Origin of the sequence: Halalkalibacter oceani (genome assembly GCF_040544555.1) — a bacterium.
In the GTDB taxonomy this organism is placed as follows: Bacteria; Bacillota; Bacilli; order Bacillales; family Bacillaceae_D; genus Halalkalibacter; species Halalkalibacter oceani.
The window spans coordinates 1-49,349 of sequence record NZ_JBEPKD010000029.1 but is presented as its reverse complement, the minus strand read 5'-3'; the positions used below and the strand labels follow the sequence as shown (position 1 = coordinate 49,349).

The following is a 49,349-nucleotide window of genomic DNA, read 5'->3' as shown; positions in this document are numbered from 1 at the left end:
ACTAGTCAAGCCGCGTAATTAATTTTTTAAAAACACTAAAAGCGAAATGGGGGTCGTCTAACAATCGTGAACTAGGCTTTATGAAATTGATTCAAGTAAAAATAGTAGATAGAAAAAGGAGTGGAAAAAATGAAAATTATTGATGTCATCCCTCACGTATTAATTTCTCCTTTGGAGGAACCATTTGCTTTCTCACAAGGCTGGGTGCATCAGCGCAGCACAGTTCTCGTAGAAATTGTTACAGATCAAGGAGTAACGGGTTGGGGAGAGTCTCTTTGCCACGGGCTTCAGCCACCGGAAATTGCAGCGTCGTTTATTAAGTATTGCTTTAAGCCTCTGCTTTTAGGAAAAGATCCATTTGACGTGGAAGTAATATGGGAAGAAATGTATAATCTTTCAAGGCCGTATGGCCAGAGTGGAGCTGCGGTAAATGCGATAAGTGGCGTGGACATTGCAATATGGGATGTGATCGGGAAAAGTGTAAACAAGCCAGTAAGCAAATTAATTGGAGGGATGTTTCGGAAAGCAATTACGCCTTACGCCACTGGCTTTTATCGAAAAGAGAACCAGGATGATATTGAATCCGGGATTAAAGAGGCGAAAGAGCATTTAGCAAAAGGATTTCAAGCGTTCAAACTGAAAATCGGTTTTGGAGCAGAAGCAGATCTTGAATATATTCATGAAATCCGCAAAGCTGTTGGCGATAAACCGAAAATTATGCTTGATGCCAATGGAGCGTACAATGCTTCTCTTGCCAGAAAAATTTTACTGGAAAGTGAACGCGACAATATTTTCTTTTTCGAAGAACCTTTACCTCCAGAGGATTTAGAAGGATATAAACAATTACGAAATGTAACAAAGACTTTTGTTGCTGCTGGAGAAAACATCTTCGGGAAAATCGGATATCGGCATTGGATTAGTGGAGGAGCACTCGATATTTTGCAGCCGGATCTTTGTTCTTCCGGAGGTTTTACTGAATGCAAAAAAATAGCGGCAATGGCTCAAGCCTATAATACGATGCTTATCCCTCATGTATGGGGCTCCGGGATAGGGCTGGCCGCATCCTTACAATATATTGCTTCGCTTCCCCCGGCACCGTTATCTTTAAATCCATTGGAACCTTATTTGGAATATGATCAATCGTCTCATCCATTCCGCGAAGATTTAATTTTCCATGCGATTCAAATGGAGGATGGAATGGTGAAAATACCTGAAAAGCCTGGATTAGGGATTGAAATCAATCGTGATGTGATTGAGAAATACAGCGTTCGTGTCTTTCGGTAGCAGTTGAGCTAAGGGGCACCCCTGGTCATTCTACTTACTCTCCTCTGACGCATGAATAAAAAAGAGCTCGGCAAAAGGGTTGCTTCTCCCTTTAAGCCGAGCTCTCAACAGTTAGTGAGGCTAGTATTACTGATCCGTATCAGCTGGATACACGCCGTTTTCATCGTGTGTTTCCGCGCCGGTAATCGGCGGATTGAATACGCATACCATGCGCATGTCTGTTTTGGCGCGGAGAAGGTGCTCATCGTGCTGATCAAGGGCATAAATTTCATCTTTCTTGATCGGCCATACTTTATTGTCCTTTAATGTGACGACTTCTCCTTCCCCTTCAATGCAATAAACGGCTTCAAGGTGATTCTGGTACCAAATATGGGTTTCTGTACCTGCTTTAATGATTGTATCGTGGACAGAATAACCCATCCCGTCTTTCTTTAAAAGCAGGCGGCGACTCGTCCAGTTGTCTGCCTTTACTTCCTGATCTGTTCCAATAATGTCTTTTAGGGCAACTACTTTCATCTATGATAACCTCCATCAATGTCTGTTTCGTATTTTAGTGTGGTGTATAGCATTTTGTTTATGAACCGACAAGCTCCTTCGCTCCAACGACGGATTTGACGCTTTCCTCAAGGATGTGCACGCCTTTTTCGAGGCCTTCATCATCAATGTTAATCGGCGGGAAGAGCTTAAAGACTTCATCCTCAGGTCCCGATGTTTCCATAATCAAGCCGCGCTGGAATGCTTCGGCTGTCACTTTGGAAGCGAATCCTTCAATTTCCGAAGCGACGCCGGCCATGAAGCCTCTGCCGCGAACCTCGCCTTTCATTTCCGGATACATATCGACGAGCTTTTGCAACGTCGCTTTGATGACCTTGGCTTTTTCCTGAACATTTCTTTCCAATGTGTCATCTTTCCAGTATGATAATGCCGCAGTGGCGGTAACGAAGGCGTGGTTGTTACCACGGAATGTTCCGTTATGCTCGCCGGGATCCCAAATATCCAAATCAGGGCGGATCAAGGTGATCGCAAGCGGTGTACCGTACCCGCCGATGGACTTCGACAGACAAATAATATCTGGCTTAATTCCAGCCTGCTCGAAGCTGAAGAATGTACCTGTACGGCCGACGCCGGCTTGCACATCATCTACAATAAGCAGAATATCCCAACGTTTGCAAATCGCTTCAATCCGTTGCAGCCACTCGAAGCGGGCGGCATTTATTCCACCTTCGCCTTGAACGGTCTCAAGAATCATCGCGGCTGGAATCGCTACACCGCTGCCCCGGTCCTCAAGGAAACGCTCAAGGTACTCCAGGTCATCGAGACTGTCGGAGACGAAGTTATCATAAGGCATTGTTACGACATGCTGTAACGGGACGCCGGCTCCTTTTCGTTTAAATGAATTTCCCGTCACTGAGAGAGACCCGATCGTCATCCCGTGAAAGCCATTCGTGAAGCTGATAATATCCGTACGTCCGGTCGCTTTCCGGGCAAGCTTCAATGCGCTTTCTACTGTGTTCGTTCCGGTTGGGCCGGGAAACATAATTTTATATTCCATGTTTCGCGGCTTTAAAATAACATTATTGAAGGTTTCAAGAAATTCAGCTTTCGGTGCTGTAGCCATATCAAGTGAATGGGTAACACCGTCGCTGAGAATATATTCGACTAATTTCTCCTTCATATATGGATCATTATGACCATAGTTCAGCGCGCCGGCACCTGAGAAGAAGTCAATATATTCTTTTCCGGCTTCATCCCACATTTTATAACCTTTTGCTTTCGTAAAAACAGTTGGAAAGCTGCGGCAATAACTACGTACCTCGGATTCAAGCTCTTCAAAAACCTTCATATCTGTTTTCGTCATGTTTATGTTTTCCTCCTTATTCATACATTAATACCTATACTGGGTAACGTATTTGAACAACTACTTTATTCCCCGCTTATCAATCAAGTAAACCTATTTTTTGAGATTTTTTTCAATTGGACCTATTCGAAAAGCTAATTCTTTTTCGTGATGATTACCTGGAAACAGATCTTCAGAGAAACATTCGGTCACTTCGCAATTCGTTTGATAGGTTCGCGCTAAGCGGCGGAAAAGAGCCTGGGATGCTTCATTAGAAGGAGTGATCGTCGCTTCCACGTACGAAATCGCCTTTTTCTGGCGCTCGACAAGTTCTTGCAGCATTTTGGAAGCAAGCCCCTTGCCGCGTTGCGAAGCATCTACTCCAATTTGCCAAACGAAAACAGCATCCTGTCGTTCTGGAGGAATAAAAGCTGTAATAAAGCCGACGAGAGTATCACCCTCTTTTGCGACTACACATGTATCGGCGAAAAATTCACACATCATGATGTATTTATAAGCAGAATTCTGATCTAAAGTCGATTGATTGACCAATTCCCACATTGCAGCGCCATCTTCAACAGTAGGTTTATCGAAATGAATTTTTTCGACTGTTGCTGTTGCAGATGTTAGTTGATTTTTAATAGTGATTGCCCTCCTTACGTCCAATTTTTTTCACATTTTTATCATACGGGGATGGAGAAAAGATCGCAACTTAGCTTATTACGGATTAATCGGCTTAAGACACTCTTAGGTCTGATTAGAGAGACTAAGGGCAGTCATCGCTGTAAATACTGCTAAATGGTTAACATTTCTAACAAATTGAAAAAAAGCGAAAATTGATTTTTGGCGAAAGGTCAATATTGATAAGGGGTTCGCCGGTTTTATTAAAAAGAAGACAGAAAAAAAAGCGCCCGAATGTTTTACTCGTGCGCTTTCGACAAGCTTATTCATCTTTCTTGCTTTCTCACTTTTTCCTGCTTCATTGCCTCATCAGCAGCGTGGAATTCTGAAGCGTAATTCACTTCCTGAGCCTTTTTCAAGGTGGAATATTCTTCTTTGACCTGTTTTTTCTTACTCTCCATCTGTATCACCACATTTCCTTATAAGCTGTTTATAGGTTATGCAATCTCAAATGGGATATACTTCAAGCTTTTGCCACGGTCCTATACTTTTCCTACGCCTCTTTTGCCCCGAGCTCGTCAAGTGTAGGCTGTGCCGTTCTCATCATATAAAGATGGTACTGGTCTTTTTCAATTTGAAAAAGATGATAATGATCGCCTGATTGGTTAATCATCCGGTAAAGGTCGGGACGCAGTTCATTCGCTAGTGAACAATAAGGCAGCTTTTGTGCAGCCATTGTTGAGCGGATGTTTTCTTTACGAATCCGCATGAAAACGGTTTGAATATCACCGCTGAAAAATAGTTCACTAAAAAAAGCTTCCTTCGCCAATTTGTTATAGCCCTTCCCAAAATAAGGCTTTCCGATCCAAGTACCGAGGAATCCGCTGCCGTTTTCAATATCGTATAACGTGATGGCCCCGATAGGTGCGCCCCATTCATCAACAATTGTCCGGGAGATGAGTTCGCCGCGTTCTTCTGCTTCGATTGTCTGTTTTGTCAGAAAGACGAATTCATCATAGGAAGACACTTTTTGCCGAACGAAAGGAAATACAGCCGGATCTATTAACAGGTCATACATAACATGACAATCAGCGACGTCTCGTTTCTTTAAAGTCATCAAAAAAACCCCCTTTGGACATGGGGGCAGAACATTGGCACACCCCCGAATTTAACGATGAAACGAATCAAATTCAACTTGCAGACTGGCGGTGACCAAAAACCTTACAAATGTTCAAATAACTCTATATATGTTTAAATATTAAGATTAAACGTGTTTATTGATGTTGAATCATTGAATAAGGCTGATATTCGCTTGTATGCTCTTGAATACTTCTATATATTAATGGTTTTTCTTAAAAAAAGATACACTTTTTTATTAATTTTTTGTGAAAAATTTTCTCTTTTTTAGTGATTTTTTAACAGATCTTCTAAAGCCTGCTTTGCGTGCGGGAAATGATACTCGTAGCCGTGTCTTTTCGCCTTCTCAGGCAGAACCTGTTGTCCGTCTAAAACGAGCGTGCTCATCTCTCCAAGCAAGGCTTTTAAGGCAAAAGCAGGGGCCGGAAGCCAATGGGGACGTTGAAGAACAGCAGCGATTGTTTTGCCGAACTCCTTCATTTGCAGCGGCGCGGGAGCGGTCAGGTTGAGCGGCCCTTCCACCTCCTGATTTGTAAGGGCAAAGTCAATCATGCCGATGACATCGCGAATATGAATCCAGCTTACCCACTGGTTGCCCGACCCTAGAGTCCCTCCGGCAAATAATTGATAAGGAAGCAGCATTCTTTGCAGCGCACCTTCCTCCTTGTCGAGGACGATACCTAAACGGCAATAGACAACCCGGATACCGAGAGAGCGCGCGCTGCCGGCTTCATTTTCCCAGCGCTGGACAACATCGGATAGAAAGTCCGAGTCGACAGGGGCGGAATCTTCCTTGAAAACGGCTGTCTCCGAATGGCCGTAATAGCCGATCGCAGAAGCGTTAATCAGTACTTCCGGTTTCTTATCCAATGCGTTAAACAGATCAATGACCGCCCGGGTAGACTCGATCCTGCTCTGTAAAATGCGCTGTTTTCTTTTGGCGGTCCAGCGCCCCGCGCCTATTGATTCTCCAGCTAAATTGACAAAGGCATCAATTCCTTCCAGCAGTTGTTCCGGCCTCGCCGTTTCATTGAGCCATTCCACAAAGGTAATTCCGCTTTTCGATGGCTTATTGCCCGCGTTTCTTGTTAAAATGTAAACAGTATGACCTTGCTTGACGAAATGCTCGGACAGCTTTGTACCAATAAAGCCCGAGCCCCCGGCTATCGCAATTTTCATCGTGCATCCCTCCTGATTATTCTCTACCCTTTCAACGCTAAGAGTAGACAGTGTTATGCTTATTATAGAACAGGGAGGTGCTCCCATGGCGGCGATCATCACAAAAATTACGGCACAAAAGCGAAATAAGGCCCGTTACAACCTTTATCTTGATCGTGGATCAGGAGAAGAGTATGCCTGCAGTGTGGACGAGGATGTCCTTATTAAGTACCATTTGCGAAAAGGATTAGAGATTCAGGAAGAGGAACTGATCCGGCTGCTTGAAGAAGATGAAATGAAAAAGGCGTATCATCTCGCTCTCCATTATTTATCGTACCGGATGCGTTCGATTGCCGAGGTGCGCGATTATTTGCAGAAAAAAGAAAAGAAAGCAAGCGATATTGAAGCGGTTATTGCCAATTTACTTGAACAACAGCTGTTGAATGACGGGGAGTTTGCCCGTGCCTACATCCGTTCGAAAAAAAACAGTCTGCTGAGAGGGCCTTTTAAATTAAAGCAGGAGCTGCTGCAAAAGGGTGTGAAGGCTGATGTTGTTGACGAGGCGCTGATGGAATTTCCCCCTGGCGAACAGCAGGAGCGGATTGCAGCCTGGCTGCAAAAGCAGCAATCGCGCAGTCCGAAGCTGTCCGAACAGGCGTGGCGGACTAAATTGGCAAATCAATTGATGAGCAAAGGCTTTACCCATGAGGTGATTACGGCGGCCTTCCAGCAGGTCGAGCTTACAAACAGCGCGGATGAGGAATGGGATGCGATTATGTATCAAGGGGAGAAGCTTTTACGGAAATATACGAAATATGAGGGATGGGAACGGCAACAGAGAATCAAACAGGCCTTATACCGCAAAGGATTTTCACTTGAAATCATCGAGCGGTTTTTAACGGAACAGGAGCTAAAGTAGCTTATTTTGTCACAGGTTTGTGGTTGTCTTATAATGATCGTACAGAGAGGAATGACGAGATGGATACGAAACGCTTCAGTGAAATGTCAGAATTTGAATTAAAGCAGGAAATCGCCGCTTTAAATGAAAAGGCAAAAAAAGCAGAGCAATTAGGGATGATGAATGAATTTGCTGTTCATGAGAGAAGAATGCTGATGGCAAAAGCGTATTTGCTTGATCCGAATGATTTTCAACCGGGGAAAACATATCTCCTGACCGATGGAGAATCGAGCTTTCAAATATCCTATTTAAATGGCCACTTTGCCTGGGGATACCGCAATGACGGGACAGAGCTTGAAGCCGTTCCGATTTCCCTGTTGGCGAAGGAGAAATAAAAAAAACAGCGGTTTCGTCTGCGCAAATCCTATACCGAATAAAACGTTCGGTATAGGAATTTAAAACTGGACGCAGACTTTGCACACTGACGTATTTGCTATCTTTGACGTTTTCTTACGTTGTTTTTGAGCACAATCTCATGCTGAGTCATTTGTGTTTCCCCATTCACCTGATCTGCGGCATGCTTTGGATTGGCACGAGGGGAGTCGAAGGGATCTTTATAGCGAACGAATTGTTTCTCCTTACCCATAGCTGGCACCTCCGTCATCAGATAAGCTTATTTCCCGCCTTTGCGCATACGGTCGCGCGGGTGGGTGTTGATCGTGCCGTCTGCACGAAGCGACTGATGTTCATTATGATTTGGTGATTGTCCTGCAAATGATTTATGATTCGGAAAGCCCTTCGCTTTGTTTCGCATTTTTGTCAGCCCCCCTTGTGAAGTGCTCAACTGTAGTATAAGTAAACAGGTTCCGCACTATGTTGTATAAAGATTGTCAAAGGAGGAAGAACCGGTGGAGGATCAGTTCCGCAAGTTAACAGAACAGTTATTATCAGTCAATCAGGAGCTTTCCACGGGACAGGCGCGTACGTGGGTAGAAAGCCTATGGGAAGATTTTGAAGCGACGCGGGCTAAAGGAGGCTGGAGCTATAAAGGCCCTGAAGTGACCGCGCAGATTGTCAGCAAGTGGATTAACCAGTACGGTCCTCATTTGCATCGTTATCAGCCCCGCGATAAAAAATTCGCTCATCTTAACAAAGAAGACGAGCTAAAACAGTAAAGGGTGTACGCCTTTAAAGGGTTGTTTTTCCTTTTGACGTACACCCGAAACTTAACAGGCTATTCAGTTACAACATTTAATTTTTTTTGCAAAGTCTCCTCGCTGAATACCCAGCCTGTGTAGGAGCTGACAATTTCCAAATCCTTTGTCAGCTGAACAATGGCGACAAAGGGGTAATGTCCTTTACTACGGTAGCGTAAGTCAACGAAGCGGACTTCGGTTAACTCACCTTTCTCCTCAACTTCCCAGCGATAAGTCGGGGAAAAGGAGAGAAAGGCTGCTAAATTTGGATCACGCCTGGCCGCAGAAATAACCGGAATATCTGGAATCGGATCAAATGAGTATTTCTCAAAGTACTCAATTTTGTTATTGCGTGATTCAGCGACATATAACAGCTCCGGTGTCCGAATGACAAGGTGCCACTGGTTCCAGCGAATCGAAGGAGAGACAAAAACATGGGTTGCATCTGGATGCAGCCTTTTCGCATGTTTGTCGACTTTCTTCTTTTCGAATATTCGCCAGCTGTAGTAAAGCACAAGGAGAAGATAAAGAATGAAAAAGGTCGGTCCGGCTGCAGCGCCGAATGCCCAGAGCGCAAAAGCTGCCAAGTGACTAAAAAAGATAAACGGGTCAAAGATGTTAATGACACCGAGCGCAATCCATTTATTTGAAATAGGTCTGAGCGCCTGTGTACCGTAAGAGTTGAAAATATCCACAAAGACATGGAGCACAACGGCAATAAAGGACCAAAGCAGCACGAGCTGCCAGTTAGTTTCAGGAGTAAATGCGACAATGCCTGCTGTAATAAGCAGGGGCCAGATAAAAAGAGCAGGCAGGGAATGAGTAATCCCGCGGTGATTTCGAATGTAGACCGCGTTGTTACGCAGCTTTAACACCGTATCGAAATCAGGCGCCTGAGAACCGATGATCGTCGCAATCATAATCGAAGTAGGCAGCAATGGATCATTTGCGATTGTAGGGTCGAGAGTCGCTAAGCCGCCAAGAGAGAGGCCCATGACAACATGTGTTCCAGTATCCAAGTTTGCAGACCTCCTTGTTAACATGAAAGCAAAATCAATGTCAGCCGATAAAGAACAGCCGGAAATTAGTTTTCTTATACTATAATGTATTTATACCCGGTTAAGCAACGGCTAAAAGAGGAGTTATAAAAATATGACAAAACCTTTACAAATTTTTATGGAATATAAGGTGAAAGAGGCGCAAATTGGGCGATATGAAGAGGCGATGAAGGAAATTATTCAGGTGCTGCCCGAATACGGCGCAAGTCAGATCGAGTGGTTTGTGGCCGAGGATCAGCCTCATCTTTATGTGGAAATGTTTGCAGTGCCGACATTATCGCATTATCATGTATTAAAAAAATTGCGGAGATCAGAGGAGCATTCGCTCTTTCGGAAGATCGCGCCCTATATTGAAGGTGGAGCGGAAAACATTCATTGCTGGGCGTTTCAACGGAAAGAATAAGAGGAGGAAAAGAGTGGAGAACGAACTGCTGCAAGATTTTGCAACTGAGTCATTTAGAGAGAGTTTGGTCAACTGGTTTTATGAAAATCAACGGATATTGCCGTGGCGGGAGTCAAAGGACGCCTACAGAGTGTGGGTATCGGAGATCATGCTCCAGCAAACGAGAGTCGAGACGGTTATTCCGTATTATGAAGCGTTTATGCGGCGCTTCCCTACCGCGGAGGATTTAGCGGCGGCGGATGAAGAGGACATTTTGAAAGCGTGGGAAGGGCTAGGCTATTATTCCCGCGTGCGCAATTTGCAAAGCGCGGTGAAGGAAGTCGTCGAACAATATGGCGGAAAGGTGCCCGATACAAAAGAAGAAATCTCCTCTTTAAAAGGGGTAGGCCCTTATACGGCGGGAGCGATTTTAAGCATTGCTTACGGCAAACCGGAACCGGCCGTTGATGGAAATGTGATGAGGGTGCTTTCGCGGATTTTGCTGATTGAGGAAGACATCGCGAAGCCGGCAGCGAGAAAACGGTTTGAACAGGTATTATATGAGCTGATTTCCAAAGAGGACCCGTCAGCCTTTAATCAAGGGTTGATGGAGCTGGGCGCATTGATTTGCACGCCTCGTTCCCCTGGCTGTCTGTTATGCCCCGTACGTCCGCATTGCCGGGCTTACGAGGCGGGTGTCCAGGAAGGATTGCCGATTAAGTCAAAAAAGAAAAAGCCGTTACCGAAGCTGATGGCGGCGCTGATTGTGCGCAATGAGGAGGGCGAAGTGCTGATTGAAAAGCGACCCGCCGAAGGGCTTCTGGCACGGCTGTGGCAGTTTCCGAATATCGAAACGGCCGGCGTGGCCACTCAGAAGGAGGAGCTGGCCGCCTGGGCAGAGGAGCAGTTCCAGGTGGAAGCGCTGAGCAAGCCGGTGCAGACAGTCGAGCATGTGTTTTCTCATTTGATCTGGCAAATTACAGTATATGAAGCGAGGGTGAAAGGTCGTCCAATTGGAGAAAGCGAAAGTAGGAGATGGGTATCAAAACAGGAAATTGAGCAATTCGCATTCCCGGTTTCCCATCAGAAAATCATTCAGCATTCAATTTAGGAGGAAACGAGATGGAGCTTTATCTGGCTGACAAGGTCGTTCTTGTAACAGGCGGTTCAAAAGGAATCGGACGGGCCATCGCGGCCGCTTTTAAAGCGGAAGGCGCTGAAGTGGCGATCGTCGGGCGTGGAAAAGAAGCGCTTGAACAAGCGCGCAAGGAGCTTGATGTTTTCGCGATTGAGGGTGATGTGACGAAGGAAGAGGACCGACGACAGATGATTGACGAAGTCATCAAACAATGGGGACGAATTGATATTCTGATCAATAATGCCGGCGGAAGCAACGGGACGACGGTCGCTAATACGGATGTCGCCTTGTTCTATGAAGCGATGGAGCTGAATTATTTTTCGGCGGTTGCCTTAAGCAAGCTCGTCCTGCCTTATATGAAAGAAAGGCGCTCCGGCTGCATTGTTAATATTACCTCGATTTTCGGCAGGGAATCCGGAGGAAAGACGACTTACAATAATGCGAAAGCAGCTTTAATCAGTTTCACAAAGGCTTTAGCTGACGAAGCAATTGCCGATGGAGTCCGGGTTAACGGCGTAGCGCCAGGCTCCATTCTCCATCCAAGCGGAAACTGGCAAAAAAGACTCGAAGAAAACCCTGAGAAAATCAACCGCTTTATTAATGATCAAATTCCAGCCCGGCGGTTTGGCACACCGGAAGAAATTGCCGACGTAGTGACGTTTTTAGCCTCGGACAGAGCAAGCTGGATTGTCGGGGCGACGCTCAACGTCGACGGCGGACAATCAAAAGCTTTTTAAAGCTTTTCTTAAGCTCGAAGCAGTGAGCGGAACCGCCACGCTCTCTTTTAACAGCTTCCTCACAACGGGCTTATGGTGAGTGAAGCCACTGAAAAACCTCTTTTTCCGTAACTCGAAGAAGAGTAATGGCTCCGCGCGTTGCTTCGAGAAACCCACTCGTAGCAAGGCTTTCAAAATCAGGCAACGGCTACGCTCATTACGAAAAAGCTGTTGAAAAAGTGAAAATCGTACTTTTTCAGCAGCTTCTCCTCTCTAAGCTTTTAAAGACATGTAGCGCCTCCGTTCATTGCATAAAAGAAGTGTCCCAAAGAATTTTTGGGACACTTCTTTATTGATCATCATTAATCAGGTGGATTTCGCTTATTTTTTGCTTTGTTTCAGCGGTGCCGAGGCGGTACAGCTCTTCAAAGACATCATTTAGTCCGCGCTGGAATTCGTTTTTATCGGCGTCGCCTGTTTCATCATCAAAATGCCGGAAGGAAAAGAGGTTCCCAAGTTCAACATCATGGGCCTGAACCTGGTGCAGCAGATCTTCCAGCGCTTTCTTTTCAGCAGGCGTCGCTTCAATTTCATATTCAATCAGTTGTCCGTCATCGACACGGGTCGGGCTGATCGTATCCATACTGATCGGATTTAAATTCACATAATATAATTGTTTTTCCATGAGCCTACTCCCCTTTCTAGCCTTAGCATGTCCAGTTTTGACAAAGATACCCGAACGCCGGGGAGCTGATTGGCGATGAAAGAAAAGGCTGTCCCTGACTCGCTTGAGCAAAGTCCGGGGCAGCCTTTTTCCGTTTGCACCCTCATCAGTGAGAGAGGATGATTCGTCCATTAATTTTCTTTTGTTCCACAAGCTCGTGAGCAGTGGCCGGTTCCGAGAATGGGAGCAATTTGCCGACATGCGCCTGTAAGGTGCCCGCCGCGAACTTTTCAGCAATCTCCTGCCCGGCCCGTTTCATTTCTTCAATTGGTGCAGTTAATAAAAGAATTCCTTGCAGGGAAGCATTTTTTGCGTTCAGCATCCGCCAAGGCAAGGTCGGAGTGTTGTCAACCGGAGAACCAATTGTCACGATCCGCCCGCCGGTGGCAATCATCTCTAAATCCTTTTCGATATTTTCACTTAATGACATATCAAGAATCAGATCGACGCCTTTTTGCTCCGTCAGCTCTTTCGCGCGCTCTACAAGATCCTCCTCCTTGTACATAATCACATTATCGGCGCCCGCTTCCTTGGCGAGTTTCGCTTTTTCGTCATCGCCAGCTGTGGCAATAACATGAGCACCTGACTGTTTCGCAAGCTGAACGGCTGCATGGCCGACGGCTCCCGCTGCGCCAAAGATGAGAACCGACTGGTTCGGTTGCAAGTCTCCACGATAATAAAGCGAAAGATGGGCGGTCATGAACGGCATTGCCAGCGCGGCCCCGTCCGTGAAGGTAGTATTCTCAGGAAGCGGGAAGACGAGCTCATGTGATACAGCGGCAAATTCCGCCGATGAGCCTTTAGCTCCCGTCGCCCAGACGCGGTCGCCAACAGCGACTCCGGTGACAGAGGAACCGATTTCGACAACTTCTCCCGCCAGGTCAAAATGAGGAATATGAGGGAAACTGTCGACAGGGCGAATCCCTTTCCGGAAATATGTATCAACTGGGTTTACTCCACTCGCTTTTACCGCAATAAGAACTTCATTTGCCTGAATAACCGGCTTTTCGACTTCTGCTACCTTTAAGACAGAAGGATCTCCATATTGTTCGTATACGATTGCTTTCATGACTATCGCTCCTTTTCAATAAACTAAACGCTTTCAATTTTCATTTTATACGAATGTTTCGAAAAAACATATAATCTTGCTTTAAAAAGTTAAGGTTTCCTTTACAACTGGTTATCGTTTCAATTTGGAACGGAATTTTGTTTCAAAACGAAACAAGAAACACTTTCCGGTGTTGCTAGTCAGCGTTTTAATGGGGATTTCAAGTTGGCACGGTCATTGCATACTAATAACGTGAAATGATTCTGCAATTGAAGGAGAGAGCTCAAATGTTTTCAGAAAAAATGGATTTGCGTTTGCCTGGTCCGGTTCAAGTGCCGAAAGAAATTCAGCGCGCCATGCTGCAAAGCTTCGACAGTCCGATGATGGATTATCGGAACCCTCAGTTTCAGGAAGTGCTGCAACAGACAATTCAAAAAGCGAAAATGATTTTTCAAACGGAAAATTTAGTTATTCCGTTAACATCAAGTGGAGCGTCGGCGCTTGAGGCGGCGATTGTCAACACGGTCGGGAAGAACGATACGATCATCCTCTGTGTGATTGGCTACTTTGGGGAGTATTTGCAGAAGATCACAAACCATATCGGCTGTAACGTCGTGCGGATCGAGGCGGAATGGGGTGAGGTCATTGACCCTGAAGATGTCCGCAAGGCGCTGAAGGAGCATCCGGAAGCGAAGGCAGTTTTCGCCACTCATTGTGAAACGTCGACCTCCGCGCTTAATCCAATCAAAGAGATTGCCGCCATCGTAAAAGAGACCGACGCTTTATTTTTAGTTGATGCGGTCAGCTCGATTGTCGGTGCCCCCTTATATATGGATGAATGGGGGATTGACATCGTCGCGACAGGTGGGCAAAAAGCGTTAATGCTACCGCCTGGTCTGGCTTTGATTACGGTCAGTGAAAAGGGCTGGAATGTAATTGACCAGCAGGACTGTCCATCCTTCTACTTTGATTTATCTGCCTATCGCAAAAGCCTCGATGCCGGAGTGGGCACGCCTTACACTCCTAATATCGCTCTCGTAAGCGGCTTGCTTGAAGCATGCAATATGATCGAACGAGGGGGAGGAATGGAACAGGAATTCAAGCGTCACGCCGCCCTGCGCGACATGACACGGGCGGGGGTCCGCGCATTAGGGGTTGAATTATTAGTCGCCGACGAAGCAGCCAGTCCGACGCTAACCGCGGTAAAGCTGGAGGAAGCAGACGAGTTTCGCAAGCTGATGCGTGAAACCTTTCATATTGCGCTGGGGGGCGGACTTGGAAAAGTAAAAAACAAAATAGTGCGGCTTGGTCATATGGGCTATACAGATGCAGCCGATATTTTGAAAATGTTCGCCGCAATTGAATTGGGATTGAGACAGTCCGGCCATGACGTTGAACTCGGGGCCGGGGTCGCAGCCGCGCAAAAGCAATGGCTTGAAAATCCAAATTGTTAATAAAATTCCAAAATTCAAACTTGCTCGTTTCATTGCGTGCTATGATAGAACTATCAAGTCGCAAGGGGTGGACGACATGTCTGAAATCGTTATTTTAGCTCCAATAAACGAATTGGTAGAAGTTGCTCAGGAAGCCTGTGAGAAAACGGGAGAACAAATCCCGATCAAAAAAGTTTCTCTTGCAGAAGCGGTTCACATCGCGAAACAATGCGAACAGGCCGGAGCTGAGATCATTATTAGCCGCGGCACAGTAGGCTCGACGATCAGCGGTTCCGATATTACGATTCCGGTCGTGCAAATTCCGATTACAGGTTATGATTTGCTGCGGACGATCATGAAAGCGTTTAAATACGGAATGAAGGTCGGCATTGCCGATACGGCTGAAGTATTGCAAGGAGTGGAAAGCATCGAGGCCTCTCTTGGACGGAAAATCGAAAAAGTTCAGGTAAATACATTGGAGGAAGTCAAAGCGGGCGTCGCGGAATTGCTTGAGCGTAAGATTGATGTATTGATCGGCAAAAACATTTACGTCAACGAGGTGAAAGAGACTGATGTTAAAACGGTCATGCTTTCATCCGGTGTTGAATCAGTCATTCAGGCAATCAACGAAGCGAAAAGCTTAATCGACGTAAGACGGGCGGAAATCTCGCGGACAAAGCAGCTGAAAGCGATTCTTGATTTTATCGCGGAAGGAGTCATCGCTGTTGATGATAAAGGAATTATCACCGTCTGCAATCCTCCTGTCAGCAACATTCTAAATATTCCGTATGATCGCCTGATTGGAAGGCCGATTGAAGAGGTGTTTTCAAACTCGCGTATTAAAAAGGTCATCGCCACCGGAAAAGAAGAGTTGAACCGGATTCAGGAGGAAAACGGCGTTAAGATTATTACGAATCAGATTCCGATCAGGCATGAAAATAGCGTGTTCGGCGCGGTTTGCACCTTTCAGGAGCTTCAGGTGCTGCAGCGCCAGGAGCAGGAAATCCGGAAAAAGCTGCTTCATCGCGGTCATGTGACGAAATACCGCTTTGAGAATATCGTCGGCAAAAGCCCTGTTTTTTTAGAAGCGCTGGAAAAGGTGAGACGTTACTCACAAGTCGACTCCACAGTGCTATTGACCGGTGAAACAGGAGTGGGAAAGGAAGTGTTCGCCCACTTGCTCCACGCCTACAGCAAGCGTTCGGACGGTCCATTCGTCGCTGTTAACTGCGCCGCGATCCCGGCCAATTTGCTGGAAAGTGAGCTGTTCGGCTATGTCGACGGCGCTTTTACCGGAGCGAGAAAAGGCGGGAAGACAGGGCTGTTCGAGCTTGCCCATCGCGGCACGATTTTTCTTGATGAAATTGGTGAACTGGATGAATCGTTGCAGGCACAGCTGCTTCGCGTTCTTCAGGAAGGAGAGGTCATGCGGCTTGGCGATGAGCGCGTCATTCCGATTGATATTCGGGTGATTGCGGCGAGCAACCGCGACTTCGCCAAAATGATGGAAGAAGCCAAATTCCGTGCTGATCTCTATTACCGCCTTAATATTCTCGACATTATCATTCCTGCGCTGCGGGAGCGGGCCGACGACATTCCACTATTATGTGATTATTTCATCGCCGAGCTTACGCCAAGCATCCAGCGGGAGATCAAAGGCTTCGATCAGGAAGCGTTGACGCTCTTGCAGCGCTACCAATGGCCTGGAAACATCAGACAGCTGCGCAATGTCGTCGAGCGCTCGATGATTCTCTCGCCGGAGAGCACGATCAGCGCAGAAACGGTAAAAGTCGCCGGCGGAAAAGATTTTGCTGACTATATCGCAGCGGAAAAAGGAGAGGCACAAGATCAGGGGAAGCTGCAAAATTTTGAACGCGATTATATTCTCCAGGTGCTGAAGCAGGTGAATGGAAATAAGACGGAAGCGGCGAAAATACTTGGCATTGGCCGGACGACGTTATGGCGCAAAATCAATAATAAATAAAGGAGAATGGCCTATGAAGGATACAATGATATCTTCCTTGTTGGACGACAAAGTGATTACCCGCCTGAAGGAAATCTTCGGCGCCGATCGTGTCATGACAGGGAAAACTGATATGATCACTTACTCATATGATGCTTCATTTGAAACGCAGCTTCATCCGCGGGAACCGGAAGTGGCGGTGATCGCTCTCTCAACCGAGGAAGTAAGCGAATGCGTCAAGCTGGCAAATGAATATCAGATCCCGGTCTATCCCCGCGGGGCCGCCACTGGGCAAACAGGGGGAGCTGTGTCGACGAAAGGCGGCATCATGATCGATCTGTCTAAGATGAACCGTATTGTAGAAATCGACTACAAAAATATGCAGGCGATCATCGAGCCAGGTGTGGTGCAAAATGATTTGAATGAAGCGTTGAAGCCATATGGACTGCGGTTTCCGCCTGATCCGGGAAGCGCCAATATGTGTACGATCGGCGGCATGGTCGCAAACAATTCGAGCGGGCTGCGCGCGGTGAAATACGGCGTGACACGGCATTATGTACTCGGCATGGAGGTTGTTCTTCCAACCGGCGAAGTGATCGTAACAGGGGGAGCGAAATCAAAGGCGTTAAAATCGGTTTCCGGCTATGACCTCGCTCACCTATTAATCGGTTCTGAAGGAACACTTGGCATAATGACCCGTTTACGGCTTAAGCTTCTGCCTCTTCCGGTGACGCGCGGGATCGTTTTATGCTCGTTCGAGCAGCTTGAGCAGGCCGGTGAAGCGGTCAACGCTGTCTTCTCGTCAGGACTTCAACCATCAGCGATTGAAATTATGGATTTCAACTGTACGAAGGCTGTGAAAATGATGAAGCCCGAAATCGATTTGCCGCTTGATTGTGAGGCCGTGCTCGTATTTGAGGTTGATGGGGCGAAGGAAGAAGTCACCTCTCAAGTCAACCGCTTAAAGAAAGTGGTAGAGCCTTATACGAATTTCCTTCGATTCAGCGATGAGCCGGATGAATGCGAGCAGCTTTGGCAGGCGAGAAAGCTCGTTGGCGCCTCCGTCGGTTTGCTGAAGCCAGGTGGTTTCAGAGTATATGGAGGAGAGGATATTTGCGTACCGATTTCGCGTTTGCCGGAAACGTTGCGGGCGATTCATAACATTGCCGAGAAATACGGAATAGTGTGCGGGATTTACGGTCATGTCGGCGATGGCAATATGCATACCGGCCCGGTCATTAACCGCAATAATGAGCTGGAAATGACAAATGTGCAAAAAATGATCGATGATATTCACGAGCTGGCGATTGAGATGGAAGGAACGACGACGGCTGAGCATGGAGTCGGGCTTGTCCGGGCGAAATATATGGATCTGGAGCACGGCGCGGCAATGGATGTAATGCGGGCGATTAAGAAAACGCTCGATCCGAACAATATTTTAAATCCGGGAAAAATGGCGTTGCCGAATTAAGAACCCTTTGGAGGTGAGGAAATGAAAACGCTAACAGCGGAAGAGTCAATGCATACGTGCGTGCGTTGCGGCGCATGCCGCGGTGTTTGTCCGACGCTCGATATTACGGGGAGGGAAGCGGATGGTCCGAGGGGACGGGTGCTGATGGCGCGGAGCCTGATTGAAGGCGAGATTCCGGTCAATCAGGAGATTAAGCAGCAGCTGGATCGCTGTCTTCTTTGCTCAGCCTGCGTTGATGCCTGTCCGATTGATGTGCAGGTGCCGGACATTGTTATGCTGGCGAAAGAGAAAGTCGCTGCTGCAGTCGAGAGCAGCACTGCCGTCGCAACCGATCTGGAGAAGCCGTCCTATCCGGTGCGGACCTTTAAAGATTTCTTCTTTGATAAAATCCTGCCGAACCAGAAGCGCCTGAATCAAGTCGGCCATTTGCTATGGTTCTATCAAAAAAGCGGGCTGCAAACGGTCACCCGCGGGCTTGGCATTATGAAGCTCTTTCCGGAACAGCTCCGGCTCATGGAGCGCATTACTCCGGCTGTGGAAGCGCCTCGTAAGCGAAAGCCGCATCCGGAATTTACCGCCCGTGCGAATACCGATGCACCGGCCAAAGCTCGTGTCGCTTTTTTTCAGGGCTGTATTATGGATGTAATGTTCAGAAAGACAAATGAAAATTCGATCAAGCTGCTGGCGAAAACCGGCTTTGACGTTGTCACACCGACATTGCAGAAATGCTGTGGGGCTCTTCATCATCACAGTGGCAAAGTCGACAAAACGATAGAGCTTGCCAAGCTGAATATCGAAGCGTTTGAAGAAGCGGAAGTTGATTATATTATTTCAAATGCAGGAGGCTGTGGCGCTGCATTAAAGGAATATGTTGATTTGTTTAGAGATGATCCCGAGTGGCTGCCGCGGGCGAAAGCTTTTTCGGCAAAAATTCGTGACATTAGTGAACTGATTTATGAGAAAGGGGAGATGCCGGAGACCGTCGGAAGAGGAGAGCGGGTCACCTATCAGCCGTCCTGTCATTTGCAATATGTGATGAAGGTGAAGGATGCGCCGGCAAAGCTTGTCAAAAAAGTGCCGGAGACCGAATATGTTGAGCTGGCCGATAAAAAGCTGTGCTGCGGCTCGGCGGGAATTTACAACCTGTTGCAGCCGAAGCTGGCCAATGACATCCTTGATAAAAAGATGAAGCATGTGCAGCAAACAGATTCGGCGGTACTTCTCACAGCTAATCCCGGCTGCTTTTTGCAAATGAAGCTTGGCATCCATAAAGAGGGAATGGAGGAACAAATCGAAGCAAAGCATGTTGTCGATTATTTAGTAGAGTCGATTGAAAGAGCTGAAGGAGATCAGGAGGAAAACAGCAAAATCATTGAGATACAAGGAGGAGATATTCGTGCAAAACTATGAGAAGGTTGGAAGTTTTCAAGTCGCTTCAGAGCTGTACCAGTTTATTAACACAGAAGCACTGCCGGACAGCGGTGTGGAGCAGCAGCAATTTTGGACTGATTTTGAAGCATTGGTTAAGGAGTTTGCACCGGAAAACAAAGCACTGCTTGCCGAGCGTGATGCCCTCCAGCAGAAAATTGACGACTGGTATCGGAAAAATGGTGGAGCATTTGAATTTGCGCAGTATAAATCCTTCCTGACAGAAATTGGCTACTTGGAGCCTGAGCCGGAGGATTTCCAAATTACGACCGATCAGGTTGATGTCGAATTTTCTAGCCAGGCGGGTCCGCAGCTCGTTGTTCCGGTTAATAACGCCCGCTATGCAATCAATGCCGCCAATGCCCGCTGGGGAAGCTTATATGATGCCCTTTACGGCACTGATGCGATTTCCGAAGAGGACGGGGCAGAGCGTGGGAAGGGATACAATCCCGTCCGTGGCGAAAAGGTTATTTCCTTTTCGAAAGATTTTCTTGATAAGACATTTCCTTTGGAAAACGGCTCTCATCATGAGGTGACAGACTATCGGCTGATCAATGGCCAACTTACGATTGCTCTTGAGAATGGTCAATCTGCCATCTTAGCTAATGAAGAAAAGTTTGTCGGCTATCAGGGAGCGCCGGATGCGCCAAGCTCGATTTTGCTGAAAAACAACGGCCTCCATATTGAGATTCAAATTGACCGGACACATCCTATCGGAAAAACAGACAAAGCCGGCGTGAAGGATATCGTCGTCGAAGCGGCGATTACAACGATCATGGATTGCGAGGATTCGGTGGCGGCGGTCGATGCGGAAGATAAAGTACTCGTGTACCGCAACTGGCTTGGGTTAATGAAAGGCGATCTTTCAGCGACCTTCGCCAAAGGAGGAAAGCAAATCACTCGTACGCTTCAGCCTGACCGTCAGTATACGACCGCCGCGGGAGATGAGATTACGCTGCGCGGACGTTCGATGATGCTCGTCCGCAATGTCGGCCATCTGATGACCATTAACGCCGTGCTCGACCAAAACGGCGAAGAAATTCCGGAGGGGATTCTTGACGCTGTCGTGACGAGCTTAATTGCGAAGCACACGCTGCTTGGCAATGGCATATACCAAAACTCGTCGGAAGGCTCCATTTATATTGTAAAACCGAAAATGCACGGCTCCAAAGAGGTAGCCTTTGCCAACACGTTATTTGCTCGCGTTGAGAAGATGCTCGGGCTGATGCCGAATACGCTGAAAATCGGCGTCATGGATGAAGAACGGCGGACATCGTTAAATTTAAAAGCGTGCATTCGAGAGGTGAAGGACAGAGTCGTCTTTATAAATACCGGCTTCCTTGACCGGACAGGGGATGAAATTCACACTTCGATGGAAGCGGGACCGATGATCCGGAAAAACGATATGAAATCGGCAACCTGGCTTGGCGCGTACGAAAAATCAAATGTGCAAACCGGATTGGAGACAGGGCTGCAAGGAAAAGCCCAGATCGGCAAAGGAATGTGGGCGATGCCTGATTTAATGAAGGCAATGCTTGAACAAAAATCAGCTCAGCTTGAAGCAGGGGCGAATACAGCCTGGGTGCCATCACCGACAGCGGCGGCCCTTCATGCTCTCCATTATCATGAGATTGATGTCATAGCCGTGCAAAATGAGCTGAAGCAGAAAGCCGAACGCTACCAAGATGCGATACTGGAGCTGCCTGTGGCGCAGGAGGCTCATTGGAGCGCGGAGGAGATTCAGCAGGAGCTTGATAATAACGCGCAAGGCATTCTCGGCTATGTCGTCCGCTGGGTGGAGCAGGGAGTCGGCTGCTCGAAGGTCCCTGACATTACGAATATCGGCTTGATGGAAGACCGGGCAACATTGAGGATTTCGAGCCAGCATATGGCGAACTGGCTCCGTCATGGTATTTGCACGGAAGAGCAAGTAGTGGAAACGCTGAAACGAATGGCGAAGGTTGTCGATGAACAAAACAGCCATGATCCGGCCTATCGTCCGATGGCAGCTAACTTTGACGAGTCCGTCGCTTTCCAGGCGGCAAAAGATTTGGTTTTTAGAGGAAGAGAGCAGCCGAATGGTTATACTGAGCCTATTTTGCATCAGCGTAGAATTGAATTTAAAGCGAAAACAGCGCAAAGAGCGTAACGGCTGACAAAAAAAGCATGTAATAAGGAGATGAAGGAAATGCGGACCATCAGAGAGAAGGCATTAGCCCTGCACAAGCAAGCGAATGGAAAACTAAGCGTTGATTTGAAAGTTGAGTTAAACAGTATGGAAGACTTAAGTTTAGCCTATTCTCCTGGGGTCGCAGAGCCGTGCACAGCTATTCACCAACATCCGGAGAAGGTTTATGATTATACGATAAAGGGCAACCTCGTCGGCATTATCTCCGATGGCACGTCGGTGCTTGGACTTGGCAATATCGGAGGCGAAGCTTCGATGCCGGTGATGGAAGGAAAGGCGGCTTTGTTTAAAGCATTTGCCAATATTGACGCGTTTCCGATTTGTTTAAACACGCAGGACCCGGACGACATTATTCAAACGGTTAAAGCGATGGAGCCGACATTCGGCGGCATTAATCTCGAGGATATTTCAGCGCCGAATTGTTTTATTATCGAGGAGCAGCTAAAGAAAGAGATGAACATTCCGGTTTTTCATGATGACCAGCACGGGACAGCAATCGTTACGGCAGCAGGCTTGCTCAATGCTTTAAACTATGTCAACAAGGAAATGGAAGATGTGACGGTAGTCGTCAATGGAGCGGGGGCAGCGGGCATCGCCATTACGAAATTGCTGCTGCGTATTGGAGTGAATGACCTGATTCTTTGTGATTCAAAGGGACCGATTCATCAAGGTCGAAGCGGTTTAAATGAAATGAAACAATCAATTGCCGGACAGACGAATCAACGGCAAATTTCTGCCTCACTCGCAGAAGCGGTCAAGGGGGCGGATGTATTTATTGGTGTCTCAGTTGCCGGAGCGCTGACAAGCGAGATGATTTCGACGATGAATGAAGACCCGATTATTTTTGCGATGGCGAATCCCCAGCCGGAAATCATGCCGGATGCTGCCAAGGCGGCCGGGGCAGCTGTCATCGGCACAGGGCGGTCAGATTTGCCGAATCAGGTGAACAATGTGCTCGCTTTCCCGGGTATTTTTAAAGGAGCATTGAGTGTGAGAGCTTCCGAGATCAACGAAGAAATGAAAATAGCGGCGGTATATGCGATCGCCAATTTAATTGAACGGGAAAGCCTCACAGCTGATTATGTGATTCCGAACGTATTCGACGCGCGCGTCGTTCCGGCAGTGGCCGAAGCAGTGGCACAAACGGCTATTGAAACAGGAGTCGCAAGAAGAGCTACAACAAGTGATGCGGTCATATAAGGGAGGAAGGATGCAATGAAATTTATCAGATATGAGCAAAATGGACAGATTCATCACGGTGTGCTTGAAGGCACAACGATTAAGAAAATTAGCGGGACAATTTTTGGAGCGTGGGAGGAGACGGGGGATACGGTCACGAGCTCAGATGTTCAGGTGCTGGCACCACTTGAACCGCGAAATATTATCGGCATCGGCGCGAACTTCGTTGGCCAAACGGATGATTTACCTGAAACATTGCCGGAGATTCCTGTCTTTTTCTTCAAGCCGACCTCGTCTGTCATCGGACCGGGGGAAGATATCGTGATACCCCCGGCGCTTGAGGAAGTAAAATTTGAATCAGAACTGGCGGTGATCATCGGCAAAGAAGCTAAAAATGTCCCCGAAGATAGCGTGCTTGATTACGTCTTCGGCTATACGGTGGCCAATGACGTCACAGCGCCGCAATATTTCCATGAAAATGGTCATTGGACAATCGGCAAAGCATTTGACACATTTATGCCGCTTGGACCTGTCATTGAGACGGAGCTTGATCCGTTTGGCGTGAATGTTACCGCGACACTGAACGGAGTCGAAAAGCAAAACAGTCCAACGAGCTTGATGATTGTTCCGATCAGAAAAATGATTTCTTATCTTTCGCAGGTGATGACGCTACAGCAAGGGGATGTAATCCTGACCGGCAGTCCGCTCGGAGCGGAATTTGTGCGGGATGGAGATCAGATTGAGTGTGAAATAAAGGAAATCGGCGTTCTGAGAAATACGTTTGTCGCAGAGTGAGGGAGAGGCATAACGAGGCAGCATACAGCAGCAACGGCTCCGCTCATTGCTTAAAGGCTAGGATAAAAGGTTAAAAAACAACCTTTTATCCTAGCCTCTTTTTCGTTTCTAAATGAAACGGAGCGTGAACAAGATGGTGCAATAAGAAACATTTTTTATGTGAGAAGCAGAGAAATCACACAGGATTCCAAGCTTTTTTTGCTGGTACGTTTTTTGCATGCAACTATCAATGGGACGCAATTCATGATCTGAGGGGGTGGAACAGATGGGTTGATGTTAGAAGCTGCAAGATAATGATAGCGCTTTCTTTTTTGTTATTGGAACCGAACCAAAGAAATGGGGGAGATCATTGTGCAAATGAAAAAAATCGTAATTCCGTTTCTGTTATTAGCAATGGTTGTACTGATGCAAGCCTGTGGAGGAGGCGCGACGGATGAAGCCGCCGCCGGAGAAGGGACTACGGAGGAAGGGTCGGGCTCTGCCAGCGGATATCCGGAGAGGCCGATTGAAATTATTGTTGGGTTTGGGGCCGGTGGCGGCAGCGATAATTTTGCAAGAGCGATTGCCAAGGAACTCGAAGATATCCTCGATGCGACGGTCAACATTGTAAACCTTGAAGGGGCGGCTGGAATCCACGCTGCCGATCATGTCGCCCGCGCACCGGCTGATGGCTATACGATCTGGTCCATGACTTCGAACTATCCGATCAATCTTGCTTCTGGCAGCACTCCTCATGAGTTAAGCACGTATAAGGCAATTGGTCGTGTCCAGCACGACACGATGGCTTTTCATGCGTTGAGTGATGGCAGGTTTGCGGACATTGATGATCTGATTGCTCAGGCAAAGGAAAGTCCGGGAGAAATTATGATTGGCGGGACGGGCTCCGCCGGGTTCGATGAACTTGTCGTCAGGCAGTTTGAAGAAGCGACAGGGACGAAATTAAATTATATTTCCTATGAAGGCGCCGGGGAAATGACAGCAGCTTTGTTAGGCGGCCATATTGATGTCATTGCCGAGGAACCTGGGCCGGCGATGGGCTATCTTCAGGAGGGAACATTGAACATGCTCGTCGCTTTCGCGGATTCCCCATTAGAAGGCTTTGAGGATACCCCGATTTCAACAGAAATAGGGATTGACGTAACAGATGGGCAAAACCGCGGATTTATGGTTCATGCCGATACACCGCCGGAGATTGTCGAGCTTTTGGAGCAGGCGCTTGAAGAAGCAAAAGAGCGCCCTGATTATAAAGAATACGAAGAAGCGAATTATTTGCATTTGCGCGATGGCTGGTTAAATTCAGAGGACTTTATGAAAGAGCTGGAGAACCTGACCGAGACATATGGTTCGATTTTGGAAGGGCTGCAATAACATTGGCAGAGTCGTTGAAGCAGGAAACCCGCTTTCCTGCTTACTTTTCTATTGTCGTGTCGCCTTCTTAGCACGATTTACGGCGGCTCCGCTCATTGCTTAGAGGCTCGGATAAAAGGTAAAGAACAGCCTTTTATCCGAGCCTCTTTTAACATCCGCACGATTTTCGAATCAGCAGTGAGGTCGGTAATTCGATATGCTGGCAATAGTCGTTATTATTGATTTTGCTGAGCAAGGCATCGAATGCTGTAATGCCGATCGTTTCGGGCGCCAGGCGGACGGTTGTGACGGGAGGGTCAATAATGGAAGCAGCTTCAAAGTCGCCGCAGCCAATAACAGCAACATCTTCGGGGCAGGCAAGCTCCATTTCATGAAGAGCTTCAATCGCGCCGATCGTTGTCAGATCATTGACGCAAAACAGCGCAGTAAGCTGCGGATGTTTTGCTAATAACGCTTTTGTTGCTCTTTTTCCACCTTCTACTGTAGCATTGGTGGCGACTAGATAATCCTCGTTTACGTGTAGGTTATGCTTTAGTAAAGCCTCTTTGTAACCTTTAATCCGCTCTTCCGTCGTCGTGATGTAATTTTTCCTTAACCCGCAAACTAAGCCGATTTCCTGGTGGCCGTGTTTAATAAGATGCGTAGTCGCGTCAAAGCCCGCCTGATAGTTGTTCGCCCCGACCCTTGGAATCTGATCGTACAAAGTATCATAGCGGTTGACGAAAACAATCGGGAACTGTTTATCAATCAGTTTTTGCAAGTAGGTTAAATTGCTTGAGGTAGGAGATAAAATCAACCCATCAACCATTTTCGAATGGAGAAGATGGATCGTTTCCCGCTCGTACTCTTCATTTTCATTCGTGTTCACGAAGAGCAGATTATAGCCTGCTTCCTGTGCCCGTCTGCCAATTCCATTGACGATATTCGTAACATGTGAATCGGGAAAGCTGGATACAACTAAGCCTGCTGTTTTGGTCGAATGATTTCGCAAGCTTTGAGCCATTGAATTAGGAACATAATTATATTTCTTAATGAGATCCGTTATGATTTTATGCTTTTCTGCTGATATTTTTTTAGTTCCGTTGATGACATGTGAAACGGTGGTGACCGAAACCCCAGCTTCTTGCGCAATCGTTTTCATCGTTATTTTCATTATGTAACTCCTAACTCCTCTATCTAATAGAATAGCGTAAATTAATTTCTCCCTATAGTAAGTGTAACGATCCCCCGTATTGAATTCAACGAATGTATCCCAGGAACAGCAGCAGGTTTAGGTTTAACGATTAACTATTTAGGGTGCAGAAATTAATGTTTTTTCCATTATACCTAAAAAACGAGCTTTTGATATGTTTTTTGTTCTGAAGCAGAGAGAAAGAAATGGATTGCATTAATTCGCTTTATTATAAGGTATTTTTTGAGATTGGATAAATGAGACGCTTAATAAAATTAATTTTCAGAAAGTTATTGACACGAAAAGGAACATATTTTATAGTCTAAATAGGTTAAACGTTTAACCTATTTACGGAAATTAGTTGCATATTAAGTAAGTTTTTTACTGATGTTAAACGTTTAATTAACGGAGGTGAAATAGAACGTTATTCCGCTTTGGTAAACTGTTATCGACTTATTTATTTGAATTTTCGAAAAGAGAGTGTGGCTAAATGATGAAAAAGATAGGTTTGATTGGCGTTGGGGCAATTGGCAGAGGAGTGCTGAAAAATTTACGGAAAAACAATTGTGAAGTGCTTGCCTATGACATTTCAGAAGCAGGACAGGAGGCAATTAAAGGAGCGGGAGGTCTCGTTGCCCGTCATCCGCGAGAGGTTGCGCAGTTTGCAGATGTGATGTTTTTAAGTCTTCCCGGGCCGCAGGTCATTAAGGAGCTGTTTTACGGAGAGGACGGAATAGCGGATTCAATTCTCGGCGGAACTAGAATTCTCGATCTAAGTACAATCGATCCGGCGACGACGCGGGAGATGAATACTTTCTGTCAGCAGCGTGGCGCTTATTATTTTGACTGCCCGGTCAGTGGAGGTCCTGCCGGAGCGGAGGACGGGACACTGACGATTATGGTTGGCGGCGATCAGGAGCAGTTCGAGGAAGTGCGAACGTATGTTGAGTACATCGGTGGAAATATTGAATACATCGGAGATTCAGGATTGGCGCAGGCGTTGAAGCTCTGCCATAACATGGTCGGAGCAGCAAATATCGTCGCTTTAGGTGAAGCGTTCGCGACAGGGGTTAAGCACGGGCTGAATGTTCAAGTCATCGCTGATGTGATTGGAAAAAGCTTAGCCGGCAGCAGATCATTGGAGTATTTCGGTCCCAATATTATTCACAACACCTATGAAAATGTTAAATTCATGCTAAATCATATGCATAAGGATCTTGGCCTCTATGTACGGATGACACAGCAAATCGGAGTCCCTTCCTTTATTGGCGCAAGCGCGTATAACTTATATCACGCAGCGAGAAACAACGGAAAAGGTCCGCTCGATCATACGGCTGTTTGCCAGGTGATTGAACAGTTAGCCGGTGTTACGTTAATTGAAAACAATCATTTGCCAAAAGCAGAATTGAAAGCGGTGTCATTAGAGGGAGCTAAAAAAGTCGGTTTAATCGGTGTCGGCGCTATTGGCAGAGGAGTGCTGAAAAATTTACGAAAAAACAATTGTGAAGTGCTTGCCTATGATATTTCAGAAGCAGGGCAGGAAGCTATTCGTCAGGCGGGAGGTCTCGTTGCCCGTCATCCAAGGGAGGTAGCGCAATTTGCTGATGTGATCTTTTTAAGTCTTCCTGGTCCGCAGGTGATTAAGGAGCTGTTCCAAGGAGAGGATGGGATAGCCGATTCGATTCTCAGTGGAACAAGGATTCTGGATTTAAGTACGATTGATCCGGCGACAACGCGTGAAATGAATGACTTCTGTCAGCGGCGTGACGCTTATTACTTTGATTGCCCGGTCAGCGGGGGACCTGCCGGAGCCGAAGATGGAACATTGACGATCATGGTTGGCGGGGATAAAGAACGGTTTGAGGAAGTGCTCGCCTATGTCGAATATATTGGCGAGAACATTGAATACATCGGAGAGTCTGGATTGGCACAAGCGTTGAAGCTCTGCCACAACATGGTCGGGGCGGCAAGCATCGTCGCTTTGGGCGAGTCGTTTGCGACAGGGGTTAAGCACGGATTGGATGTAAAAGTGATGGCTGATGTATTTGCGAAAAGCATGGGCAACAGTAAAATTTTGCAATATTTCGGTCCGAATATTATTTATAACACCTATGAAAACGTCAAATTCATGCTAAATCATATGCATAAGGATCTCGGTCTCTTTATGGAGATGACGCAGAGGGCCGAAGTGCCGTCCTTTGTCGGAACAAGCACCTACAATTTGTTCCATACAGCGAAAATTCATAATAAGGGTGCACTGGACCAGACGGCGGTTTGTCAAGTGATAGAGGATTTAGCCGCAGTGAAGCTGGTTGAAAATGTCGCCTCGGTTTAATGAAAATGAAGAGCTTAAGGGGGAAGATGAAAATGAAAAAGGTAGCCAATGTGAAAAATGTAAGCGCTTTATTGATTGTGGCCTTTCTCTTGCTTTTAGCAGCATGCGGAAACGAGGCAGCTGAATCAGGCGGGGACGGGGAGGCGCAAGCTGGTACGGAAACCGAAGCGCAAGTCATCACTGTTGCGCATCAGCAGCCGGACTCGCATCCTGTTCATATTTCGTTCACGGAGAAACTGAAACCGATGATTGAAGAAAACAGCAATGGTCAGCTGCAAGTTGAAATATACGGTGGCGGCCAACTGGGTGGAGAACGTGATGTCATGGAACAGACGCAGGCAGGACAAATTCATATTACCCATTTAAGTCCGATATTAGGGACGATTTACGAACCTGTTAACTTAACTGACCTTCCGTATTTATTTCGCGACTTTGATCATGTCGATCAAGTGCTCGATGGGGAACTAGGACAGGAAATATTGGACGGAATGGCGGCGGAGACCGGGTTGAGAGGACTGGCGTTTATTGATAACGGATTTCGGCAAATCACCAACAGCAGCAGGGAAATCAATTCGTTGGAGGATGTAAAGGGACTCAGTCTTCGGGTGCCGGAAGCTCCGATTTCCATCGCCAATCTTGAAGCGCTTGGGGCGAATGTGACGACAATTGCCTATAACGAGCTGTATAGTGCACTGCAGCAAGGGGTGGTTGACGGCCAGGAAAATGCCTATACAACCGCTGCTTCGGGAAAATTTTACGAAGTGCAGGATTATGTAGCTGAGACGAACCATATGTACGGGCAAAATATTATTCTTGCCAACGATAAATGGTTTACCGACCTCTCGCCAGAGCTACAGGAGGTCGTAACCGAAGCGGTAAAGGAAACGGCGCGTTATCACAACGAACTTCACCGTGGACAGGAAGCGGAAAATAAGCAGCTCCTCGTTGATAACGGCATGATTTTGACAACACCGGACTTAACGGAATTTAGAGAAGCAAGTGAAGTCGTCTATCAGAGTTTTTATCAGGAAAATCCGGATCTGGAAGAGCTGGTAGAAGAAATACGCCATCTTGGAGAATAGGCTGCATGCCGTACTCGCTGTTTTGCTGTGAGGCTTCCTTATGGCAGAGCAGCGAGGAATTATAGAAGAAAGGGTCATTCATATGTCCAAACAACAATCGAGCTTACAAGTTGAGCAGATGGAAATCGAAGAAGAGCTGCAATCGAAGCGGAAGAAGAAACGATTGATTATGCTGGAGAAGGCTGAGAACACCCTTGTTGCGACAATGCTGTTTCTCATCTTAATCGTTGTCATTGCTCAAGTTTATGCCCGCTTTGTGACGGGGAATTCCATTACTTGGGCCGGAGAGCTTTCCCGCTTTCTCGCTGTTTGGTTAATTTTCTTAGGCTCCGCCATTGCTTTGAGGCGTAATTTGCATATTCAGGTAGATAATGTATACAACAACGTTTCGGAAAAATTGGGTCTCGCCCTGTATGTATTGCGCGGTCTGATCATTCTGGCTTTTCTCGCGGTTATTTTCATCGGGAGCTTAGAGATGCTGGAAATCGTCTCGATGCAAACTTCACCAGGCCTAGGAATTCAGATGAATTTCGTTTATATCGTGATGCCGGTGTCCATTTGCTTGATGGTCGGCGTTGTGCTGTTTCAAATGTTCTTCAGATTCAGAAAGAAAAGAGGGTAGCGTATGTTGGCTTTGTTGCTTTTCCTAGTCGTTCTCTTTGCCTGCCTGGCCATCGGCATCCCGATTTTCATCGCCCTCGGGGTGGGAACAATCTCGATTTCCTTGTTTCTTACCGGCGGGATTCCGATTTCGATGCTTGGTCAGAAAATGATTACCGGTGTCGACAGCTTTCCGCTAATGGCGATTCCTCTTTTTATTCTTGCCGGAGAATTAATGAATACGAAAAGTATCTCCGGTCAGCTCGTCGAGTTTACGAAGGCGATCATTGGGCGTGTCAGAGGGGGCTTGGCGTATGTCGGGATCGGCACGAGCATGTTTTTTTCCAGCATTAGCGGCTCGGCCTCTGCAGGGACGGCCGCAGTTGGCGGCATTATGATTCCGGCGTTGAAAAAAGAAGGCTACCATAAGAACTTTGCCTCCGGCGTCATCGCGGCAGCTGGTTCGATTGGTCCGATTATTCCGCCGAGCATTCCGCTCATTATTTATGGCTTAACGGCCGAGGTATCGATTGGTCAGCTTTTTATCGCCGGCTATGTTCCGGGAGTGCTGATGGCGATTCTTTTTGCCGTAGTGGTGTTTTTTCACGCGAGAAAAGAGAATTACCCCATTGGATCAAAAATTTTCTTCCGTCAGTTTTTGAAAATTTCGTTAAAAACGATTCCGGCTTTTTTGCTGCCTGTTATTATAATGGGAGGAATTGTGATCGGGGCTTTTACGCCGACGGAATCTGCCGCTGTCGCCGCGGGCTATGCGTTTATTTTGTCGGTGATTGTGTTCAGGGAAATCTCTCTTAAAGAGCTTCCGAGTGTATTTGCGCGCGCCGCTTATGCTTCTTGCGTTATTATGATTGTTATCGCTTCGGCTAATTTATTGTCGTGGACATTAACGATTCAGCAAATTCCCGCGGCGATGACCGAAAGCTTGTTAACGATTACGGAAAACAAAATTCTTATTTTGCTGTTAATTAATTTTATCGTCATTATTCTCGGAATGTTCCTCGACGCCGGCTCGGTCATTTTAGTCGTCACACCGCTCTTTTTGCCGGCTATCCTGAATATCGGCTATGACCCGATTTTGTTTGGCGTCATGCTGGCGGTCAATTTAAGTATTGGTGTGTTGACGCCGCCTGTCGGACTGAATCTGTTTGTCGCCTCGTCGATCGGGAATGCCGGACTGTTTCAGGTTGCGAGGGCCTGTATTCCCTTTATTATTTGTATCATGGTTATTTTAGTGTTGATGATTGTTTTGCCTGACCTGTTTAATTATTTGCCGAACCTCTTTTACGGGTGACGGGGAGTTTTAGCTTGTATGTTTAAATAAGAAAAGGAAGGTGTTTTAAATGAAAACCGAAACAATCACACGAGAGCTTATGCTAATTAACGGAAAGTGGACAGAAGCAGCGGGAAAGGAATTTTTTCAAATTGAGAACCCGGCGAAACGGGGAACCGTTATTGCCGAAGTGCCGCGTGCGACAGCTGAGGATGTCGACAACGCCGTGCAGGCAGCGAACGAGGCGTTTGACAGTTGGAGAAAAGTGCCGGCGCGAGAACGGGGGCGGATGCTCTGGAAAATCGCTGATGCCGTTGATGCGCAGTTTGAAGAGCTGGCCCGGACGATTGCCACGGAAACGGGGAATGCCTTGAAAACACAGGCGAAAGGGGAAGCAAAGGGTGTCGCTGATGTCATTCGCTATTTCGGTGGCGTCGCCGGAGAGCTGAAAGGCGAAACCCTCCCTGTTGATAATCAACTCTTCGCTTATACCCAGCGAGAGCCATATGGCGTGATCGGCGGAATTATCCCATGGAATGCCCCGGTTCAGCTTGCCGCGTTAAAAATCGCGCCGGCGTTGGCGGCAGGGAATACGATCGTGTTGAAAGCAGCAGAGGATGCGCCATTAGGCGTGCTGAAGCTCGCTAAAATTTGCGCGGACATATTGCCGCCGGGTGTCGTCAACATTTTGACCGGCTTTGGTGAGGAGTGCGGGCTGCCACTGGCGAAGCATCCGCTTGTGAGAAAGCTGACATTTACCGGTTCGACGCAAACAGGAAAAATCATCATGCATGAAGCAGCTGAACGGATCATTCCGATTTCGTTAGAGCTTGGCGGGAAAAGCCCGCAAATTGTTTACCCTGATGCCGACAGTGAGAAGGTAATCGACAATGTGATGTCGGCGATGCGATTTGCGCGCCAAGGCCAGTCGTGCTCAGCCGGATCCCGTCTCTATTTGCATAAATCAATCTATGATTCCTTTGTTGAAAAGCTGATTGCGAAGGCGAAGCTTCTTCAAGTAGGCGATCCGCTTGATGAGAATAACGATATGGGCTCGATTATTAATGAGAAGCAGTATAACAAAGTTTGCTCCTACATCGAGGAAGGGATCAATCACCCCGATATCGAGCTGCTTCTCGGCGGATTACCACCGGCGGAAGGCCCGCTCTCAGAAGGGTATTTCCTTGAGCCGACGATCTTCGCCGCTCCTCATGATGATCTGCGTCTGGCGAAGGAAGAAATCTTCGGTCCGGTTTTAATCGTCATTCCGTGGGACGATGAAGAGGAAGTCATTAAGATGGCGAACAGAAGTGATTATGGGTTAGCTGCGTTTATTTGGACGAAGGATACGACCCGTGCGATGCGGACGGCAAATCTGCTTGAAGCCGGCTGGGTTCAAATCAACCGCGGCGGTGGAATGATGACGGGGCACTCGTACGGCGGCTATAAGCAAAGTGGAATTGGCCGTGAATATTCTTTGGAAAGTATGATTGAAAGTTTTACTCAGACAAAAAGCATTATGATTGATTTTGATGAATAAGGAACGCGCGCGGGGCCGGGCCGAAGGTGAAAACCACCTTTGGTCCGGCCTCCTTGTTTTTGCCGGCCGATTGCCGACGCTATTAAAATTCTGAAAGTGATGTTAAAATATGGACAAGTAAGATCGTGTTAGTCCATTTTACATAATCGATTTGGGAGGGGAATGTTTGATGACTCAAACAGTTGGCTTTATCGGTACAGGTGTAATGGGAAAAGGTATGATCAGAAACTTGATGAAAGCAGGCTATACGTTACACGTTTATACGCGGACAAAAGCAAAGGCGGAAGAACTGCTGGCAGAAGGGGCCATCTGGAAGGAGACTCCGGCAGAGCTGGCGGCTGCCTCAGACGTCGTCATTACAATTGTCGGTTATCCACGGGATGTAGAAGAAATTTATCTTGGTGAAAATGGAATTGTTGAACAGGCGAAGGCGGGCAGTTATATCATTGATATGACGACATCCTCGCCGCGGCTGGCCGTTGATATTTATCAAAAAGCAAAAGAAAAGCAACTATACGCCCTGGACGCTCCTGTGTCCGGAGGGGATATTGGGGCGCGTGACGGAAAGCTGTCAATCATGGTTGGCGGAGATGAAGAAGCTTTTCAGGCAGTGAAGCCAATTTTTGAAGCGATGGGAACGAATATTAGGTATCAAGGAGAGGCTGGCGCTGGGCAGCATACGAAATTAGCGAATCAGATTGCGATTGCCGGCAATATGCTCGGTGTGTGTGAAGCGATGGTTTATGCTGAAAAAGCCGGCCTTGACCAGCACAAAGTGCTGACGAGTATTACGACGGGAGCGGCGGGGAGCTGGTCGTTGAGCAATCTCGCTCCAAAGATGATTGATGGTGATTTCGCGCCCGGCTTTTACGTGAAACATTTTATTAAAGATATGACGATTGCGCTGGAATCGGCAGAAGAGATGGGACTGCTCACCCCGGCATTAAAGCAGGCAAAGACGATGTACGAAGAATTGGCGGCGATGGGGGAAGAAAACAGTGGAACCCAGGCGCTTTACCGCTGGTACCAAAGCAAGAGCTGACACAGGGGCTGGACAAAAGGGTGTTTTTTTATGACGAAGCTGCTGAAAAAGGACGATTTTCACTTTTTCAGCAGCTTTTTCTTCGCGTTACGAAAAAGGACGTTTTCCTGTGGCCTCGCTACGAGTGGGTTTCTCATAACGGGCTTGTGGCGTGTGAAGCCATTGCCAGTTTGGTCTCAAGCGCATTTTTTGCTAAGGATGCGGTGGGAATGGAAAGTAAATGCGGTAAACGCAGCTGAAAGAGCTATCTTGATGGGAGAATCACTTCCGGAAGGACAGCTCTTTTTATGTTTGGATCGTTGCTGCAGTAAAACAATCCAAAGACTGAGCCTTTTCAAGTGGTCCTCCCAGAGTTAAACATTTTACACAAAAAATGGTTCTGGAAGCACAATAATTTTGTATTTGGTTTTAGAGGAGGAGGGGTCATGTACAGATTACGGAAAAGCATCAAAAGGAAGACCGTTCAACAGCAGCATGCAAATGAACCGATTGACACCTCGCTTCAAAAAAACATAGAGACGATGAAAGAGCTTTATTCCTACAAGATCAATCAAGACTTCTCGATACGGGAATTCACGATAAAACATTCCGCGAAAAAAGCAGCATTATTGTATTATCAATCGACGGTCGATCCGGTTAAAATCGCCAAGTCGATTATCGAACCGTTGTTACTGTTTGATGGCGAATCGATCGAATCAATTGTCACGCTGGACAACTTGAGCGAAGGTTTCGAAACCGAAGATGTCATTACGGGTATTAATAATGGCTATGCTGTTCTGTTTGTCGACGGTGAAAGCAAAGCGTATCTGTTTAATGTATCCGACTTTAAGCATCGAAATATCGAAAAAACTCAAAACGAAAATTTGATAAAAGGACCGAAAGAAGCTTTCTCGGAATCGAGCCTTGTCAATATCTCATTGTTGCGAAAACGAATTCATGATAAAGACTTTATAACAGAGACGGTGTCTGTTGGCAAACGGCTTAAAGCGGATGTCAGCATCCTCTACATGAAGGATATCGCCAATCCGGAAATGATTCAGGATGTAAAAAAGAGAATCGCTACCATTCAATCCGACAGTGTACGAAGTGTTGAGCTGTTGGAACAATACATTGAGGATCGCCCGTACTCTTTAATCCCGACGATCTTGTATTCGGAACGGCCTGACAGGGCAGCCGCCTATCTAGAGGATGGCTATGTTGTACTGCTGATGGAAAACTCCTCGTCCTGTTTGGTTTTGCCGGTAACCTTCTGGTCTTTTTTTCACTCGGCGGAGGATCGCTATTTGCGTCTTCTCTTCGGGAACTTTTCAAGAGTTGTGCGAATTCTGGCCTTCTTCATTACGCTGTTAATTTCAGCTCTTTATATTTCATTGGTCAATTATCATGATGAAATGATCCCTCCCGACCTGCTTTTGGCTATTGCCGCCACCCGGGAGAAGGTTCCATTTCCTGTGATCATAGAAGTGCTGATAATGGAATTGGCATTCGAATTAATTCGCGAGGCCGGGCTGCGTATTCCTAACCCGCTTGGCCCGACAATTGGGATCGTCGGGGCCCTTATTTTAGGGCAGGCCGCGGTGGAAGCGAATATCATCAGTCCCGTCATTGTGATCGTTGTCGCTCTATCCGGCCTTTCTTCATTTGCGATTGCGGATATTAGCTTTAATTACACGATTCGCTTATCGCGGTTTATTTTCATTTTCTGCGCTGCCGCGTTTGGGATGTTCGGACTCGTAGGCTGTTACATATTATGGACCATTTATTTATGCTCCATCACGTCATTCGGAGTGCCTTTCTTAGCGCCTTTAGCTCCGTATTTTACATCCTCAAGGGATACGATATTAAGAAGAAATATCAGAAATGAAATTTGGCGGCCTGCTTTTTTAAAACTAAAAGACATGCAAAGAAAACAGAGGACACAGAAGACAGGTGATGATGAATGGACGTAACGAACAAGGTGGGAGTGAGGGAATTTATCGCTGTTATTTTGCTGCTGATCGGAAGTAAGCTGGCTGATAACACGCCGGCTATCCTGGTTCAAGAAGCGAGAAATTCCTTCTGGATGATTCCTTTAGTCGCATTGGCGGTATTCATTCCCCCGTTCCTGCTTTTTTTGCATTTGTTAAAAAAGCATCAGAACAAAAATCTGATTGAGCTTGTGAATCACATTCTTGGCCGTTATGCCGGCTTTGTGCTTGGCCTTCTGATCTTTATAGTGACCTTTTTAACGCTTATTATCGACAGTCGCAGTTTCGTCGAGGAACTAAGCGTCCTGTATTATCCGAAAACACCCCTTCTTGTTTTGTTGGGTGTCCTGCTGCTTATTTGCGGTCTGGGAGCCAGGCTGGGACTTCAACATGTGATGGCCGCTTCCTGGGTGATTCTTCCCTATGTCAAAGTGAGCGTCATCTTTTTATTTCTTTTAGCGCTGACCAATAATGAATGGAGGAGAATCTTCCCGCTCTGGGGGGATGGGTTTCAAATACTCCTGATTGAAGGAGTGAGAAATGTTTCCCTGTTTACAGATTTGTTTTTATTGACAATGGCCTACACCTCATTGAGAAGAACGACAGCATTTCATCGTGCCTCCTACTGGGGACTGGGGATTGTCTCGCTTGAACTGTGTATCGCTTTTTTACTTTACGCGACGATGTTTGATTATAAATCGATCGACACCGTTGCTTATCATTTTCATGAAGTAACACAGTACATCCATTTGGGGATTTATTTTACCAATATTGAAACCTACTTTATGTTCTTTTGGCTGCTCGCTGTTATCATCCGCTTTATTATCTACCTATATTTTGCGACATGGATCTTTGCCGCCGTCTTTAACATTAAAAATTTCCGCCAGCTCGTATTCCCGCTTGCTGTATTGACAATTTGGCTTGGCATCCTACCGGAAAATTCAATTGAATTAACATTACTATATCGAAAAGAGCTCTTCCTTGCCATTTCATTGCTATTTCTCACGACCCCCTTTTTATTATGGGCAGTGGAAAAAATGAAAGGAGGGATCAAGGCGTGAAACGATACCTGCCTCTCGTTTCGCTCTGGCTTCTCCTCTTTCTTACCGGATGTTATGACCTTACTGAATTAGAACAAAAAGCATACGTTGTCGCAATTGGAATTGATCGAACAGATGAGCAGGGAATGTATGAAGTTTCGTTCCAGATGGCTAACCCGGAGGTAGGAACGACGACTCAGGCCGCTGCCACGGATGAGCAGCCGAAAGAAACGGTTACTTTGGTGGCGCCCGATTTCATTTCAGCTCAAAATACAGCAAATTCATTTGTAACACGCGAATTGACATTTGATCATACAAAGGTACTAATCATTTCAGAGGAATTAGCCCGCTCCGGGGAATTACTAAACATTATCCAATCAGCCAATCAGGAGAGTCAGCTGCGCAGAGGTGTTCAAATGATTGTCTCTAAAGAAAAGGCAAGTGAATTCCTTACAAATACCGCGCCGCCGATGGAAACGCGCCCGCACAAGTATTATCAATTTATGCTGGAACGGGGGCAGGAAACAGGGCTGATTCCTGATGCCGATATTCATCGTTTTTTTCAAATAACGGAAGGGGATGCGGACTTATTTCTGGCGATCTATGCGACAAGCATGATAACGGACAAGGGTGCAAACGGCAGTGAAGATGAGTATGTGGCCGGAGAGGTTCCACAAGTGAACAGACAGGAAACCCAGTTTATCGGCTCGGCTGTTTTTAAAGAAGGGACGATGATCGACCGGCTGGATGGGGAAGAAACGAGATTGACCTTAATTATGGATAATACTCTTAATATGGAGGACGTGCTGACGACGTATCCCGATCCTATGGATGACCACTACCGGATAACAACAAAGTATATTCAGAAGGATAAAACATCGGTGAAAATCAATTATGTGCAAGATGGACAAGCGAAAATTGACATCTACATTCCTTTTCATTTAGAGGTGCTTGCCGTTCCGAGTTTGATTGATTATTCCAATAACAAAGAGAACCTTCAGCTGCTAAGGACATCGCTCGAAACCTATATTACAGACGTGGCTGAAAAACTAATCAAGAAGACACAGGAGGAATACAAATCAGAACCATTTTACTGGTCGCTCTATGTGAGACATCATTTCAAAACGATTTCAGAATACGAAGCCGCGGATTGGCATAATCAAATTTATCCGAACGCGGATATAACGATTACCTTTGATCTGAAAAACATCCGGTTCGGAAAATTAATCAAGTCCGCCGATTTAGATGAAGTGAGGGATTAATGATGCTTTTTTTATGGATTGTGGCATTTGGGACGGCGTTTTACACGGTGGTGATCGCAAGAAAGATTTTCAAGGATGAGGGCAATACGTTTGGAGCGATAATGGTCGGCGTTCTTGCCGTTTCGATTTTGCTTGGCCCCTTTTTTATCAACTATTTCCGGTAGCTGAAGGGCTGGGCAAAAGGTAGAACAACCTTTAGTCCCAGCCTCCCTGAAAAAGCAATTTAGAACGGATCTAAAAATCCATGATGCCCGGCAGTGGAGCGCCGCAATCCTCCCCGGTTTTCAATTTCTTTAATAATTTCCCGGTGAATGGTTACACCTTCAGCATTCACATATGGAGCTATCTGCTGGAAACTGTGATGAAAAAAAGCAAGCTCATCGTCGCTCCAGTTCTGCTTTTCCACGGTAGAAAGCTCAGTCATATCACGACCGTCATACATCACATTCCCTCCTCTTTGCCTAGTGTGGCTGTTCGCAGTCGGAGCTATGCGCTATAATGTAAAGGTATGAAAAGGTATTGTTTCGAATTAATCGTTGCTGAAATGGAGGCATTTTAAGATGGAACAGAAGGTAGCCCTGGTCACTGGCAGCAGCCGCGGGATCGGGAAAAATATCGCGCTGAAATTAGCGGAGCGCGGGTATGATTTGGTGATTAATTATGCAAGAAGCAAGCAGGCGGCGCTTGATACGGCGCAGGAAATTGAAGCGCTCGGGCGAAAAGCGTTAGTCGTGAAGGCGAATGTCGGAAAGCCGGACAAAATCAAAGCGTTATTTGCCGAAATTGACGAGACGTTCGGAAGGCTCGATATATTGGTGAACAATGCGGCTTCCGGTGTGCTGCGACCGTTGATGGAGCTGGAGGAAAGTCATTGGGACTGGACGATGGATATAAACAGTAAGGCGCTTTTGTTTTGCGCTCAGGAAGCGGCAAAGCGGATGGAGAAAACCGGCGGCGGTCATATTGTCAGCCTCAGTTCGCTCGGGTCAATCCGCTATTTGAAAAATTACACGACAGTCGGTGTATCAAAAGCGGCCGTCGAGGCGTTAACGCGCTATCTGGCTGTTGAACTGGCGGAAAAAGGGATCATCGTCAATGCCGTATCCGGCGGCGCGGTCGATACCGATGCGTTGACTCACTTTCCGAACCGCGAGGAGCTTCTGGCGGACGCGGCGGCGCGGACCCCGGCTGGCCGGATTGTCGAGCCGGATGATCTGGCGAAAGCGGTGCTCTTTTTATTATCGGACGATGCGAAAATGATTCGCGGGCAGACGCTGATCGTTGATGGCGGGATTTCCCTGCTGGCCTAAAAAATTATTGTATAATCTTACACCTCCCCGGACATCTTAAGTATCGTGGAGGTGATATCACATGGACAAACAACAACAAGCTTCTAAAACAAATGCTCAACAAGTCCGTAAGCAAAACGCTGCTTCTGCGCAAAACCAAAGCTTCAACACTGAGTTTGCGAGCGAAACAAACGCTCAAGAAGTAAAACAGCAAAATGCTCAAGCGGAAGCTCGTAAAGGTCAAGCATCCGCTCAACAGCAACAACAGCAACAACGTCAACAATAATGTAAGCAAGTTGTATGAGATTGCGTCAAACAGGCAGGGAGCGAACCTAAACGGTTTTGCTTCCTGCTTTTTGTTATCGTTTCCTAAACAGAGAGAATCGTTGGGATGTTGTCGAGAACGTTTACTTTGTGCCTATCTATACATAATTTCCGCTTATTTTGCAGCAAAAAGCGCTAACCATTTCAAAACAGAATAGAACGAGTTATAATATAGAAGAATGAAGAGAATTTTTTACCGCAAGCAAACGTAATAGTAATGGATAGGGTAGGAAAAAAGGATGAGGGAACAAGTGAAGTGAGCGCGCGTTTTTGATGAGACCTACTGACGTCCGAAATTTTGTGAGGAAGGAGATCTTTATGAATTTTCCCAAAGTTGGAAGTCATATTCAGATCCAGAGCTATAAGCATAATGGATCGATTCATCGCATTTGGGAAGAAACAATTGTGCTTAAAGGGACGTCAAAGGTTGTAATAGGCGGGAATGATCGAATACTTGTGAAAGAATCTGACGGACGGAATTGGCGGACACGGGAGCCGGCCATTTGCTACTTTGATTCTGAACAATGGTTTAATACGATCGGAATGATTCGATCCGACGGAATTTATTACTATTGCAACCTTGGTTCACCTTTTACCTGGGATGAGGAAGCGTTAAAGTATATTGACTATGACCTAGATATTAAGGTGTATCCGGATATGACCTTTAAGCTCTTGGATGAGGATGAATATGAATTGCACAGTAAGCAAATGAATTATCCACCGGCTGTCGATGATTTGCTGAAACGGGGCGTCGATGAGTTGATTTCATGGATTCATCAACGGAAAGGCCCCTTTGCGCCGCAATTTGTTGAAAGCTGGTATGAACGGTTTTTGCAATATCGCTAAATAAGTCAGACAGGGGTGTGCCAAAAGGGTTACCTACCTTTTAGCACACCCCCTTCTCAGCGAATGAAAAGGGGGTGGCGAAACTGAATAGCATAAAGCGCTATCTGGCTTTCGTCAAGCCATATTGGAAGGAAATCATTCTGACGGTTTTAATTGGGGTGCTGAAATTCGGCATTCCTTTACTTTTGCCGTTAGTGATGATGTATGTGATTGATGACATCATTTTCGCAGAAGCGTTAGCTGATGATGAAAAGCTGTCACTTTTATTTAAAATCATGATTGGCATGTTTTTTATTTTTGTCGTTTTGCGCCCGCCGATTGAGTACTTCCGTCAGTACTTTGCCCAGTTCATCGGCAACAAGGTGCTGTATGATATCCGTGACCAACTGTTTACCCATATTCAGAAGCTCAGTTTGAAATTTTACTCCAATCGCAAGGTCGGGGAAATCATTTCGCGGGTGATTCACGATGTGGAACAAACGAAGACGTTTGTCATTACCGGACTAATGAATATTTGGCTGGACTTATTTACGATTATTATTGCGGTTATTATTATGTTGAATTTAAACGTCTGGCTGACAATTGTCGCGATTTCGATGTTTCCGCTTTACGGTTTTTCGATCAAGTTCTTTTACAGCAGGCTCCGTCATTTGACGCGTGTGCGTTCTCAGGCGCTTGCTGAGGTCCAGGGGCATCTTCATGAACGGGTACAAGGGATGAACGTCATTCGCAGCTTCGCGTTGGAGGAGTATGAGCAGGACCAGTTTGCCAAGCGGAATGGGCATTTTCTGACGAAAGCAATCGATCATACGAAATGGAACGCGAAAACCTTTGCCGTCGTCAATACGATTACCGATGTCGCCCCGCTGCTAGTCATTTTCGTCTCCGGTTATTTTGTCATTACCGGACAGCTTGAAGTAGGGGCGATGACCGCCTTTGTGCTCTATATGGAGCGGCTGTACGGCCCGCTTCGCCGGCTCGTAAATTCCTCGACGACATTGACGCAGGCTATTGCTTCGATGGATCGTGTATTTGAATTTATTGATGAAAAGTATGATATTGTCGATCGCTCTTCTGCAACTCCGCTCAAACGGGCGCAAGGCAGCTTTGAATTTGACAATGTAACCTTTCGCTACAATGAAGATGAGGAACCGGTTTTAAAAAATTTACAGCTCAAAGTAGAACGGGGAGAGACGATCGCCTTTGTCGGGATGAGCGGCGGAGGAAAGAGCACGCTCATTAGTCTGCTGCCGCGCTTTTATGATGTCACCGAAGGACGGATTCTCTTGGATGGCAAGGATTTGCGCGACTATCAGGTCCGCACGCTGCGCGACAATATCGGCATGGTGCTGCAGGATAATATTCTGTTCAGTCATTCCGTCAAGGCGAATATTTTGATGGGGCGGCCTGACGCCACTGACGAAGAAGTAGTTGCCGCTGCAAAAGCTGCTAATGCGCACGGCTTCATTATGTCCCTGCCGAACGGCTATGAGACGGAGGTCGGCGAAAGAGGCGTGAAGCTTTCAGGCGGTCAAAAGCAACGCGTGGCGATTGCCAGAGTCTTTTTGAAAAATCCGCCGATCCTGATTTTTGATGAGGCGACTTCGGCGCTTGATTTGGAAAGCGAACATTATATTCAAGAGGCGCTTGAAAAATTGGCGCGTGATCGCACGACCTTTATCGTCGCCCACAGGCTCTCGACGATTACCCACGCGGATCGGATCGTCGTCATTGAAAATGGCGAAATTGTCGAGTCCGGCAGTCACGAGGACCTAATGGTCAAAGGCGGCAGCTATCAGAAATTATTCGAGGTTCAGCAGCTTTAAAAGGGGCTTGGCAAAAGGTGAAAAAACAACCTTTTTGCCAAGCCCTCTTTTCAGTCATCTTCAGGATCTTTGATTTTGACTTCATTTTCTAATTTGTGGTAGTTGAAGAAGCTGTCGACAAGCTGGTCGAGATGTTCAAGCTGCTCCTGGTATTCAATCATTTGCGAGACGATTGGCAGCAGCTGGAGCCATTGCTCATGTGTGGTGCAGTCCTGTTCCCGCAATTCAATAAAGCAGGAGACGAGCTGTTCCTTGCCGCTGTTCATCCGTTCGGTCAATTCCTCCGGATGGTGCGAATGAACTTTCCCGACATAGCGCAGTAAAATCAAGTCATGATAGGCGGTTAAATAGTCGAGCTGCTTTTCAAATTTCTTTTGGATCTTGTCGGAAGTATGATTCAATGCTTCCGCCCGCCGTTCGAGGTTTTTCAGCACACTGAATGCTTTTTTTGTCGTGACGAGCATTTGGCGGAATAAGACAACTTTACGTGCTTTGCCGTATTTGTTCCGCTGAAAATAATTGCGCTCTTCCTTATATAAAAGATACAGGTTTTCGATTTTAATCATGCTCTCTTCCAGGCGGCCCAAGTCTTTTTTCAGCGCGCGCGGGTCAGCGTCGTTGCGAATAAAAAGCATCGTCCACTGGTTGATGTCTTCCGTCGCCTTTTGCAGCTTGTGATAGAGCTTCGTTTCATAGCGCGGTGGAACGAAGACGAGATTGACAATAAAGGCGGAAATCACCCCGAGCAAAATTAAGAAAAAGCGGCCGGTAGAAAACTCGATAAAGTTATCGGCCGGGCTCTCCATCACGATGATAACGGTAATAATCGCCAATGGAATCGTTGAAGACTCGAGCTTCACTTTTAAAATGATCGCGATCGCGATGACGACGACGATTCCGATAACGAACGGCTCATGGCCAAAGGTCATCACGAAAATAACGCCTAGAACCGCACCGATCAGGTTGGCTTGCACTTGATCCAAAATCGTTTGAAATGTGCGGTAAATAGATGGCTGAACAGCGAATGCGGCAGCGAGGGCGGCGAAAACCGGCGGCTCAAGCCCGAGCCATATCGCTAAATACAGGGAAATCATAATGGCAAGACCCGTTTTAAAAATACGAGCTCCAAGTTTCATATAAAAATGATGTCCTTTCTTGTTTTCCGTTTAGTTTCTCTTACATCTAGTATTGCAATTATCATTACTCAATACCCTTCATAAAAGATTACCGAACGTAATATACAATATCTGCCGGAAAGCGGCAAGTGATTTTTTTCAGAAAGATGAAAAGAGGTCTTTTTGAGGAAGCTGCTGAAAAAGTGCGATTTTCACTTTTTCAGCAGCTTTTTCGTAATGAGCGTAACCATTGCCTGGTTTTGAAAGCCTTGCTACGAGCGGGTTTCTCGAAGCAAGGCGCGGAGCTATTCCTCTTTCTCGAGTTGCGAAAAACATTTGGAGGAACGAAATGACTTAGGAGGCTGTTATTTAATTCATCGCTGCGAAAGCTTGATCAACCGCGTCTAACGTTTTCTCGATATCTTCTTCTGTGTGGGCGATCGTCAGGAACCACGCTTCGAATTTCGACGGCGCGATATGAACGCCGCGTTTTAGCAGTTCCTTGAAAAAGATGCCGAATTTCTCGCTGTCGGTTTTTTCGGCCTGCTCATAATTGGTGATCCGCTCAGCGCCAAAATAAATCGTCAGCGCGCCTTTGAGACGGTTAACGGTGACAGTCTGTTGATGCTTCTCGGCAAGGGTCAGCATTCCTTCTTCAAGCTTTGCTCCAATCTGATCGAGCCGCTCATACAGTCCGCTTTCCTGCAAAACTTCCAGGCAGGCAATGCCGGCGCTCATGGAAGCTGGATTACCGGCCATTGTACCGGCCTGATAGGCTGGCCCGAGCGGGGCAACCTTTTCCATAATGTCCACCCGGCCGCCATAGGCGCCAATCGGCAGGCCGCCGCCGATGATTTTCCCGAGCGCCGTCATATCCGGTTCGACTCCTAAATAGTTTTGCGCGCCGCCATACATGAAGCGGAAGGCGGTGATCACTTCGTCATAAATAACGAGAGCGCCGGCATCATGTGTAAGCTCATTGACTGCTTCAAGGAAGCCTGGTGCCGGCTCGACGATGCCGAAGTTGCCGACAATCGGTTCCACGAGAACGGCGGCGATGTCGCAGCCCCATTTATCAATTGCCTGCTTGTATGCGTTGATGTCATTAAAAGGTACGGTGATCACTTCTTTGGCGATGCTCTTTGTCACCCCGGCGGAGTCAGGCGTGCCCAACGTAGAAGGTCCCGAACCGGCGGCGACGAGGACGAGGTCGGAATGGCCGTGATAGCACCCGGCGAATTTGATGATTTTATCGCGTCCCGTATAAGCTCTGGCGACGCGGATCGTTGTCATCACCGCTTCTGTGCCGGAGTTGACAAACCGCACTTTTTCGAGCGATGGAATCGCTTCTTTCAGCATTTTCGCGAACTGATTTTCCAATTTCGTCGGTGTTCCGTACAGGACGCCGTTTTCGGCAGCACGGGTGATCGCTTCTGTAATATGAGGATGAGCATGTCCCGTAATAATCGGGCCGTATGCCGCCAAGTAATCAATGTAACGGTTTCCGTCAACATCCCAGAAGTAAGCCCCTTTGGCCCGCTCCATAAACACAGGGGTGCCGCCGCCGACGCCCTTATAAGCCCGTGACGGGCTGTTAACGCCGCCGACGATATGCTCTTGAGCTTCTTTATATAAGGCTTCTGATTGTGAATGATTCATGTTATACCCTCCAGCTGTGGTCAATTTGCTAAGAATTCCTGTTCTTATTCAACCATACAACTCTTGTCATCAGCAAGGCCAGCCTCTTCTAAAATGCGCCAGACAAGCATAATGATCAAGGGAGGGGGAACAATGATGACAATGCTTTTATATGGTATTTTAGTTACGGCGACGACAGGGACGATCGTCAGCCTTTTGCTGCTGCTTCGTTACCGACCGTCGCGCGGGGCTTATGCTGTATCTCTTCGTCATTTTACTTTGCTTGTGCTAGTTTACATCACCGTGATCCTTTCCTTTTCCATTCTGTATCTTGGATTAGAGCTGTTGGGCGTTCATGTCTTGGTCGAAGCGAATCATTCGATTCAAGGGCCGATGCCGCATATGCTTGAAGATATTATTTACTTTAGCGCTGTGACCTTGCTTTCAGTCGGCTACGGGGATTTAGTGCCAATTGGAGTGGGCCGGATCATCGCCGTGATTCAGGCGCTTTTTGGGTACCTTCTCCCGGCGGCCTTTGTCGTGACAACCGTCTTCCATGTAAAAAGCAAGGGTGGTTAGTTGTCTTCCGGCTTAAATTCGGCTACGCTTAAAGAAATCGTATGGAAAGGATGATTCGATGAAAGCTCAAATTGGACAAGAAGCTCCTCCATTTACTCTTCCGTCAAGTAACGGAGAAACGGTGTCACTGGCCGACTTTAAAGGAAAGACCGTTGTGCTTTATTTCTATCCAAAGGATATGACTCCAGGCTGCACGACACAGGCGTGCGACTTTCGTGACCGGATTGACGATTTCTCCGGTCTGAATACGGTGATTCTTGGTGTAAGTCCGGACCCGGTAGACCGTCATAAAAAATTTATTGATAAATATGAGCTGCCCTTTCAGCTGCTTGCCGATGAGGATCATCAAGTGGCCGAGGATTATGGCGTATGGAAGCTAAAAAAGTATTTCGGTAAGGAATATATGGGAATTGAACGTTCAACCTTTGTCATTGATAAAGACGGGATCTTAGTGAAGGAATGGAGAAAGGTCCGTGTGAAAGACCATGTGGAGGAAGCGTTGACCTACATTAAAGATGAACTTGAAAGCTGAGTAACAGCTGTACATGAGAGGGATGGCCGGGGAAAGGACTGGCTCCGCCCGTTACATTCTCCGTGAAAGAACCCCACTTTCATGGAGAATAAAGATATTGAACGGGTCCGCGCAATGCTTCTAAGAAAAAGCCTGCGCGCTCTTCTTAAAGGATTTCTCGTACGAACCACGAATCATTCACTTGAATAAATTACTAATGAACACCTAATAGAAATGGGGGGTAACATGAAGCTCTTAGTATGTATTATTGATAACATGTATGCCAATGAGGTAGAAACTCAACTGAGAAAGCAAGGCTATCGAATGACAGAGTTGGCCAGTTCCGGAGGCTTCTGGAGAAAAGGGAACACGACTTTTCTTTTTGGGGTTGAGGAAGCGGATCTTCCCGGGTTATCAGACGCCCTTAAAGCAGCCTGCCTTGATGTGGAAAAGAAGAAACAAAGGGCAAGCAAACAAGAGCATCGGTATACCTCCTTTTTGTTGCAAGTGAAGGATGCGGCTCCTTTGTTAAATATTTGAGAGCGTTGACAGAGAAGGCTTTTGCATATTATACTTATTATAAGGTAAGAATGGTTTTCTTTTGAAAGAGAGGTGCATGACAATGTCTGCCCATCGCTTGCAAGATGCACTTGATGCGTTGAAAAACACCCGCGTGCGTATGACTCCGCAACGTCATGCGATTTTGGAATTTTTATATGAATCAATGACTCATCCGACAGCTGACGATATTTATAAGGCGTTGGAGGGTCGTTTTCCCAATATGAGTGTGGCAACCGTTTATAATAACCTGCGGGTCTTTAAGGAAGCAGGGATCGTTAAAGAGCTGACATATGGAGACTCATCGAGCAGATTTGATTCGGTTACCTCTGATCACTACCATGTGATCTGCGGGAATTGTGGAAAGATCGTCGACTTTCATTATCCTGGGTTAGACGAGGTGGAAACGCTGGCGGAGCATGTGACAGGCTTTAAGGTTCATAGTCACCGGATGGAGATTTATGGAACGTGCCCATCGTGTCAAGGAGAAAAGGTCAATCATTAAAGGGGCTGGGACAAAGGGTGTTTTTCACCTTTTGCCCAGCCCCTAAGAATGTGGTAAGTGAAGCCATTGCACCTATATGCTCTTAGTGTTTGGTGCCTGTCCGACACGGACAGGCACTTTCTTATTGCTTCGATTTTGATTTGCGGTTATAGGTTTCGTCAAATTCTTTTCCTTCGAGTGATTTATCTAACGTTAATGGCTCGCTGCAATGCATGCAGGCATCAACCCGGCCAAGCATTTTTGTCGCTCCGCCACAGCTGGGACACACAACCTGAATCGTCCTCGTCGACAGCATTCCGATCCAAAAGTAGACGACGGTACTTCCGATCACAAATAAAAAACCGAGCAGCATCGTAATGGTCATCAGAATAACCGATTGTCTGAAGAAGATGCCGATATACATCACAAGGATGCCGATAAACACAAGTGACAACGCAAAGGTTCTGATCTTATTAATTTTGTTCGTGTATTTTAAAGCCATGATTGTCCCTCCTAGCATGTAGTATAGCATATGGCGGTCAATTCAACATCCGTTCGATTCTGTCAGAGTGGCAGGAGATTTCTCGTGGGCGTCGAAGAAGATAGTTCTGCATCGGTATTTTTTGATTTGAGAAAGGAGTTTGATGGTAATGGAAGGAACACTGCGTCAATTATATCAGGACAGAGCCGGCTTGGAGGAAACGCTGGCTATTATGTTAATTGAAAAGGAGATGTCCCCGCTGTCCATTACCGATGGCTCTGAAGTTGTTATCCTTCTTATTCATAATAAGCCTGAAGAGGAATGGCAGGTAAAGCATTACGAGGTGGATGGCAAACAGGTTTCGTTTCATTTCTTAAGTCAATGCTTGATGCATCAGGTTTTAATTGCCGGAAATCAGCGCCGGTTAATAGATTGGCTCGTCAATGGGAAGATTGTTTTTGACCGGAATGAGTTTTTAATGGGGATTAAAGATAGAATTGAATCCTTCCCGCCCAAGGATCGTTCGAAAAAAATGACGATTCAATTCACAAAGCTGCTCAGAAGGTTTGAGGAAGGAAGAACGTTGTTCAGACATCAGCATTACTTCGATGCATACAGCCATATGATGCATGCGTTGCATCATTTAGCACGTTTATCGGTTATTCATCACGGCTATTATCCGGAAGTGACGGTTTGGGAGCAGGTTCGTCATATTGAACCGCAAACGTACAAGCTTTATCAGGAGCTATTGAAGAGTGAAGAGCCGTTGGAAAAGCGGATTGAGCTTCTTATTTTAGCGACGGAATTCGCTGTTCATTCCAAAACGAGCGTCGGCAGCCAGCATTTTCTTTCTATTATTGAAGAGGGACCGTCGACGATGGCCGATTATATGGAGCATCCGGAAGTCGAGGATTACCGCGTCGATTTAGAATTGTTGGTCCAGCATTTAGTTGAAAAAGGTTTTCTTTCAACGGAAGAGGAAAAAACAAAAGCGGAAGGAATAACAAAAATCACTTATTTTCTTGAAAAAATATGTTGACGTCATTTTGCAGGTGTGATAAATTATTATTTGTCGCCGCTGAGGTGATGAAATGATTTAAATTAACCCTTGACGCGAAATGTCAACCGGTGTTAAGATATAAAAGTCGCCATTGGCGATTCGAGTTCTTTGAAAACTGAACAAAAGCCAAGCGAAAAAAAGGTGACGAATGTCACCGCAAAAAAGTCAGCGGAGCCTGCACAGGATGCAGCGTGAAGCGACTGTCAATTTATTAACGTAAGAGCTTAATCAGCTCACCATTTTTATGGAGAGTTTGATCCTGGCTCAGGACGAACGCTGGCGGCGT

General features: G+C 46.6%; 51 protein-coding genes. 35 read left to right on the top strand and 16 right to left on the bottom strand.

The genetic code is table 11. From position 1 onward, the window contains the following. The first annotated feature begins 129 nt into the window (after positions 1-129). Complete coding sequence (locus ABMB67_RS20580; protein WP_251223164.1) at positions 130-1,284, top strand: mandelate racemase/muconate lactonizing enzyme family protein; 1,155 nt, start codon at positions 130-132, stop codon at positions 1,282-1,284. Between the two features lie 126 nt (positions 1,285-1,410). Here the strand turns inward: ABMB67_RS20580 and ABMB67_RS20575 are convergent, their stop codons facing one another. The 6 genes from ABMB67_RS20575 to ABMB67_RS20550 all read right to left on the bottom strand — a co-directional run bounded on the left by ABMB67_RS20575 (position 1,411) and on the right by ABMB67_RS20550 (position 6,058). Continuing rightward, entirely contained in the window at positions 1,411-1,800 is a 390-nt protein-coding gene (locus ABMB67_RS20575; RefSeq protein WP_251223163.1) for an ectoine synthase, read from the bottom strand. A gap of 58 nt (positions 1,801-1,858) precedes the next feature. Continuing rightward, positions 1,859-3,142, bottom strand: a complete 1,284-nt coding sequence (gene ectB / locus ABMB67_RS20570; RefSeq protein WP_354573177.1) for a diaminobutyrate--2-oxoglutarate transaminase — start codon at positions 3,140-3,142, stop codon at positions 1,859-1,861. A gap of 93 nt (positions 3,143-3,235) precedes the next feature. Beyond that, on the bottom strand, positions 3,236-3,769 hold the full coding sequence (gene ectA / locus ABMB67_RS20565; RefSeq protein ID WP_390189459.1) for a diaminobutyrate acetyltransferase: 534 nt from the start codon (positions 3,767-3,769) through the stop codon (positions 3,236-3,238). Positions 3,770-4,068: 299 nt separating this feature from the next. Further along, entirely contained in the window at positions 4,069-4,203 is a 135-nt protein-coding gene (locus ABMB67_RS20560; protein WP_251223161.1) for a YfhE family protein, read from the bottom strand. Between the two features lie 92 nt (positions 4,204-4,295). Continuing rightward, a complete protein-coding gene (locus ABMB67_RS20555; RefSeq protein WP_251223160.1) occupies positions 4,296-4,859 on the bottom strand; it encodes a GNAT family N-acetyltransferase in 564 nt (187 codons plus the stop codon). 287 nt (positions 4,860-5,146) lie between these two features. Continuing rightward, positions 5,147-6,058, bottom strand: coding sequence for a TIGR01777 family oxidoreductase (locus ABMB67_RS20550; RefSeq protein WP_251223159.1), 912 nt, complete (start codon positions 6,056-6,058; stop codon positions 5,147-5,149). Between the two features lie 85 nt (positions 6,059-6,143). Between ABMB67_RS20550 and recX the strand changes: the two genes are divergently transcribed. Continuing rightward, a complete protein-coding gene (recX, locus tag ABMB67_RS20545) occupies positions 6,144-6,956 on the top strand; it encodes a recombination regulator RecX (protein ID WP_251223158.1) in 813 nt (270 codons plus the stop codon). 59 nt (positions 6,957-7,015) lie between these two features. Beyond that, the gene (locus tag ABMB67_RS20540) at positions 7,016-7,330 is read left to right on the top strand and encodes a YfhH family protein (protein WP_251223157.1); all 315 of its coding nucleotides are present in this window, start codon (positions 7,016-7,018) and stop codon (positions 7,328-7,330) included. A 98-nt stretch (positions 7,331-7,428) separates the two neighbouring features. Here ABMB67_RS20540 and ABMB67_RS20535 read toward each other — a convergent pair whose 3' ends face one another. Together ABMB67_RS20535 and sspK are read right to left on the bottom strand one after the other, a co-directional pair. After that, positions 7,429-7,581 (bottom strand): YpzG family protein, encoded by a 153-nt coding sequence (locus tag ABMB67_RS20535; protein WP_251194939.1) that lies wholly within the window; start codon positions 7,579-7,581, stop codon positions 7,429-7,431. 27 nt (positions 7,582-7,608) lie between these two features. Continuing rightward, positions 7,609-7,749: a small acid-soluble spore protein K gene (gene sspK, locus ABMB67_RS20530; RefSeq protein ID WP_251223155.1), complete on the bottom strand. Its 141-nt coding sequence runs from the start codon at positions 7,747-7,749 to the stop codon at positions 7,609-7,611. 94 nt (positions 7,750-7,843) lie between these two features. On the opposite strand from sspK, the gene ABMB67_RS20525 reads away from it, so the two are divergent. After that, a complete protein-coding gene (locus ABMB67_RS20525; protein ID WP_251223154.1) occupies positions 7,844-8,110 on the top strand; it encodes a YfhJ family protein in 267 nt (88 codons plus the stop codon). Between the two features lie 59 nt (positions 8,111-8,169). On the opposite strand, the gene ABMB67_RS20520 is transcribed toward ABMB67_RS20525, so the two are convergent. Then, positions 8,170-9,150 (bottom strand): metal-dependent hydrolase, encoded by a 981-nt coding sequence (locus tag ABMB67_RS20520; RefSeq protein ID WP_251223153.1) that lies wholly within the window; start codon positions 9,148-9,150, stop codon positions 8,170-8,172. A 133-nt stretch (positions 9,151-9,283) separates the two neighbouring features. Here ABMB67_RS20520 and ABMB67_RS20515 point away from each other — a divergent pair, with 133 nt between their 5' ends. From ABMB67_RS20515 to ABMB67_RS20505, 3 genes are read left to right on the top strand one after another with little or no spacing between them, the layout of a single operon-like run. After that, positions 9,284-9,592 (top strand): hypothetical protein, encoded by a 309-nt coding sequence (locus ABMB67_RS20515; RefSeq protein WP_354573176.1) that lies wholly within the window; start codon positions 9,284-9,286, stop codon positions 9,590-9,592. 13 nt (positions 9,593-9,605) lie between these two features. After that, on the top strand, positions 9,606-10,682 hold the full coding sequence (gene mutY, locus ABMB67_RS20510; protein WP_251223151.1) for an A/G-specific adenine glycosylase: 1,077 nt from the start codon (positions 9,606-9,608) through the stop codon (positions 10,680-10,682). Positions 10,683-10,693: 11 nt separating this feature from the next. After that, positions 10,694-11,446, top strand: a complete 753-nt coding sequence (locus ABMB67_RS20505; RefSeq protein ID WP_354573175.1) for an SDR family NAD(P)-dependent oxidoreductase — start codon at positions 10,694-10,696, stop codon at positions 11,444-11,446. Positions 11,447-11,774: 328 nt separating this feature from the next. On the opposite strand, the gene ABMB67_RS20500 is transcribed toward ABMB67_RS20505, so the two are convergent. Together ABMB67_RS20500 and ABMB67_RS20495 are read right to left on the bottom strand one after the other, a co-directional pair. Next, positions 11,775-12,110, bottom strand: a complete 336-nt coding sequence (locus ABMB67_RS20500) for a hypothetical protein (RefSeq protein ID WP_251223149.1) — start codon at positions 12,108-12,110, stop codon at positions 11,775-11,777. A gap of 145 nt (positions 12,111-12,255) precedes the next feature. Further along, a complete protein-coding gene (locus tag ABMB67_RS20495) occupies positions 12,256-13,218 on the bottom strand; it encodes an NADPH:quinone reductase (protein WP_354573174.1) in 963 nt (320 codons plus the stop codon). A 266-nt stretch (positions 13,219-13,484) separates the two neighbouring features. On the opposite strand from ABMB67_RS20495, the gene ABMB67_RS20490 reads away from it, so the two are divergent. The 8 genes from ABMB67_RS20490 (at position 13,485) to ABMB67_RS20455 (ending at position 25,022) form a co-directional block, all read left to right on the top strand. Next, positions 13,485-14,651 (top strand): pyridoxal-phosphate-dependent aminotransferase family protein, encoded by a 1,167-nt coding sequence (locus tag ABMB67_RS20490; RefSeq protein WP_354573173.1) that lies wholly within the window; start codon positions 13,485-13,487, stop codon positions 14,649-14,651. A 76-nt stretch (positions 14,652-14,727) separates the two neighbouring features. Then, positions 14,728-16,614, top strand: coding sequence for a sigma 54-interacting transcriptional regulator (locus ABMB67_RS20485; protein ID WP_354573172.1), 1,887 nt, complete (start codon positions 14,728-14,730; stop codon positions 16,612-16,614). Between the two features lie 13 nt (positions 16,615-16,627). Further along, positions 16,628-18,064 carry an FAD-binding oxidoreductase gene (locus tag ABMB67_RS20480; protein WP_354573171.1) on the top strand — a complete coding sequence of 479 codons (1,437 nt, stop codon included), beginning with the start codon at positions 16,628-16,630 and terminating at the stop codon, positions 18,062-18,064. Positions 18,065-18,085: 21 nt separating this feature from the next. Next, a complete protein-coding gene (locus ABMB67_RS20475) occupies positions 18,086-19,474 on the top strand; it encodes a (Fe-S)-binding protein (RefSeq protein WP_354573170.1) in 1,389 nt (462 codons plus the stop codon). After that, a complete protein-coding gene (locus ABMB67_RS20470) occupies positions 19,461-21,641 on the top strand; it encodes a malate synthase G (RefSeq protein WP_354573169.1) in 2,181 nt (726 codons plus the stop codon). The genes ABMB67_RS20475 and ABMB67_RS20470 overlap by 14 nt, the downstream gene beginning before the upstream one ends. Before the next feature lie 39 nt (positions 21,642-21,680). Beyond that, on the top strand, positions 21,681-22,880 hold the full coding sequence (locus tag ABMB67_RS20465) for an NAD(P)-dependent malic enzyme (protein ID WP_354573168.1): 1,200 nt from the start codon (positions 21,681-21,683) through the stop codon (positions 22,878-22,880). A 15-nt stretch (positions 22,881-22,895) separates the two neighbouring features. Next, a complete protein-coding gene (locus ABMB67_RS20460) occupies positions 22,896-23,654 on the top strand; it encodes a fumarylacetoacetate hydrolase family protein (RefSeq protein WP_354573167.1) in 759 nt (252 codons plus the stop codon). 357 nt (positions 23,655-24,011) lie between these two features. Continuing rightward, positions 24,012-25,022 (top strand): tripartite tricarboxylate transporter substrate binding protein, encoded by a 1,011-nt coding sequence (locus tag ABMB67_RS20455; protein WP_251223141.1) that lies wholly within the window; start codon positions 24,012-24,014, stop codon positions 25,020-25,022. Positions 25,023-25,170: 148 nt separating this feature from the next. On the opposite strand, the gene ABMB67_RS20450 is transcribed toward ABMB67_RS20455, so the two are convergent. After that, positions 25,171-26,175, bottom strand: coding sequence for a LacI family DNA-binding transcriptional regulator (locus tag ABMB67_RS20450; protein ID WP_354573166.1), 1,005 nt, complete (start codon positions 26,173-26,175; stop codon positions 25,171-25,173). 508 nt (positions 26,176-26,683) lie between these two features. Between ABMB67_RS20450 and ABMB67_RS20445 the strand changes: the two genes are divergently transcribed. From ABMB67_RS20445 to ABMB67_RS20395, 11 genes are all read left to right on the top strand, one after another. Further along, positions 26,684-28,528, top strand: a complete 1,845-nt coding sequence (locus ABMB67_RS20445) for an NAD(P)-dependent oxidoreductase (RefSeq protein WP_354573165.1) — start codon at positions 26,684-26,686, stop codon at positions 28,526-28,528. 32 nt (positions 28,529-28,560) lie between these two features. Next, a complete protein-coding gene (locus ABMB67_RS20440) occupies positions 28,561-29,610 on the top strand; it encodes a TRAP transporter substrate-binding protein (RefSeq protein WP_251223138.1) in 1,050 nt (349 codons plus the stop codon). Positions 29,611-29,650: 40 nt separating this feature from the next. Then, complete coding sequence (locus tag ABMB67_RS20435) at positions 29,651-30,232, top strand: TRAP transporter small permease (RefSeq protein ID WP_251223137.1); 582 nt, start codon at positions 29,651-29,653, stop codon at positions 30,230-30,232. Between the two features lie 3 nt (positions 30,233-30,235). Continuing rightward, the gene (locus tag ABMB67_RS20430) at positions 30,236-31,522 is read left to right on the top strand and encodes a TRAP transporter large permease (RefSeq protein WP_251223136.1); all 1,287 of its coding nucleotides are present in this window, start codon (positions 30,236-30,238) and stop codon (positions 31,520-31,522) included. Between the two features lie 49 nt (positions 31,523-31,571). Continuing rightward, entirely contained in the window at positions 31,572-33,041 is a 1,470-nt protein-coding gene (locus ABMB67_RS20425; protein ID WP_354573164.1) for an aldehyde dehydrogenase family protein, read from the top strand. Positions 33,042-33,210: 169 nt separating this feature from the next. Further along, entirely contained in the window at positions 33,211-34,083 is an 873-nt protein-coding gene (locus ABMB67_RS20420) for an NAD(P)-dependent oxidoreductase (protein ID WP_251223134.1), read from the top strand. A 20-nt stretch (positions 34,084-34,103) separates the two neighbouring features. Then, positions 34,104-34,322, top strand: a complete 219-nt coding sequence (locus ABMB67_RS20415; RefSeq protein ID WP_354573163.1) for a hypothetical protein — start codon at positions 34,104-34,106, stop codon at positions 34,320-34,322. A 186-nt stretch (positions 34,323-34,508) separates the two neighbouring features. Continuing rightward, positions 34,509-36,032 carry a spore germination protein gene (locus tag ABMB67_RS20410; RefSeq protein WP_354573162.1) on the top strand — a complete coding sequence of 508 codons (1,524 nt, stop codon included), beginning with the start codon at positions 34,509-34,511 and terminating at the stop codon, positions 36,030-36,032. Then, positions 36,023-37,111, top strand: a complete 1,089-nt coding sequence (locus tag ABMB67_RS20405; RefSeq protein WP_354573161.1) for a GerAB/ArcD/ProY family transporter — start codon at positions 36,023-36,025, stop codon at positions 37,109-37,111. Before ABMB67_RS20410 ends, ABMB67_RS20405 begins: the two co-directional genes overlap by 10 nt. Next, complete coding sequence (locus ABMB67_RS20400; RefSeq protein ID WP_354573160.1) at positions 37,108-38,352, top strand: Ger(x)C family spore germination protein; 1,245 nt, start codon at positions 37,108-37,110, stop codon at positions 38,350-38,352. The genes ABMB67_RS20405 and ABMB67_RS20400 overlap by 4 nt, the downstream gene beginning before the upstream one ends. After that, the gene (locus ABMB67_RS20395; protein WP_354573159.1) at positions 38,352-38,516 is read left to right on the top strand and encodes a hypothetical protein; all 165 of its coding nucleotides are present in this window, start codon (positions 38,352-38,354) and stop codon (positions 38,514-38,516) included. Before ABMB67_RS20400 ends, ABMB67_RS20395 begins: the two co-directional genes overlap by 1 nt. A 59-nt stretch (positions 38,517-38,575) precedes the next feature. Here the strand turns inward: ABMB67_RS20395 and yfhS are convergent, their stop codons facing one another. Continuing rightward, positions 38,576-38,794 (bottom strand): mother cell protein YfhS, encoded by a 219-nt coding sequence (gene yfhS / locus ABMB67_RS20390; protein WP_354573158.1) that lies wholly within the window; start codon positions 38,792-38,794, stop codon positions 38,576-38,578. A gap of 118 nt (positions 38,795-38,912) precedes the next feature. Between yfhS and fabL the strand changes: the two genes are divergently transcribed. The 4 genes from fabL (at position 38,913) to ABMB67_RS20370 (ending at position 42,637) form a co-directional block, all read left to right on the top strand. Then, positions 38,913-39,662 (top strand): enoyl-[acyl-carrier-protein] reductase FabL, encoded by a 750-nt coding sequence (gene fabL / locus ABMB67_RS20385; RefSeq protein WP_251194967.1) that lies wholly within the window; start codon positions 38,913-38,915, stop codon positions 39,660-39,662. A 61-nt stretch (positions 39,663-39,723) separates the two neighbouring features. Next, the gene (locus ABMB67_RS20380) at positions 39,724-39,927 is read left to right on the top strand and encodes a gamma-type small acid-soluble spore protein (protein WP_251223133.1); all 204 of its coding nucleotides are present in this window, start codon (positions 39,724-39,726) and stop codon (positions 39,925-39,927) included. 356 nt (positions 39,928-40,283) lie between these two features. Next, positions 40,284-40,811 (top strand): nucleoside tri-diphosphate phosphatase, encoded by a 528-nt coding sequence (ntdP, locus tag ABMB67_RS20375; RefSeq protein ID WP_251194969.1) that lies wholly within the window; start codon positions 40,284-40,286, stop codon positions 40,809-40,811. Between the two features lie 83 nt (positions 40,812-40,894). Next, positions 40,895-42,637: an ABC transporter ATP-binding protein gene (locus ABMB67_RS20370; RefSeq protein WP_251223270.1), complete on the top strand. Its 1,743-nt coding sequence runs from the start codon at positions 40,895-40,897 to the stop codon at positions 42,635-42,637. Positions 42,638-42,687: 50 nt separating this feature from the next. Here ABMB67_RS20370 and ABMB67_RS20365 read toward each other — a convergent pair whose 3' ends face one another. Both ABMB67_RS20365 and ABMB67_RS20360 read right to left on the bottom strand, forming a co-directional pair. Next, positions 42,688-43,773, bottom strand: coding sequence for an aromatic acid exporter family protein (locus tag ABMB67_RS20365; RefSeq protein WP_251194971.1), 1,086 nt, complete (start codon positions 43,771-43,773; stop codon positions 42,688-42,690). A 348-nt stretch (positions 43,774-44,121) separates the two neighbouring features. After that, the gene (locus ABMB67_RS20360) at positions 44,122-45,411 is read right to left on the bottom strand and encodes a glutamate-1-semialdehyde 2,1-aminomutase (protein WP_251223132.1); all 1,290 of its coding nucleotides are present in this window, start codon (positions 45,409-45,411) and stop codon (positions 44,122-44,124) included. 132 nt (positions 45,412-45,543) lie between these two features. On the opposite strand from ABMB67_RS20360, the gene ABMB67_RS20355 reads away from it, so the two are divergent. The 4 genes from ABMB67_RS20355 (at position 45,544) to perR (ending at position 47,543) form a co-directional block, all read left to right on the top strand. Then, on the top strand, positions 45,544-45,969 hold the full coding sequence (locus tag ABMB67_RS20355) for a potassium channel family protein (RefSeq protein ID WP_251223131.1): 426 nt from the start codon (positions 45,544-45,546) through the stop codon (positions 45,967-45,969). Between the two features lie 58 nt (positions 45,970-46,027). After that, positions 46,028-46,501 (top strand): thioredoxin-dependent thiol peroxidase, encoded by a 474-nt coding sequence (gene bcp / locus ABMB67_RS20350; RefSeq protein WP_354573157.1) that lies wholly within the window; start codon positions 46,028-46,030, stop codon positions 46,499-46,501. Between the two features lie 225 nt (positions 46,502-46,726). Next, the gene (locus ABMB67_RS20345) at positions 46,727-47,020 is read left to right on the top strand and encodes a cyclic-di-AMP receptor (protein ID WP_251194975.1); all 294 of its coding nucleotides are present in this window, start codon (positions 46,727-46,729) and stop codon (positions 47,018-47,020) included. Positions 47,021-47,102: 82 nt separating this feature from the next. After that, positions 47,103-47,543, top strand: a complete 441-nt coding sequence (gene perR, locus ABMB67_RS20340) for a peroxide-responsive transcriptional repressor PerR (protein WP_251223130.1) — start codon at positions 47,103-47,105, stop codon at positions 47,541-47,543. A 121-nt stretch (positions 47,544-47,664) separates the two neighbouring features. Here perR and ABMB67_RS20335 read toward each other — a convergent pair whose 3' ends face one another. Beyond that, positions 47,665-48,024 (bottom strand): YgzB family protein, encoded by a 360-nt coding sequence (locus tag ABMB67_RS20335; protein ID WP_251223129.1) that lies wholly within the window; start codon positions 48,022-48,024, stop codon positions 47,665-47,667. A gap of 148 nt (positions 48,025-48,172) precedes the next feature. Between ABMB67_RS20335 and ABMB67_RS20330 the strand changes: the two genes are divergently transcribed. After that, positions 48,173-49,042 (top strand): nucleotidyltransferase-like protein, encoded by an 870-nt coding sequence (locus ABMB67_RS20330; RefSeq protein WP_251223128.1) that lies wholly within the window; start codon positions 48,173-48,175, stop codon positions 49,040-49,042. Positions 49,043-49,349 lie beyond the last annotated feature (307 nt).

Excerpts from the sequence above, each read along its gene's own strand:
- ectB (WP_354573177.1), bottom strand. The coding sequence starts at position 3,142 with ATGACGAAAACAGATATGAAGGTTTTTGAAGAGCTTGAATCCGAGGTA.
- ABMB67_RS20420 (WP_251223134.1), top strand. The coding sequence starts at position 33,211 with ATGACTCAAACAGTTGGCTTTATCGGTACAGGTGTAATGGGAAAAGGT.
- ABMB67_RS20365 (WP_251194971.1), bottom strand. The coding sequence starts at position 43,773 with ATGAAACTTGGAGCTCGTATTTTTAAAACGGGTCTTGCCATTATGATT.
- ABMB67_RS20575 (WP_251223163.1), bottom strand. The coding sequence starts at position 1,800 with ATGAAAGTAGTTGCCCTAAAAGACATTATTGGAACAGATCAGGAAGTA.
- ABMB67_RS20500 (WP_251223149.1), bottom strand. The coding sequence starts at position 12,110 with ATGGAAAAACAATTATATTATGTGAATTTAAATCCGATCAGTATGGAT.
- ABMB67_RS20360 (WP_251223132.1), bottom strand. The coding sequence starts at position 45,411 with ATGAATCATTCACAATCAGAAGCCTTATATAAAGAAGCTCAAGAGCAT.
- ABMB67_RS20330 (WP_251223128.1), top strand. The coding sequence starts at position 48,173 with ATGGAAGGAACACTGCGTCAATTATATCAGGACAGAGCCGGCTTGGAG.
- ABMB67_RS20410 (WP_354573162.1), top strand. The coding sequence starts at position 34,509 with ATGTACAGATTACGGAAAAGCATCAAAAGGAAGACCGTTCAACAGCAG.
- ABMB67_RS20355 (WP_251223131.1), top strand. The coding sequence starts at position 45,544 with ATGATGACAATGCTTTTATATGGTATTTTAGTTACGGCGACGACAGGG.
- ABMB67_RS20380 (WP_251223133.1), top strand. The coding sequence starts at position 39,724 with ATGGACAAACAACAACAAGCTTCTAAAACAAATGCTCAACAAGTCCGT.
- fabL (WP_251194967.1), top strand. The coding sequence starts at position 38,913 with ATGGAACAGAAGGTAGCCCTGGTCACTGGCAGCAGCCGCGGGATCGGG.
- ABMB67_RS20495 (WP_354573174.1), bottom strand. The coding sequence starts at position 13,218 with ATGAAAGCAATCGTATACGAACAATATGGAGATCCTTCTGTCTTAAAG.
- ABMB67_RS20440 (WP_251223138.1), top strand. The coding sequence starts at position 28,561 with ATGAAAAAGGTAGCCAATGTGAAAAATGTAAGCGCTTTATTGATTGTG.
- ABMB67_RS20455 (WP_251223141.1), top strand. The coding sequence starts at position 24,012 with ATGAAAAAAATCGTAATTCCGTTTCTGTTATTAGCAATGGTTGTACTG.
- ABMB67_RS20335 (WP_251223129.1), bottom strand. The coding sequence starts at position 48,024 with ATGGCTTTAAAATACACGAACAAAATTAATAAGATCAGAACCTTTGCG.
- ABMB67_RS20405 (WP_354573161.1), top strand. The coding sequence starts at position 36,023 with ATGGACGTAACGAACAAGGTGGGAGTGAGGGAATTTATCGCTGTTATT.
- ABMB67_RS20535 (WP_251194939.1), bottom strand. The coding sequence starts at position 7,581 with ATGGGTAAGGAGAAACAATTCGTTCGCTATAAAGATCCCTTCGACTCC.
- bcp (WP_354573157.1), top strand. The coding sequence starts at position 46,028 with ATGAAAGCTCAAATTGGACAAGAAGCTCCTCCATTTACTCTTCCGTCA.
- ABMB67_RS20480 (WP_354573171.1), top strand. The coding sequence starts at position 16,628 with ATGAAGGATACAATGATATCTTCCTTGTTGGACGACAAAGTGATTACC.
- ABMB67_RS20425 (WP_354573164.1), top strand. The coding sequence starts at position 31,572 with ATGAAAACCGAAACAATCACACGAGAGCTTATGCTAATTAACGGAAAG.
- ABMB67_RS20430 (WP_251223136.1), top strand. The coding sequence starts at position 30,236 with ATGTTGGCTTTGTTGCTTTTCCTAGTCGTTCTCTTTGCCTGCCTGGCC.
- recX (WP_251223158.1), top strand. The coding sequence starts at position 6,144 with ATGGCGGCGATCATCACAAAAATTACGGCACAAAAGCGAAATAAGGCC.
- ABMB67_RS20505 (WP_354573175.1), top strand. The coding sequence starts at position 10,694 with ATGGAGCTTTATCTGGCTGACAAGGTCGTTCTTGTAACAGGCGGTTCA.
- ABMB67_RS20460 (WP_354573167.1), top strand. The coding sequence starts at position 22,896 with ATGAAATTTATCAGATATGAGCAAAATGGACAGATTCATCACGGTGTG.
- perR (WP_251223130.1), top strand. The coding sequence starts at position 47,103 with ATGTCTGCCCATCGCTTGCAAGATGCACTTGATGCGTTGAAAAACACC.
- yfhS (WP_354573158.1), bottom strand. The coding sequence starts at position 38,794 with ATGTATGACGGTCGTGATATGACTGAGCTTTCTACCGTGGAAAAGCAG.
- ABMB67_RS20465 (WP_354573168.1), top strand. The coding sequence starts at position 21,681 with ATGCGGACCATCAGAGAGAAGGCATTAGCCCTGCACAAGCAAGCGAAT.
- ABMB67_RS20490 (WP_354573173.1), top strand. The coding sequence starts at position 13,485 with ATGTTTTCAGAAAAAATGGATTTGCGTTTGCCTGGTCCGGTTCAAGTG.
- ABMB67_RS20540 (WP_251223157.1), top strand. The coding sequence starts at position 7,016 with ATGGATACGAAACGCTTCAGTGAAATGTCAGAATTTGAATTAAAGCAG.
- ABMB67_RS20475 (WP_354573170.1), top strand. The coding sequence starts at position 18,086 with ATGAAAACGCTAACAGCGGAAGAGTCAATGCATACGTGCGTGCGTTGC.
- ABMB67_RS20555 (WP_251223160.1), bottom strand. The coding sequence starts at position 4,859 with ATGACTTTAAAGAAACGAGACGTCGCTGATTGTCATGTTATGTATGAC.
- ntdP (WP_251194969.1), top strand. The coding sequence starts at position 40,284 with ATGAATTTTCCCAAAGTTGGAAGTCATATTCAGATCCAGAGCTATAAG.
- ABMB67_RS20485 (WP_354573172.1), top strand. The coding sequence starts at position 14,728 with ATGTCTGAAATCGTTATTTTAGCTCCAATAAACGAATTGGTAGAAGTT.
- ABMB67_RS20580 (WP_251223164.1), top strand. The coding sequence starts at position 130 with ATGAAAATTATTGATGTCATCCCTCACGTATTAATTTCTCCTTTGGAG.
- ABMB67_RS20445 (WP_354573165.1), top strand. The coding sequence starts at position 26,684 with ATGATGAAAAAGATAGGTTTGATTGGCGTTGGGGCAATTGGCAGAGGA.
- ABMB67_RS20515 (WP_354573176.1), top strand. The coding sequence starts at position 9,284 with ATGACAAAACCTTTACAAATTTTTATGGAATATAAGGTGAAAGAGGCG.
- ABMB67_RS20395 (WP_354573159.1), top strand. The coding sequence starts at position 38,352 with ATGATGCTTTTTTTATGGATTGTGGCATTTGGGACGGCGTTTTACACG.
- ABMB67_RS20560 (WP_251223161.1), bottom strand. The coding sequence starts at position 4,203 with ATGGAGAGTAAGAAAAAACAGGTCAAAGAAGAATATTCCACCTTGAAA.
- sspK (WP_251223155.1), bottom strand. The coding sequence starts at position 7,749 with ATGCGAAACAAAGCGAAGGGCTTTCCGAATCATAAATCATTTGCAGGA.
- ABMB67_RS20550 (WP_251223159.1), bottom strand. The coding sequence starts at position 6,058 with ATGAAAATTGCGATAGCCGGGGGCTCGGGCTTTATTGGTACAAAGCTG.
- ABMB67_RS20345 (WP_251194975.1), top strand. The coding sequence starts at position 46,727 with ATGAAGCTCTTAGTATGTATTATTGATAACATGTATGCCAATGAGGTA.
- ABMB67_RS20450 (WP_354573166.1), bottom strand. The coding sequence starts at position 26,175 with ATGAAAATAACGATGAAAACGATTGCGCAAGAAGCTGGGGTTTCGGTC.
- ABMB67_RS20435 (WP_251223137.1), top strand. The coding sequence starts at position 29,651 with ATGGCAGAGCAGCGAGGAATTATAGAAGAAAGGGTCATTCATATGTCC.